Raw genomic sequence first — 54,131 nt, 5'->3', positions numbered from 1 at the left:
AACGCCAGTAGGTCCAGTAATGCCGGTAGGTCCAGTAACACCAGTGGGTCCAGTTGGTATTGTAAATGTTGGAGTGGATGGAAATGTAGGTCCAATAAGATTCGGATCAAATGCGGCAGCAGATAATTGGTGATTAGACGTTAATTCGTTATTATCTTTTTTATTTGACACATCTTCACCTCCAAGAAATTACTAATCATATTTAATGAATGCGCAAATAAAGGGAAATATGAATAGATACTAAAGAGTTAGTGGGAAAAGGACAAGGTCACTTTTTTAACAATTAATATTGTAAATCAATTTACTGTCTATAATGATATTGAGAGTTTGTTTAAACATTAAATGTTGAGATTGAAGATTCATATAATGATGGAAGGTTGGATAAGATTTTTAATTTAATATGAAAGAAAAATATCTAATTGTAAAATAGAGGTTTTATCGACAAATAAGAAGATAAAATAGGGGACTTTTCCGGGGATTTTTCAAAATTAAATCAATATTACGCTATACCTATACAGTTCTTTGAAAAAAGAATAGTATGGGGATAACGTATCTATGCGCTCATTATCAAATGATCATAGCCCCTTTATCAAAACGTTACTCGGTCGGAATGGACGGAGTAGGCAGAAACCGAATGATTAAAATTTAATTTATATATTCAGCTACGATGCGTGAGTGTCGTGGCTTTTGTGTTTCTTATTGAACCTGGTAGGGTTGCTGGGTTGATTGGTGACATGAAACTTTTTTGTTTTATTACCACTATATAATTTGATATAATGATATATAACGCTTATATAATTATATAGTGAAAGGTGTAATGAAATATGAAAAAAATTGGATTAACTAAAGAGCAAATTGAAAAGATTCTTATTGAAAAAGGAACAGAAAATGGCACGTTTACAGGTGATGATATTTTAAGTTTGATAGCTATAGCTATCGAAGAGAATAACAAAGCCATTGCAAAAGAATTGACTGGTGTTGTATCTGGAGATTTAGTTAAAGGTTTAAAGAAATTAGGTCGTTAAGGGTATAAAGGTGAACGAGATGAATGATCCAGTTGTTGTAGAATTCTTTAATAGTTTGGGAACAAAAGCATTAATTTGCGCTTTGGCGGTACCATGCATTACTTTGATTTTTAAAGGATTACATAGTTTGAAAAATTAAGCACCCGAGTGGGTGCTTTTTCTTTTACGCAAAACAAACTAGAACGTGAGGTGGCAGGTGAGATGTAGATGGCGAGACAGCGTAGTTCAGACCGTGATAAAGCATTTGAAATATACAAAGCAAGCAATGGCGAGAAGCCACTTGTTGAGATTGCAAAGGAGTTAAACTTAAAGCCGTCTCAAAAGATTATCAACAGAAATTTAAAATCTAGAGACCTATATTTTTTTATCTTTTTTGAATTAATATAAAAGATAAGTGTCAAATTCATTTTGAAGAATTAAAGCAAAGTTTTGTTAATTTGGGTAAAAATGGAATAAGTCAATTCGACACTCTATGGTTTATAGTGAATTCATTTTTTAGATAATAAGAAAAAATACGATAAATATCAAAAATAAGTAAGTTTATCACGATAGAAAATAAAATTTATTGATTACAAAAAACGCGAAAGATGAGATTTCCTTTCGCGTTTTTCATTGTATGAATTTAATTTAATTCATTTTTTGCAGTTTCTAAATTGTAGTAGAGATAAAATAACTTATTTTCAATATAATCAGTTGGAAACCCTAAATCTATTAATATCAGAGCATGAATTAGAGCACTTAACCTAATGTTGGCTAGATATAATTTATAATTACGGAAAATGTTACTATCGTCGGCTTGAGGATGAGTCATTTTGTTTCTTGTATCTTTTACTTTATTCATGAAACCTTTCATATCTTTCTTGTTTTTAAAAAACCTATTAAAAATGGGAGCGTCAATTGAATTAGCAACATCAATCAATCTCTTCTTGAAAGGGTATTCGTAAGCAAAGGAAATAGAATTTTGCATATTTTTCTTTAAATCTTGAAGTTGATTATCTGTAATGATTTCGTCTAAATGTTTAATAATTGCATCTTTGATTTGATTGTATTCAGAAGGATTACAGAAAGTACTATTTGTAAATCGTAATCGATGATATCCTTCGAGAATACGAGTATAATTGAGGAATTTCCATTCTTCATAAATCCCTTGATACTTAGTATCTAGATATAAATTATATATAGGTTTTAATTCATTATATAGAATGAACCATGTATTTAAATAATTAGATAAATTTTCCTTGATATCAGGGAATGTAATACTTTTAATCGAATCAATCTCATTTCCTTCTTTAAAATCTTTTTGTGTAAAGAACATTTTAAATTTATTATTCTCAATTTCAGGTATATCTTTAATTTTAAAAATCAGGTCTTTTAAGAACTGTTCTTTTCCCATGAATAGAGAAAATAAATTTAAAATTTTATATATATTATCTAAGAACCAAGTACAATTTTGGGGAGAATTTGATACTAAATCTAACAATGCTTTAAATTCCATGCTTACATTCTTATAACCACTTGTGCTGAAATTAAAAATTGAATTTGTTGAAAAAATACAATCGATACTAGGAATCTTCCATTTATTAATTTTTGGGTATTTAAAAGCAGCACTAGTACTTTTCATAAAACCATTTTCATCATTTTCGAAGTTATAGGTATATGGCGATGCACTCATGAAACTTTCTAAATATGTACTATTAAAAGAAACCTTTTGGAATAATAGATCATCAGCAGAAGAAAAATGACCACCAGCAATCATGAAATTAAATTTATATGTCTGGCTGGGGTACCCGGAAAATCTAGTACTATTTGATGTTCGTCTAATATGAAATAAGGAAACTAATTCTCCAGATAATGTTTTGCCGCATATGGTATCAAAATGGATACCTTGGTGAAGACCTAGAGGATCATCATCACTTTGTGTTAAACTTCCGAATAGATTAAGATATGCATCTTTGGGGGAAAACGAAAGTTTTCCGTGTACTTTATGGTTTGGATTGTTTGGATTAAACCAAACTCCATCTACTTCAAACTCGTCTATCATTGTTTGATTCATTAACCTAATAGTTTTCATAAAAACAACCATCCTTTCTAGTAATTATTATATAGTATTTGCGAACTAATCGCGGGCGAAAATATATTTTGAACGTGTTATATTTGTATTGTGAGAAGTTGCGGAAAACATTGCTTATAAAATCCCTCTAAAAATGGATTGTCATAACCAGTGGCAATGGTTGTAGTTTGGATAAACAGTTGTATCTTGATTTCACATCCAATTGCAATTCGCGTTGTGTAAACGGAAAAGGGCTTTTGCTCTTCTTCCAGTTGCTTAATACTGCTGTGACAGATAAATGCAAACAACATTAGGTGGTTGGAAGAAGAATAAAACTACATTTAACGTATTTTTAGTAATAACATACGATTTTGACGAAAGGACAACTGATATAAGGTTGTTCTTTTTATGATTTATTCCTGTATAGAAATGTTGTAATATAATGTTGGAAGTAATTTCTAATAAGGGAGTGGATGGTATGAGTATTAAGGACAAACTAGATTTAATAAATAAACAAGATGATGTATTTGAAACCGCAGGAGATTTATTAAAGAATGGTCATGAATTAGTTGATACACTTTCTGAATATAGTCCTTATGTACGTTTAGCAAATAACTGGATGAATAAAAGAAGAGAGAAAAAGTGTAAAGAATTTCTTCAAGGATTAGGGATGAAGGTTCTCTCTCGTGAAGAACTTACTTCTAATGATTTGCAAAAACTAAATGAGTTATTAAATAAAAATGTAAATAGACTTTTAGTTTTAGATATTCTAGAAGAAGCGACAAAAACTGTATCAGATACTTCCTCGAAGCAATTAGGAATTATAGCCGGGCAAGTAATGAAAGAGGAAAGACAATTTAACTATAATGATTGGATTCTTATTAATGGTCTAAAAAACATGAATAATTGGGATATTGATAGCTTTAAGAAAATATATTCACATTTTGAGGCTTATCCCCAAAAAACGAGGGTAAATACTACGCGTTTACTGCTAATTATATCTGAAGAAGAATATGAACAATTAATAAATAATTCATCACAATTAGAAGCACGTTTGATAGAAGAAGAGAAAAGGGTTATGAAAAGTGAGGAATATAAAACACTTCGGTCTTCTTTAATGCGAATAAATAGTTTGCAAATTTTAACTTTAGGCCCTGTTACATTTGATAATGATAGTGTTAATTTTGAAAGGAATCCGGCTGGAGATGAATTATATAAATTAATTAAAGAAATTGAATAAATGATTGATATTAAAGCATCCATTCGGGTGCTTTTTATTTTGGAGGAGGTGAAATGATGGATAAAAAATCAATTACTCAAGTGAATAATAACAGCTTAGAAACTAAAGTTGAGTGTATTAAAAGTGACGGAAAGTTAATCAAATCCATAATTATTCAAAAGACAGATTCAATTTTGATAAAAGTTTAGTTTTAATTCTGTGGCGCCGTAATCTTGAGGGAAATAAAAAAGAACCTACTCTTAATAGGTTCTTTTTTTATGATAAATGAAGTGTTGTAATTAGAAATGTACTGAACAGTTAATCCAATTTAACAGAATAACTACCGTCACTACCTTTAATTAACTCTTTGTTTGTATGACATACAATTTTATCTGCCGTTTGTTCGAATTTAATTGCAAAACCATTTGGATAGATAGATTCTCTTACTATCCGTTCCGATGAGTTTTCAATTTCGTTATGTTTAATTTCAGAAAAGTCTATCCCAAAATCAGTATTTATATTGAACTCACCATCATTAGCAGTAGTAATATACGTGTGTTTGTAATCTGGCATAATATCACCTCCTTTTATACTAAATTAATTCGACACAAAATAAGAAAATCCTACAAAAATTAATTATTTAGGAGCGAAGCAAATGAAACTAACTAAACAAGAACAAGCGATTGTGATTGGTACATTCATTTCAATGTTAGGACAGGATCTTGTGAATGAGCGTATCGATAAACAGAAGTTAGAAGGTGCAATTCCTATATTTAATAAGTTGGAAGATAATACAACGCCAAAGCAAAAGAGAGAAGCGATGATTAGTTTGCTTGATAAAACGGTAGATGAATTCTTAAAACAATAGGCATAAAAAAAGGAAAAGCAACTCGCTTGGGGGGGCGAATTACTTCTCCAGATGGCAATGTTAATTTTATTATAGCAACTTGGACATATTTTTGATTTTATATTTTGAATTTTTCGTTAAATAATTTAGGGATTACCGCGAGGTGGTGAATATGGCTAGGCAACGTAGCCCAGACAGAGATAAAGCATTTAAAATATACAAAGCAAGTAATGGTGAGAAGCCACTTGTTGAGATTGCGAAGGAGTTAAACTTAAAGCCATCTCAAATCAGAAAGTGGAAATCACAAGACAAATGGGACGAACAATTAAAAGGTAACGTTACTATTGCGAAAAGGAGCGTTACCAATGTTAAAAATCCCAAGACAAAAGCCAAGTTAAAAAAGATGCTAGATGATGAAGAGCTGACGGAACAAGAACGGCTCTTTTGTTTGTATTACGTGAAGTATTTCAATGGTACGCAAGCTGCATTGAAAGCCGGTTATGCCAAGAGTAGCGCACATGTTACAAGTAGCCGGCTACTTAGAAGAGAACGTGTAGCAACGTACATTCGAGAGATTAAAGGTGAAATGGTTGAGAATATCTTTGTGGAGGCGATGGATGTATTGAATGAGTACATCAAAATTGCTTTTGCAGATATTACGAATTACGTAAATTTTGGCCAGAAAGATGTAGAAGTGATGGGCCCGTTTGGACCTGTAAAAGATGAAGACGGAAAACCAGTCATGAGAACCATTAGTTATGTTGATTTTAATGAATCTGACATGGCTGATGGCTCTATCATTGCGGAAGTGAAAAAGGGCAAAGAAGGTGTGTCTATCAAGCTTGCTGATAAGATGAGAGCACTTGATAAATTGGCGCTGTACTTCGATTTAGTACCTGACAACTTCAAACGAAAAATTGAAGAAGAGCGTCACAAAATGCATATGGAAGTACAGAAAGCGAACATAAAGAAAGCTAATGCTGAAATTGCAAATTTAACTGGTGATGAAGACGATGATAATACAGAATCGATTCAAGACTTCTTAAAAGCAACTGCTCCTAATCCAGAAAAGATGAAAGAAGTATTTGGTGGTGCAGATGGCGAGGATTAAAAAGCGGAAAACCAAATCGTTTAAGTTCCAGCCGTTTTCAAATAAACAATTACAATTATTGTGGTGGTGGCGAGATGGTTCGCCATATGAGAATCATGACATCGTTATTGCAGATGGAGCAATTCGTTCTGGTAAAACAATTTCGATGATCTGTAGCTTCTTGCAATGGTCACAAGAAAAGTTTAAAGGTGAGTCATTTATCATTGCTGGTAAATCAATTGGCTCATTAAAACGTAACGTAATCAACCCTATGATACAAATACTTACCGCATGGGGTTGGCGATATGATTACAACCGTTCTGAAAACTATCTGCAAATTGGGTGGAATACGTACTACTTGTTTGGAGCTAATAAGGAGAATTCGCAGGATACGTTACAAGGTTTAACCGCTGCTGGCTCATTAGCTGATGAAGCTGCTCTATTTCCTAAATCATTTATAGATCAAATGATTGGGCGTTGTTCTGTTGATGGCGCAAAGATATTTATGAACTGTAACCCTGGTTCGCCATATCACTTTGTAAAAACAGAGCTTATCGATAAGAAAAAAGAGAAGTTAGTTTGTCATTTGAAATTCACAATGGACGATAATTTATCTCTTTCTGAGAAAGTAAAAGACCGCTTTAAACGTATGTTTAGTGGTGTGTTCTATCAACGCTATATATTAGGTTTATGGGTAATGGCGGAAGGTTTAATATATAGTATGTTTAATGAAGATGAACATGTTGTACCGTCGCATCCAAGAAAATACGAACAGTACTATATCTCCTGCGATTACGGTACACAAAACCCTATGGCTTTTGGTTTATGGGGCTTATGTGGTGGCATTTGGTATAAAGCGAAAGAATACCATCATGACGCTCGTAAGAAGAATTTACAAAAGTCAGATGAACAATATTATGATGATTTAGTTGAGTTTGCAAACGGTCTAACCAAGCGTATTATCGTAGACCCATCAGCAAGCTCATTTATTATTTTACTGAAACAAAAAGGTTGGAAAGTAAAAAAAGCAAAGAACGATGTATTAGATGGAATACGAAATGTAGCTACTGCATTAACAACGGAATTAATTAAATTCTGCGATTCTTGTAAAGAAACGCTGCGTGAGTTCTCTTCTTATGTATGGGATGAGAAGGCAATGGAGCGCGGTGAAGACAAACCGATTAAGCAGAATGACCATCAAATGGATAGTGATCGATACTTTGTGAATACCGTAATTATGTCTAATAACAAAGCAAGAGCTGTTAAGTCAATCTATTAAGGAGGTGAGACGATGTTTGAACACTACATTCCGTTACTGGATGAAAACAATGGGGAGCCTACACCCAAGCTGCTCAAAAAGATTATTGATGAATTTGAACCGTTAAAAAAACGAATGATTAATAGGTACGAACGATACAAAGCAAGTGAAAAAGGCGTACCTATCTTTACTCGTGAGTTTAAAGGTGATGGAAATAAGGATAAGGTTAACAACAAGCTGAACAATGACTTCTTCTCTGAAATTATTGATACAAAGATAGGGTATATGTTTGGATTACCTGTTTCATATAGCTTAGATCATGACGATGAGGAAGTATTAAAACGTATCCAAAATTTCTTAAAGGCAAATCATACTGAAGATGCCGATGCGGAAACCGGAAAGTTTGCTTCTATTTGTGGGTATGGGGCAAGACTGCTTTACCATGATAAAGATGGTGAAGAAAAGGTTATGAATATCAAACCTTATGAAGCTATCTTTCTTACGAATTTAAGCATTGCAGAGCCTAAATACGCTATCCGTTGCTATCCAGTCAAAGTAATTGACGGCGATGACTTTAAAGATGGATATAAAGTGGAATTTTACAATGGTACGCAAATCATTGAGTACACTGGTGAAGATTTAGATAAGCTGAAAGAAACAAATCGAATCACTAATTTATACAAAGGTGTACCACTTATCGGATTTCCTAACAATGAAGAATTGCAGGGGGATGTTGATAAAGCTATTGCGCTTATTGAAGGGTACGACAGAGCGCTTTCTGATGTGAACAGTGAAATTGAGCAGTTCCGCTTGGCTTATATGATTTTTAAAGGTGTTGATATAGATGATGATACTATCGAGAAGTTAAAACAAACTGGAGCTCTTGATGTAGGCGAGAGTGGCGAGGCTTCATTTTTAACTAAGAATCTTAATGATAACATCTTGGAACACCATCTAAATAGATTGGAAAAGAATATATGCCGTTTTACAAAGCATGTTAATCTTTCTGATGAATCATTCGGTGGAAACCTCACTGGGGTTGCTATTCGTTATAAGCTACTAGCATTAGAAACGAAATCAGGAACGTTAGAAATGAAGTTTACCAAGTCATTGCGACAACAATTTAAGTTATTATTCGACGCTTGGAATTTACGTTCAAACAAAGCTGAGCTTGATTATCTTTGCATGACATTCCAATTCACTCGTAATCTTCCAGCCAACTTATCTGATGAAGCTGACGTTCAGTCTAAACTACAAGGTTTAATAAGCGAAGAAACACGATTATCTATGTTATCTGTTGTTCCTGATCCAAAGGCAGAATTACAAAAGATGAAGGAAGAAGAGGTTGATTCTATCGATTTAGACACTGTACATAAAGGCGGTGAAAACGATGGAATGGGACAAGAAGCAGAAACACCTCCAAAAGATAGAGGACGAACTGGAAAAGGCGATTCTCTACCTGTATAAAGACGCTTTAGAAGAAGTCAGAGGAATACTGGCTTTTTATTATGCCAAATATGCAGTGAATGAACAATTAAGTATGCAGGATATGCATCGATTCAATCGATATAAGAACATGCAAAGTGAACTGCAACAAGTTATTAATGAAATAACATATGAGAAAGAGAAAACTCTCAATGAAAGACTCTCCACTCAGTATGGAGAGTCTTTTTATTACACGAGTTATCTTATTGAACAAGAAGTTGGTGCATCCCTTTCATACGGACTTCTGGACCCGAACGTCATTAAACGAGCAGTACAAATGCCAATCGATAAAATGACACTTAACCAAAGGTTAAGTGCACATCGAGTACAGATAATTAGCCGAATACGTAAAGAACTATCCATCGGTCTTAGAAAAGGCGAAGGGTATGCAGTAATGGCTAATCGTATTAAGTCTATTCTTGATGGTGATGCGAAGAAAGCGCAAATGGTTGCTTGGACAGAAAGTGCTAGGGTACAAAACTTAGGTACTTATGACAGTGCCTCTCAAGCTTTCGATGAAGGCGTATCTATGGAGAAAATTTGGATTTCTACATTAGATAAACGTACACGTCCTACTCATCAAGCAGCAGATCATCAAAAAGTACCGTTTAAAGGATTATTTAAAGTCGGTGGTTATAGCTGCGAATATCCACATGATAGTAATTTACCTGCTAAAGAAGTTGTACGCTGCCGCTGTACTTTCATTACTGAGGTAGCGGATGATAGCCCATTTATTGAGAGAAGGGCTAGAAATCCGACAACAGGTAGAAATGAAGTTATTGCAGCAGTTAGTTATGAAGAGTGGAAAGACTTTCTTGAATAATAAAAAAACACTTGAGGGCTTATAGATTACGAACTTAACAGGGCGTATTCATAGGAACTCAGAGGAGGAATAATGATGAAACAATTACAAAAGCAAGCGGATGTACAGTTTTTTAAAGAGAAAGAATCTATAAAATTACCATATCGGTTACGTTTAGCAAACATTCAATTCTTTGCTGAAGGTGATGGTACTGATAGTGGTGCAGGAGGAACGGATGACAATACGGCAGGGAATTTAACTGGTGAAAATACAGGTGGTAGCAATACACAGCAAAATTCCCAAACTGAAGGTGGCAATCAACCAAAAGAACCGCAGTTAGATCCAGCGACGAAAGACTTCATCGAGAAGATGTTGCAGTCTCGTGAAGATAAAGTACGTACCAAGTATGCGAAAGAGCTTAGCGCAACTAAAAAAGAGCTAGAAAACTATAAAACAGCTTCTATGACTGCTCAAGAAAAAGCAGAATATGAGATGAAAGAGTTACAAAAAACACTCGAAGAACGCGAACAAGTATTACATCAAAAAGAAATGCAAAGTGCGGCAACAGAAGCACTAGCTAAAGTTGGGTTAGATATTAAATTTGTAGACTTCGTTGTAGGTTCTGATGTTGATGATACAAAAGCTCGTGTAACGAAACTTGGTGACTTATTCAATGCTTCATTAGAAGCGAAAGTAGTAGAGAGATTCAAAGCAGCAGGGCGTGATATCTATGCCGGCTCTGGTAATGGAGCTACATTTACACGTCAACAAGTAGAATCAATGAGCCAGTCAGAAATCAATGCGAATTGGACTCAAATTCAAAAAGACATGAAAACATGGACAAACTAAGGAGGAATTAATATATGTCAGTAGCAACTTTTATTCCAACAATTTGGGAAGCTCGTTTAATGGCGAATTTCCACAAGCGTTCTATCGCGGATTTAATCACAACAAAGCCAGCAAAAATTGAAGGTAACAAAATTATTTTTAACCGTGTCGGTGCAGTAAATGTAAAAGACTATTCTGGTTCTGTTGAATGGGATGACACAAACCCTTCTAAAGTAGAAATCAATATGGATCAGAAAAAGTATTTTGCGTTCAAAGTAGATGATGTAGATGCTGTTCAAGCTGCTGGAGACTTAATTGATCCACATACACAAGAGGCAGGTTCAGTACTTCAAGAAACTGTCGATACATTTACATTAGGACTTTACACTGGTGCCCATAAAGATAATGTAATTGGTACAGATTCCGCAGCAATCGAATTATCACCTAAGAATGCATACGACTACATTGTTGATCTCAATACAAAGTTAAACGTGAAAAAGGTACCTAAAACTGAACGTTTCACAATCATCAATTCTCAAGTTCTCGGATTACTATCTAAAGATGACCGTTTTACAAAGCAACCTGTCATTTTAGAAAACGGCGTTGTAGAAGGACAAATAATCAATGGTTCACAAATCGTTGTATCAGAAGAGATTCACAATACATCCGGTAAATATAAAATTCTTGCTCTCCATAAGTCAGGTATCGGTCATGGTAAACAGTTAAACGAAACAGAAGCGCAACGCCTTCAAAATTCATTTGCAGATGGCGTTCGTGGTCTTATGGTTTATGGGGCTGGTGTGCTTCGCCCAGAAGCGTTAGCAGTACTTACAGCTACAATCGCACCAACTACACCATTAACAGGAGGAGGGGCTTAAGCCTTTCCTCTTTTCTTTTGAAAGGAGAGATAATATGCCTTGGTTTTTAAATACAGACACAGATGTCACATGGGAAGTAACGGATGCAGATCATGTAAAACGTTGTAAGAATGACCCTGTATATGAAGAAGTAGACGAACCGAAACAAGAAACGGTTAAGAAGAAAAGACAAACACCTGCAAAGTCGATTGAGTAAATGGATATGAAAGCAGAAATTCTAAAACGTGTAAAACTGCAAGTACCTAATATAAGTGATGAAAACTTGTTAATAAGCATCGAAGATACAATATTAATGGTTGCTGAGTACACGAATAGAACTATTTCGCAATTCCCTCCTGCTTATCCTGGTATCATCGCAAAGATGGTAGTTTATGAGTATAAGGAGCAGGAAAGAGAAGGAAAGAAAAGCGAATCGCTAGGTAATTACTCGGTTACTTATGATGATGTGGGAGATTATCCAGCAAGCATCACGAAAGGACTGAAAGTGAGGTTACGTGTCTTATGATTCAATCAATGATTCGTAAGTTTGGTAAAGATGCTTCAGTACTTCGGAATATGGCAGAGAGTGATGGTCCATATCCTACAGAAGAATGGAAAGAAATTAACGAAATTAAAGGTGTGTTAGATGCCATTCAAGGGACAAAGGATGCCCGTAACAAGAAAGTAGAAGAGAAAAGTACACATTTCTTTTATTGCCTACCATTTGATGTAACAATACAAGATAGATTAGTTATCGACAAGAAGGTATACAGTGTTGCTTATCCAGGCGATCCAATGAATGCGGGTAGATTCTTTCAAATAGAATTGGAGATGTTGCCATATGAGCATGAAATTCCAATCAAATAGAGCTGCTGTTATGGCAAGGCATTTAGTTGCAAAGAAAGCTGCTCATACTGCTGTTGGTCAATTTGTTAGTTCTAAAGCCAAACTATTAGCTGCTGTAGATACTGGAAATTTAAGAAGCAGTATTAGTTCTAAAGCTGAACTAGAAAAGGTTGTTATCGGAACAGCTGCTGATTACGGTATTTATGTTGAAAAAGGTACAGGCATCTATGCTGAAGATGGAAATGGGCGACAAACTCCTTGGATGTATCGTGACCCTAAAACGGGAAAGATGGTTAAAACACAAGGACAACATGCCCAACCATTCCTTAGACCTGCGGCAGAAAATAATAAACCGATGATTACACAAGCTGCAACACGAACCTATTCGTCATTAATGAGGTAGAAACCATGAATGACTTTATAAATATATTACACGGTGAATTAAAACATATTCATAAAGAAACGTACTATGAAAATGCAACTACTAAAGCTGTTATGCCGTATTTGGTATATGCGGTTGGTGATGACAAAGAACCATGGGGAAGAAAGAATATCATGCTTACAATCGATATTTACGGTACTTCTGCCCATTTAGCAAAGATTGATCAGTTAATTACTGATTTAGAAAACAATCTTCATAGAAAAAGATTAAGCAGCGCTGAATTTGGTGCTGCTATTTCTTATCTTTCGAGTCAGAAAGTACCTGATCCAGATCCAAATATCAGACGCAAAGAAGTGCGATTCATTTTACGAACTTATTTTAAACAATAGAAAGGGTTGATTATATGGCAGCTCCACAACCAAAACCAGAAAACGTCCTCTTCGGAGACTGGGGTGCATTCTTCTTTAATTATGGAGAAAAAGACGAACTTCCTGTAGGCGCTACGCAAGGTGGGGGTTCTTTTAAGTATGAACCAGAGTTTAAAGAAATTGAATATGATGGCTCTCCTGGTGACACTATGGGGATGAAACGTATCACTAAATCAAAAACTCAAATCAGTTTTAAGACACTTGAATTTTTGGATAAAGAAAAAATCAAAAACTTTATTGCTGGATTAAAAGTTTCAGAAGAAGCCGTTACAAAAGACGGAAAAACTATCAAATACGATGTAATTGAAGCAACGGAACGCCTTACGAAAGAAAGCTACCTTAAAAATGTAGCTTGGGTTGGCGAAACGTTAGGTGGCGATATCGCTGAGATTATCGTATATAACGCGTTATCTGATGGTTCTTTAGAAATGGGATTTGAAAATGAAAGTGAAGTAGTTCCAGAGGTTACATTTACTGGACACCGTGACCCAGAAAACATTCGAAAAGTACCATGGAAGATGCGTATTTTAACAGCAACAGAAGCAGCTAAATTAATACCAGCAGGTTAAAGAGTAGGGATAATCCCTGCTCTTTTTTATTTTAAGGAGGAATCAATGTGACTATTGCTATTCAAGAAAAAGAATACAAAGTGAGACAAATTAATGGTGGAGATTTATTTTCCGTAGTTCGTATTTTGAAGAAATCTAAATTCAAGGTCGATATTAACTTACTTAAAGATTTAATGATGGGCGTGCGAAATAAAGAAGGTGCAACACAAGCTGATGTATTAGCTGCACAAGAGACTTTCGGGTATGACATTATCATGAAGTTTATCTTCGGATTAGAAGAAGCTGAACAGGAATTTTTCGAATTTGTAGCCGGGCTTTTAGTTCATGAAGATGAAGGTGGCAAAAAAACATCACCAGGTTGGGAAACGATTCGAACTTTAAATCTAGAAGAGTTGGTTCGATTATTTATTGCAATTAAAGATTCAGAAGTTGGGCTGGTTAAGCTTTTTTCCAATGCGGTGAACTTGATGAAATAGACTTCATCGATACGTTAGCTTCTCGCTATCCAAATATGGAGTACATAAGGAGTTTGGATGCAGAGATAGTTATTAATTTGTATCTCACCGCAAAGAAAAAAGAAATGGACCGCATGTTATGGGAGGAATGGTGTGCCCTACAACCGTACTGCGATGAAACATTTCCTCAATTTAAACATAAGCGCGAAAATCCAACGCAAGAACAGGTAAAACAATACAACGATTCAATCGAACAAACACCGAAGCAGAAACTTACAAAAGAAGAAGTGTTTGCTCGAGTTGCAAAAATCCGCGGAAAGGCGGGTGAATAAATGGAACTATTTCGTATGTTTGGTTCAATATTCTTGCGTGATGATGAATTACGAGGTGGATTGAACCGAGCAGAACAGCACGGTCAACGAACTACAGGGATTTTAAATAGAGGTTTTAGTAGCGTCGGTAGAATGGCTGGTTCAATGGGGGCAGCTGTCGGGACTTCCGCTATAGCTATTGGTGGTATGGCAGGTATGGCATTAGGGGCAGGAGCTGCACTTGTTGGTATTGTTTCCGCAGGTGCTAACTTTGAACAAATCATGTCAAAGGTAGCAGCTGTTTCCGGTGCTTCCGGAAGTGAAATGAAGCAATTGGAAGCTCAAGCTAAAGAATTAGGTGCAACAACTCAATTCTCCGCTACACAAGCTGGCGAAGGGATGATGTACCTTGCGCAAGCTGGTTTTAAAACTGGCGATATTATGAAAGCAATGCCTGGCATGTTAGATTTAGCCGCGGCAGGTGCACTTGATTTAGGTACAGCAGCAGATATAGCGTCTAATATCATGAGTGGTTTTGGATTGTCAGCTGATAAAGCGACCCATACAGCAGATGTATTAGCGTTGGCTGCTTCTAACTCAAATACAAATGTAACACAAATGGGCGAAGCGATGAAATATGCTGCTGGAACTGCCCATACTGTCGGTTTCAGTATGGAAGAAACATCAGCGGCAATTATGGTGATGGCAAATAGTGGTTTGCAAGGATCAGTTGCAGGACAAGCTTTCGCTACATCTTTAGGGCGTTTAGCTAAACCGACAAAAGAAATGCGAAAAGTTATGGATCAGTTGAATTTATCTTTCTTTGATCAGCAAGGTAAGATTAAACCTTTACCAACGATTATAAAAGAATTAGAAGATAAAACAGGTAGTATGACAAACCAACAAAAATCAGCTACATTAACAACGTTATTTGGTGCAGAAGCATATAAAAACTGGGCAGCTTTAATGCAAGAAGGTAGCGAGAAATTAGAGAAAAATACAAAAGCATTAGAAAAAGCTGATGGTGCAGCTGCGAAAATGGCTAAAACTATGAATGACAATCTAAAAGGAAAGTGGATTGAATTCACATCTGCGCTAGAAGGTTTAGCTATAACGATTTTTACACTTATCGCTCCTGCATTAGCTGCTATTGTCCTTGGATTAACTCAGGTGGTTCGGTGGGTTGACGGTACAATTAAAAGATTTGTAGATTTAAACAATTATATAGGTAATATCCAGTTAATAACCAAAGCAATTCAAGATTTTTGGCACGCGGCTTCTGGTGATAGAAATGCACTAGTTGAAGGGTATGACATTCTTACTAAACTTGGTTTCTCTGCTAATTCAATTCAGTTTATACAAGAAACTACAGCGGCAGTGCAGTATGGTGTAGAAACTATGAAAGCCCTCGTATCTGGCGATTGGGGAGCTGCTAGTAATTTCTTAGATAAGTTAGGTTTTTCGCCTGAGAAAAAGGCTGACATTATTATGTTTGTTCAGGATGTGCATGCCCAATTAAGTAACTTTATAGAAAATGTACAAAACTTAATCTCAGCTGCTGCTCCTGTAATTATGGGAATAATCGGGGCTACTTGGGATTTTATTAAAGGTGTATTCAATACAATAGCTCCTTACTTGATGCCTTTGCTGACGGATGTCCTTAACTTTGTGAACGGAATAATTTCTCAAATTGCTGCATTTTGGAAAGAAAACGGAGATCAAATTGTACAAGCTGTAAAAAATGTCTTTTCAATCATTCAATCTATTATAGCTTTTGTAATGCCAGCTGTAATAATGATTGTAAAAAGTGCATGGGACGCTATAAAAGATATTATTCAGGGTGCCGTTAATCTCATTATGGGAATTATCAAGTTTTTTGCATCTGTTTTAACTGGTGATTTTTCTGGAATGTGGGCAGGGATAAAACAAATTTTTAGTGGCGCAATCCAATTAATCTGGGGGCTTATCCAGTTTTCGTTTGTTAAACAAATTTTCGGTGCAGTAAAAGGGCTTGCATCTTCTTTTGGTTCTACGATTAGTAGCATGTGGTCTACTGTCGTTGGATATTTCAAGACATTTATCAAGGAACCAATAGCTTCTGTAGTTCGTATGGCAATCGATATAGGTGAAGCTGCTATGAAAATTAAAGACAAACTGATTATTCCTATTAAAGATGCTTGGAGTGGGATTATGGGTTGGATTGATAAAATACGAAACGGAATTGCTAATATGTTTAGTGGTATTCATATACCTGTCCCTAAAATCAGTGTAAATGGTTCATTGAATCCTACAAAATGGGCAAGTGAAGGTCTACCATCTTTCGATGTCAAATGGGCAGCAAATGGTGCGTTAATTAAACCTGGGAATCCTACATTAATTGGGGTTGGTGACGCAAGGGGATATGACGAGACAGTTTTACCTTTACGCAAACAAACATTCGATGCAATCGCTAATGGAATAATAGGATCATTACCATTAGCACAACAAGTAGGAGTGCAACAATATGCGTCGCAGGGACCAACTATTTTGCAAGTTAATTTAAACGGACGAGAAATAGCTAGAGAGATTTACCAAGATGTTAACGAGTTTCAAGAAAGCGAGAAAGAGAGATTGAAAGTATTTTAGGCGGGTGATGATATGACCGGGATTAGTTTCTTTAGTTTTAATGGTAAAAGAAATCCAAATGTAATTCCATTGCAGGGTAAAAAACGCCCTGCATGGGCTCCTTTGGAACGTACATTCCTTGAAGTTCCTCACTATCCAGGTGGACGCTTGATAAGAACGCAAACGAAAATGAGGAAAATAATTGTACCAGTTTCATTGTTATATGATTCTATGGAAGAGGCCGAAAAATTAAAGGAAGAGATAGCTGATTGGCTTATAACGGACCAACCTCAGGAACTTGTTTTTGATGACGAAAAAGATCGTACGTACTTAGCTGTTATTGATGAAGCATTTGACCCTGAACAATTAGTAAATTTAGGCGAAGGAGTACTTACTTTTGTTTGTCCAATGCCGTATAAATTAGGGGAAACAAATACTCACAAATTTACTCAAGAGTGGTCTACAGAAACAACTTCTTATTTTACTAATAAGGGAAGTGTAGAAACTCCAGCGTTAATTGAAATGAATGTAAAAAAACCAAGTACCTTTTTAGATGTATGGTTTGGCGAGTATCCGCATAATCGTGATTATTTTAGAATAGGCTATCCCCTGACTGTAGAAGAAACCACGGTACAAGAACGAGAAAGAGTCATGTGGGATGAAATGGCTACTCCTATAGGGTGGATACCCGTTACTGGACAATTCGATGATATGAAAGGAACAGGTAGTTTTAAATCGCGGGGTGGTTATGCGCTGTATTGTGAAGATTACGGAAAAGAGGTAGGATTCTACGGTGCTATAGCCAAGAAAAACATTCCGGGCGGCCCATTACAAGACTTTGAAATGGAGGCATGGATGACTTTAAAGTCCAAAAATATAGGTGAAATGGGTCGTGTTGAAGTTCTTCTTCTAGATGAGGCTAGTAATGTGGTAGCCCGCATCAATATGAATGATCTATATGCGACTGCCGAAATTACAAGGGCACATATGAAAATTGGAAATAGCGGAACACCCAATAGTTTTCGAAAATTACTTGATACAAGTGGGTATTATTCGACTACATTTAACCAATTCCGAGGGCGTTTGCGTATCGCTAGGCGGGGGAAGGTGTGGTCTGTATATGTGGCCAAGTTTATAGATGGTACAGAAAAAGATGGCGCTTCGCTTGTAGAACGTTGGATTGATGAAACGGGAAATCCAATGACAGAACGTAAAATTGCACAAGTTATGATTTCGATTTGCAAGTGGGATAATCACCAACCTGTTAACGAAATACAAATTGATGATTTGAAATTTTGGAAGGTAAACAAAGTTCCATCTAATACACAACCATATATCTTTGATACTGGAGATAAAATTGTTATCGATACTGAGAAAAGTCTTGTCACAATCAATGGGAAGAATGCAATCAATATAAAAGAATTCTTTAGTAATTTTCCTGTCGTAATACGTGGTGAAAATCGTATCGATATAATGCCGCCAGATGTAAACGCAACAATCAGTTATAGGGAGAGATACAGATGAGAACACCAAGCGGGATTTTACATGTTGTGGATTTTAAAACAGATCAAATCATATCCGCTATTCAACCGAAAGATTATTGGGACGATATTCGTCATTGGGAAATTAAAAATAATATAGACACATTAGAATTTAAAACATTCGACGGAACATCACACGCAATTACTTTGCAACAACAAAATTTAATTGTAAAAGAAGTTCGTGATGGACGAATAATTCCATATGTAATCAACAATGAAGTGGAAAAAGATTCTAATGATAAATCGATAATAGTGCACGCTTCTGGTGCATGGGTACAAATAGCAAAAGACGGTTATATAATGCCGCAGCGCATAGAGAGTAAAACAGTTAATGAGTTTATCGATATGGCCCTCGTAGGTGGGAAATGGAAGCGTGGAATAACTGAATACGCAGGGTTTCACACGATGACAATTGACGAAATTATAGATCCTCTTACATTCTTAAAGAAAATCGCTTCATTGTTTGACTTAGAAATTCAATATCGTGTAGGAGTTGTCGGTTCGCGAATTACTGGTTGGTACGTCGATATGATAAAGAAGCGAGGCAGAGAGACTGGTAAGGAGGTAACCTTAGGTAAGGATTTAGTGGGTGTAAGACGAATTGAACATTCACGAGATATATGTACAGCTCTAGTAGGTTTCGTTAAAGGCGAAGGCGATAACATTATTACAGTTGAGAGTATAAACAAGGGGATTCCTTATATTACAGATAGTGATGCATTCCAACGTTGGAATGAACATGGAAAACATAAATTTGGTTTTTATACACCAGAAACAGAAGATCAAAATATGACACCCAAACGATTGATGACATTGATGAAAACGGAGTTTAAAAAGCGTATTTATACCTCCGTTTCTTATGAGGTGCAAGCACGGTCAATTGGTCGCGTATTTGGATTAGCCCATGAGTTAATAAATGAAGGCGATACTATAAAAATTAAAGATACAGGGTTTACACCAAAATTATATCTTGAAGCACGAGTAATAGCTGGAGACGAATCTTTCACAGATCCAACACAGGATAATTATGAATTCGGGGACTATCGTGAAATTGTCAATCCTAATGAAGAATTAAGAAAAATTTATAATCGTATTCTTAGTTCGCTTGGCAATAAACAAGAAATGATTGATCAGCTAGATAAATTAGTGAAAGAAGCCAATGAAACGGCTAGTAATGCAAAGAAAGAATCAGAAGCAGCGAAAACACTTGCTGAAAAAGTACAGGAGAATATAAAAAACAATACTGTCGAAATCATTGAATCGAAGTACCCGCCGACAACAGGACTAAAGCCATATAAAACACTCTGGCGTGATATTAGTAATGGAAAGCCTGGTATATTAAAAATATGGACAGGTGCAGCGTGGGAATCGGTTGTACCTGATGTTGAATCAGTCAAACAAGAAACATTAGATCAGGTTAATAAAGATATTGAAACCACAAAAACAGAGTTAAATCAAAAGGTTCAAGAAGCACAGAATCAAGCAACAGGACAATTTAACAAAGTACAGGAAGGTTTACAAGGTGTCAGCCGTACAATTTCTAATATCGAAAATAAACAAGGTGAAATCGATAAGAAAGTAACTAAGTTTGAACAAGATTCAAGTGGATTTACAACTTCAATTGAATCGTTAACGAAAAAAGATACTGAAATTAGTAATAAATTAAATACAGTTGAGTCTACTGTGGAAGGTACGAAAAAGACGATATCTGATGTACAGCAAACAACTAATGATTTAAAGAAAAAAACTACTGAAATAGAAGAGAAGGCTGGGAAAATCACCGAAAAATTTACAAGTTTAGAGACAAGAGAAGTTAATGTTCGAAACTATGTAATTAACTCTGATTTTTCGAATGATACAAATTCTTGGATTGGAATTACTAATACAACCCTTTTTAAATTTATAGATGTGAATACCTTGGAAGTCCCAGCTATTAAGAAAGGTTTACAAATAACAAGTAATAAAGCTTTTATTTATCAAAAGTTACCCGTAGACGTGTTTAAAAAGAAGAAGGGGATAGCATCTTGTTATATAAATGTATCAAGTTTTACAACTGGTACAGATTATCCACGTTTATATATGAGATTCACCTATGACCAAAACGGAACAGAGAAGCAATATTATGCCATTTTAAGACAACAAGAAGTAACTAATGGATGGATTAGGATTTCTATACCATTCGATACAACTGGATATACAGGTGAATTAAAAGAAGTACGTGTAAATATAGCTACCGCTGACACAACTACTATCAATGCAACGTTCACTGGAATAATGGTTACATTCGGTGACTTAATTGAATCTTGGAATCTCGCTCCAGAAGATGGAGTAACACAAGGTACTTTTCAATCTAAAACAACCGAGATTGAAAAAAGTGTGGATGGTGTAAAAACCACTGTAACAAATGTTCAAAATAGCCAAGCTGGATTTGAAAAGCGCGTGTCTAATGTGGAACAAACAGCAAGCGGATTGTCCTCCACAGTTAGTAATTTAAACAATGGAGTAACAGATCAAGGAAAGAAACTCACTGAAACAAATACAAAACTTGAACAACAGGCAACAGCGATTGGAGCAAAAGTTGAGCTTAAACAAGTGGAGGATTATGTTGCTGGGTTTAAGATTCCTGAGTTGAAGCAAACTGTTAATCAGAATAAACAAGATTTATTAAATGAATTAGCCAACAAGCTTGCAACGGAACAATTTAATAAGAAAATGACTCTGATTGATAATCGTTTTATTATCAATGAAGAAGGTCTCAATGCGGCAGCAAAAAAGACAGAAGTATATACGAAAACGCAAGCTGATGGACAATTTGCTACAGATTCTTATGTAAGAGATATGGAGTCACGCCTCCAGCTAACAGAAAAGGGCGTTAGTATATCTGTAAAAGAAAACGATGTAATAGCAGCCATTAACATGAGTAAAGAAAACATTAAATTAAATGCTGCACGAATAGATTTAGTTGGTAAAGTTAATGCTGAATGGATTAAAGCTGGATTGCTGAGCGGTTGCCAAATTCGAACATCAAATACAGATAACTACGTAAGCTTAGATGACCAATTTATACGTTTATATGAAAAGGGTGTTGCTAGAGCGTTTCTGGGGCATTACAGAAGAGCAGATGGCGCAGTGCAACCGACTTTCATTTTAGGTTCAGATGAAAAAACTAACGCTCCTGCAGGCACGTTATTTATGTCTCAAGCAGGTGCGGGATGGTCTGGGGCTTATGCGAGAATTGGTATTAGCGATGGCATAGAAAATAATGAAGTCCAAAGATCTGTGTATTGGGAAATGCAAAGAAATGGACTAAGTGTTCTGAACGCTAATGATTACCATGTTTTTTATGCAGGAAATGGGAGTTGGTATTTTAGACGAGGAAAAACTGGATTATATCAAACTTCGTTAGTCGTTGAAGATAATAGTACAGATTCTGATTTAAGATTACCTAATATTGTTTTACGTAATAGCCGTGCAGCAGGATATACAGGTATCATTCAAGTCAAGTCACCTGTTACTCAGAATGGTTGGGGATCTGTTCAAGGTAATTTCATGAGCCCTTCATTACGGGAATATAAATCTAACATTCGTGATGTTTCTTTTTCCGCATTAGAAAAAATCAGGAATGTACGAGTGAGACAATTCAACTATAAGAATGCGGTAAACGAGCTTTACAAAATGAGAGAAGAGAAAAATCCTAACGATCCACCATTGACAACAGAAGATATTAAAACATACTACGGGGCAATTGTAGATGAATCTGATGAAGCTTTTATCGATGAAAGTGGTAAAGGAATTCACTTATACTCATACGCATCACTTACAATCAAAGCTTTACAGGAACTTGAAGAAAATCAATATGCGAAAATAGAAGAAATAGAGAGTAAGCATACTGAAGAAATTACATTAATGAACAACAAGATAGCAACATTAGAAGAGTTAGTTCAAAAATTAATAGATGAGAAATCAAAGCAGCTGTAAGCTGTTTTTTATTTTGGACACAATACACTTTTTCAAATATTATATATTTCTATAGCTGATATGTATTTATGTACACCTAATAACTCATGTGAAATAATAGAAATTATAAAGTTATTAAGGAGGAATTTTATGATTTCTAATGAACTGGAGAGTGCCACACATTGGTGGTTTGTTGAGCGAAGAAAAGATAGCTTTAATGAAAGTATGTATACAGTATTACCCTTTATATTTAAAAATTTAGATGCTTTATATATTATAACTAGAAACATTCCGAGAGAATGGACAAAGAATGAATTATTGCGTGGTAGAGTTAATGGAACTCGAAGCAAAAAAATTATTCTTCCGAATTCGTTGGTAGATTACATTAATTTAAGGTCTTCTCTTTCTTTTGTAAGCGATTTACACCTCCTCTTAAAGACATTAATAGAAGAGGGGAACCTAATGGATCTTGAGGAACCTATTGAACACCTGTATAATGAAATAAGTAAATTTAGAGATGTGAGAAACTTTTTCACACATTTGGATGAAAGACTTTTGAAATTGGAGAAACATGGGGTATCAGGAAAGAATACTGCTAATTGTGGCATTGAGTATGGAGAAGACGCAGTAGAGTGCTTTCACCTTGTTTTATCAGGGAATAAGATACATTTTACCCAAAATAAAAAGTTGTTAGAAGCAGAGGTCGGAAGAGATGCTTTTAATGCAATATTTAGAAGTTGCAGAGGAGTTTATGAAGTACTCATAAATCATAGAATACATGCAACTAATTATAAATCATTTAAAGAAATTTATTCCATTGATTAAAATCTGAATAAATAAAAAATAAGCTAAGTAAGAGAAGCAGGAATGCTTCTCTTTTTTATTGTATATGAATTTTTTATATCAAAGGAGAGGGAATAGTGTCAATTGAAATCGGTTTACTTATTGCAGCTATTTCACTAGTTATCGGGTACCTTTCTTATGCTTTAAATCGTTCAAAAGAATTTAAGTCAGAAGGAAGACAAGGAGCAGAAACAAACGCGAAATTAGAGTATATCAGCAAGGGGGTAGATGATATTCGTATAGATATAAAAGCAAATGAAAAACAGATGATTGTATTGGGTGAGCGTATTACAAGGGTAGAAGAAAGTTCGAAACAAGCTCATAAACGTTTAGATAACGTAGAAAAGGAGATGGGTTGATTATGAAAGAGAAATTTAAAAATAGAGGGTTATGGGTGGCATTGTTCGCACTATTAGGGATGGTCCTTATGGATACCAACCCTAATTTTAATTTAGGGCGATATCAAGAGTATGTAGATGTCTTGCTTTTTATTTTGGCTGCAGCTGGTGTAATTTCGAATCCAAACGCAGGTAAATGGTTTGCGGATCAAGATAAAAAAGGAGAGGATCAATAATGGGATACATTGCAGATATTTCAAAATGGAATGGTAATATCAACTGGCTTGTAGCAAAACAATATTTGGACTTTGTAATTGCTCGTGTGCAGGATGGCTCAAATTACGTAGATCCATTATACAAAGGATATGTACAAGCAATGAAGCAGCATAACATTCCTTTTGGTAACTATGCATTTTGCCGATTTGTTTCAATCGCTGATGCAAAGAAAGAAGCACAAGACTTCTGGAGCCGTGGTGACAAGAGCGCAACCGTTTGGGTGGCTGATGTAGAAGTAAAAACAATGAACGATATGAGTGCAGGTACAAAGGCGTTTATCGATGAGTTATACCGATTGGGGGCTAAGAAAGTTGGTTTATATGTTGGTCATCATATGTATGCGCCTTTTGGTATGGCAAATGTAAAATGTGATTTTGTATGGATTCCACGGTATGGCGGCAATAAGCCAGCATATCCTTGTGATATTTGGCAGTACACAGAAACAGGAAATGTACCTGGTATCGGGAAATGTGACCTTAATTCACTTATAGGTAATAAGTCACTGTCATGGTTTACTGGAGCAGCGGAGCAAGTGCAGGTAAATAAACAAAATATTATTCAATCAGGAGCTTTCGGAAGAGAACATACAGCTGATGTTATGGGAGCATTAACGTCACTAAATATGACAGCTCAATTCATTTTACAATCAGATGGATTAGCATATTTTATTTCTGATCCAACTTCAGATGTGCAATTAAGCGGTATGAAAGGGTACCTTGACCGAAAAAGTTGGTGGTATGAAGTTAAGTAAAATATACTATGTAACAGCTAAAGAGGCCTATGTAAACGTCTATTAATTTAGTAACAGCATGACAAAGAAACCGATTCCCATAAAAGAGTCGGTTTCTTATAATTATTATGTCAACGTTTAATGCTGATATCTATTAAACAATAAACTCTAAATATTCCGGAAAATCAATGTTATTCATATTTTCTATACCACCATTTTCTTCTATGTGAGCATATATTTTGTGAACGCATTTATATAACAAGGAAATATGTTTCTCAGGCATATCATCTAGTAAAATAAATGCTTCCACGCGGTTAGTTGCATTCTTTGCAACTTTAAAATTCCATCTACTATAAAGCTCTGGATTTAACATACAAGATTCAGTATCTGGACCAAAACTGTAAATCACATTTTCTTTATCCTCATTTTCTTTTATGATTGCTATTAGTGGATATCTCCCCATTGTTCTCAACACTCCTTAATTAAAAACTTTATCAAGAGGAACTTTTAAATGCTCATCAAAAGGTATCATTGGCTCAGTAGATGCAGGTTTAGAATTTACGATTGATGCGAAGGTAAGTGCAAATGGTTCACCACAATATAAGGTGATAAATAGTAGAGGCAAAATATACTATGTAACAACTAATGAAGCCTATGTACATGTGAAGTAGGAAGAGAGTCTGCTTATATTGAGCAGACTCTCTCTTTGTTTAAAAAGATTAAATATAATAATCAGGATTTTCAACCATTTTATTTATAAATTCCTCTAAAGAATCAGCTATTTTTGTAGAACTCGAGTAAATAGGACATTGGCCTAATTCATTTTCTTCTTTGAATTTAATTGTTAAAAAATTTAATTCTGTTACTTCAAAGAAAACCAGCGATTCTTCATCATCAACACCATCTATATTGGGGTTGTATTCATAAATATCTTCCCTTAAACGAAAATCAGAAACCGAAAATGGGTCCATAAATCTATTAAAAAAGAACCTATCTGATGCTTCTAAAAAACCATAACCAATTTCCTTGTAAAAATCTTTTAATTCTTTAGGGAATTTCATTTTTAACAACTCTTCTGCCTCTTCTATTTCCTCACTTTTTAAAGGATAGAAAATAGGTGTTTGGTCAGATTTTACACTTTCATTAGCTACAACATACTTTTTCAAAAAATCAAACATAGCTTTCGTTACCTCCGTTAATTACTTTTTAAAAATTTCTCTTGAGATACTGTCCTTAGCGTGTATACCACCTTGATGTTCATCAGGGTATTTAGCTGGGTGCATATTCCACCATTCATGTTCTCCGCCATGTGCATTTTCAATAAAATGATGTGCATCAAATGGCTTATCAATTCTCCGTGATACTTTACCTCTTCTAGAAATAACTTCCTCCGTATATGTAGGCCATGTTTGGCCTGTTTCTTTTTCCCATTCAGCTATCAGCTTATTTTTTATAGTATTGAACTCAGCCCTTCTTTGATCTACTTCTTCTTTGCTTAATCGTTCATAAGCATTCTTTTCTAAAGCTTCCTGAAGCAATTCTCTTTGATTTTCAGGAATTTTTCTGTTTGTTATTTCTTCTACTTGGCTAAGGTATTCTTGGAATCTAGGTGTATTTAAATTACCAGAGTCAGCAAACATAAATGTATTACGTGCTTCTTCTAAAGAATTAAAAGAAGTTTTTGGAATATCTCTAAACTCACTAACGCTAGCATATGCAAAGCGATCTCCCATTTGCAATTTATTTGTAAAATGCGAAATACCTTCTGAGAATTTTGCTACACTCGCACCCTTTGCGAGTGTAGTGACTTTGCTTATTCCTTTATCACCAATAAGTCCTAAACCAACTTGAGTTAAAGCATAACTTCCCCATTTTGCACGACTTTCTGCGTCACCATTTATTACATCATTAATAAATGAATCTGACAATACATTATACATGGTACTAAGGGTATCAATAGGGTGCAGGGCGGCATTCCCCATGTTTTCCCACGTCTCCCATTTACCAAGTGCCTTAAAGCCTTCTACTGTATCTTCAACAGCTTGTCCCGTACCTTCTACAATACCGTCCCAAACCTTTTCTATTGTAGATTTTTCAGGGGGTTTACCACACATTGCACCTTCTTCCATTGTAACATCTTGATTATCTGTATTACGGAATTTTTCAGCAATTCGTTTCAAATCCTCTTCCACCTGTATAAGTGAATTGATAGATGTAAAAGCTTTTGGTCTCGCATCATTGAACATTTGAATGAATTGTTGATTAGAGGCACCAATCCATTGAAAACACAATTGATCTATCTCGTTACATAAATTATTATGTATAGATTCTAATGCGATTCTGGTATTATTTGCACGATTAGCGATTTCTTCTAGCATTTCAGGTGTTACTTTGATTTGAACCATTTTTTTCCTCCCTTTCCCAATTAAAATTATGAGATAAAAAGAAAAAAATGTAAACATGGAAATTTTAGATTAGTATAATAATATTTATGTGAAGTAAAATCTGTTTAATTGTAAATAAACCCTATGTGTACGTGAAGTAAAAAGAGCCGCCCTGTTGGGCGGCTTTTTTAATATCTATCAATTATTTTCTTTTAATACCTATGAATAATGAATCATAGCCTTTTGTTTGAGGCCTTGTGTGTAACTCGATTTGGTATTTACCTTTATCTAAGTAAGTGTGATAATCTCGCCCGCTTGCTTTTTTGGAAGGCATTGCTATAACATCATTAATTTCTTTATCTAGATTAAGATCTGGATTTATTAAAGTAATCCAATTTTTCGCTAATTCAACAGTTGCGTTATCAATTATAAACGTAATATAGAAATCATGTTCATTTTCACCTTCTACAAAGAACTGTCCTTGTCCTAAATCATAAATCCTTCCCAAATTAGGGTTAGAAGTACGTAACTGTACACTTTCAGGAAGGCCCATATTGCTGACAGATGCGCTTTCATATTTATAATCTTCATTATATTTCTTGTTTATTTTTGTAATTAGATTTTGCGCTTCATTAGATACAGATTTTTTTAGCACTGGTGAAGCATTTTTCCAATTGTTACTGTTGTAATAAAAATCATTTGTAATCATAGAGCTAGGTATACCGAAAGGTGTTAATTCAGGTTTAACTTCTACCTTATTCATTGCATTGTATAGAAATTGTGCATACTGCTCACGAGTTACAATATTTTTAGGTTCAAATAGATTATCCCCTGTGCCAGCAGCAATTTTATTTTCTTGTAATGCACTAATAGCATTTGTCGCCCAGTAATTTTTATCTACATCTTTGAAAGTGGTAGTAGATGTCGCTTTGAAGTTAAAGGCCTTTGTTAATACAACAGCTAATTGTTCGCGTGTTAAAACATTATCTGGACCAAATTTTCCATCGCCAAAACCGTTCATAATACCTGCTTTACTAAGAGTTAAAATTTCTTTTTCAAACATATGTCCTTTAACATCAGTGAAAGGATTTGGTGGATTATGTTCATCTGCTGGTTTCAAGTAGGCATATATCAGTCTAGCTACTTGTCCTCGTGTGATATTATCCCCAAAACCAAATATTCCGTTTCCATAGCCAGCCACAATATTTTTCTCTTTTAAATTCATAATTGCATTATAAGACCAATGATCTGAAGGAACATCGCGAAATCCAGTCTCAGCTTGTGCATTTGTTAAAGAGGTAACCGTTGATGTAGCAAGAACAGCGCCTGCTAAAATAATTTGTTTGAATTTCATTAGTGAGCTCCTTTTAATTAATTTTTTTACAAATTAATTACTTATTTTAATTATTAAATTTAAATATAATAATTAATAGTATATTTGTGTTTGTAAATTAAATCAATATTTAGTTGTAAATGGATATTGAGGTAGATTACAAATAAATTTCGATTACTATCCATAACTACTAGGAAAGGCATACGATGTAAGTTTGATTAAGTGCAGAAACTTGAATGAAGTCCGTATTTGCATTACGGAATAAAGGGCCGGATGTTAACGTTTGGTATCGAGGTTCACAATGACATTCACATTTGCATTTTTTATGTTTCTTGCGGTAGCACTTATGTGAACGGTCATAATAATAGTTTGACATATTAAGCACGTATCTCCTTTTTAGTACATGCTATGCGTAGGATGGGAGGGTGGATTGGACGTGATTTAAGTAGTCTCTATCATTTGTTGTTATAAAGATTGCATAGATATTTAATGGGAAAAGAGAGCCAAATGAATCTCTTGTCATTTTAGTGAAAAATACTCGTTTTAAAGCATCGATTGAATAAATGTAAAAGGTGAAGCCCTTGGTATGTCATTTTGTCACCCAAATGCATTTATTAGGTATGATAAGTAATTCGCGGAGGTGACGTATGTCAAAAGAAAATGAGTTTAAATGGCATGAGATTCTGCATGGTGCTGCAATAGATCCAAATTCGATTGGTCCAACGCTATCGCCAGTTCCAGTATTTACTTTACCGGCGGGTCCAACAGGAGCAACAGGAGTAGGAGTAACAGGTCCGACTGGGCCCACAGGAGCAACAGGAGTAGGAGTAACAGGTCCGACTGGGCCTACAGGAGCAACAGGAGTAGGAGTAACAGGTCCGACTGGGCCTACAGGCGCCACAGGAGTAGGAATTCGGTGTGGGACTNNNNCTGCGGTCTCGGGGGGGTGGTGGCTGTAGGTGGGCGGCGGGGTCGGGGTGTTATGTGAGGCGGGGCCAACAGGAGCAACAGGAGGAGGAGTAACAGGTCCGACACAGGAGCAACAGGAGTAGGAGTAACAGGTCCGACTGGGCCTACAGGAGCAACAGGAGTAGGAGTAACAGGTTCAATTGGGCCCACAGGAGCAACAGGAATTGGAATAACAGGACCGACTGGACCGACAGGAGCAAGTACTGATAATACTTGTTTTCAAGATCTGAGAACGACACTGCAGCAATTAGAAGGCGAGTTTATTTCAGTTACGCTCTCGGGATGTTGTGATAGTCTTCAAGGTCGTATTTTCCGAGTCGATGAAGGAAAACTGATTCTCACTGGTGTATTAGGAACGCGTATCATTCCAATTTGTACGATTAGTTCCATAGATTTTGGTCCTTTTGCATATGTAACAAATTCCATTGATAATACGGTCTCTGTGATAAATACATCCACTAACACGGTCATCAGTTTAATTCCTGTTGGGCGTGGACCTGAATTGATCGCGATTACACCCAATGGTTTGCGTGCATATGTAGCAAATTCCATTGATAATACGGTTTCCGTGATAAATACGGTCACCAACACAGTCATAGGTTCCCCAATTTCTGTTGGGCTTCAACCTGAAGATATTGCGATTACACCTGATAGTGCGCATGCATATGTAACAAATTTCCTAGGTGATACGGTTTCTGTGATTAATACAGTCACCAACACGGTAATAGGTTCTCCGATTTCTGTTGGGGATGGGCCTGTAGGAATCGCAATTACGCCCAATGGTTTGCGTGCATATGTAACAAATTTCAATGATGATACGGTTTCCGTGATAAATACGGTCACCAACACGGTAATAGGTTCCCCGATTTCTGTTGGGGATCAACCTGTAGGAATCGCAATTACGCCCAATGGTTTGCGTGCATATGTAGCAAATTTCCTAGATAATACGGTTTCTGTGATAGATACGGTTACCAACACAGTCATCGGTTCTCCAATTTCTGTTGGGAGTCGGCCTGAATTGATCGCGATTACGCCCGATGGTTCACGTGCGTATGTAACAAATCTTAATGATGATACAGTCTCCGTGATAAATACGGTCACCAACACGGTAATAGGTTCCCCGATTTCTGTTAGAGATCAACCTCTAGGGATTGCGATTACGCCCGATGGCTCGCGTGCGTATGTGGCAAATAGTTTTGATGACTCGGTTTCCGTGATAGATACTGCTACCAATACGGTCATCGGTTTCCCGATTTCTGTTGGGGATAGACCTGTAGGGGTCGCAATTACTCCTATCACGATTTAAATGAATGCGATGTCTATATGAAAAATTCATTTAGGAAGGAGAATCCGATTGAAAAAAGGTATTATCACTTTGATTCAAAAAGAAGTAGAGGAAAATCCACAAACAACAAGCGTTGTCAAAAAAATACGGAATTCTATTTACTATCGTTAAAATATTTAGACGCAAGCTAATAAAGAAATTATAAAAGAGTTACCGCCACATTCCCATCAACCTAAGAAATAGGTTGTTTCCGAAAACGAAAAAGTGAGCTGAATTCTTATAAATAACTGTAGAGATATAGAATTTTCATTTTGGAGATATTTCAAAATCTTAGGTTGATGGACATGGGGTTCTACCCCAACTTGCTTAATGATTATAGCTTCATCATGTTAATCAGAGAATCACCATCGATTAGCTCAATGTTTTTATTGGCTGCGTATATCCGTGCGTTCTTATTAAAGTGACTTAATGTAACGAAATACCCTCCAACAGCATCTGCATCCACAATAGCGCTATGGAGCTTCTGGATAAACGGTCTTCCAATGGAGCTTTTCGTATAGCGTTTCACCTCAACGAATTTCATCTCGTTATCTTTATAAAGGATAATGTCTTTTCCACCATCGTTTGAACCAGAAGTAACCTGAACTTTATAACCAAGAGAACGGAAGACATCAGCTACAAAATATTCAAATTCCCTCGGATCCATTACTTCTAAATTATTACGAGTTGCAGTTCTTTTGATTCGCTCAGTTCTAATTTCTTCAGGTGTTACGTGTGGACTTTTTGTTATTGAACCAATTAGAAAAATAATTACAAGCAATGCTATTGCCCAAATCATGCAATTCACCTCAGTATGAGTATGTCCAAGTAATTATTATTTAAAATCCGAGGTTTTAAAGGAGAATAGAAAAAATTAGGGGGCTAAAAAATAAGTGTTGTGTTAACATGTATGTATTCAAATTAAATAATGAAGGATGGAAATATGTTAATGAATGATTTTTTATATCCAAAGGATTTGGCAGTTGAAGTGCATCGCTTTATTTTGAAAGAGGGAATTTCTACTAAATTTACAATTGAAAATTTGACTAATCTTTTTGAAATTATGTATTTTGCAAGTTTAAAGACAGAAGAATCAGAATCTATCAGTGTAAGAATTACAATAATAGATAAAGACTCTCCAGATCCGAAACCACCTAAAAGAATTAGAAAGGACCGTTGGTCTTATATAAAATTTAAAGAAGAAGTTGAATTGAATATCCAAAACCTAGTTAAAGTTTCTAAAGCTGCTGATCCTAAGACTAGTTCTTTAGCGGTAGATCTATCAAATGGAAAATTTGTAATTTGGGGAATGATAGACCAAGAGTATCATTATTACAATTGTTTATTAAATGAGAGTGAAACAGGGCCAGAAAGACCTGGACTTTTTGATGTGATAATCGAAAGTCTAGGAGAAATTTCAATTTTTAAAGACTACAGCAATATAGCTAGTTTGAAGAAAAATATCTTAATAAAAAAACAAAATGATGTTTTTAGTTTAGGACCTATTTCTAATAAATTAGGTGAATATCTATCGACTTATATTGATAATGAAGCCCATATTGTACAAACTAGCGGTTTGGAAAGTTTGGATTCAGAAGACTTATGGTTGAAATGGGAATTAGTTTCAATAATTTGCCGTATTTTAATTAATATCAAGGAATACAGACATGGGGGAGCGGTATTATTTGATCCGAAATTAGATGATTCTTTTATGGATTTAAGTATTAAATACGAAATCACATACGAAAGAATAAGTAAGTCATTGATTGAATATGTAAGATCATTTTTAGAAAGTGGAGCATTAGAAAATTATATACATAATGTATCTGATTATAAGAATGATGAAAATATTCCTTATCCAGTTTATATTGATAGCGAATGCTTAAAAATAGATATTAAAGAATACAAAAATGGGTTGACGGGTGCTGTGAAATTTATTTCTTCTTTAACGTGTGTAGATGGTTTAGTCTTATTTGACAAAAACCTGAGTGTAAGGGGATTTGGTGTAGAAATTACAGCTAGAAAAGAACCAGATGTTATTTATCTTGCAAGTAAGGAAGAAATAAGCCAGCATGATTTAAAGGAAGTGGATTATAAACATTTTGGTACACGTCACAGATCCATGATGAGATATTGCTATACACATGCTGAAAGCATAGGATTTGTGATTTCTCAAGACGGAGATATAAGAGCAATTACTAATGTTAATGGTAAAGTTATTATGTGGGAAAATATTAAAATTGCACAATTTTTAAGGTGAAATTATAGCTATATTTATGCTATGTAAATGCCATTTTTTAAGTGAAAATGAAGATAAAAGACTCTGCAAATTATTTATTAGCAGGGTCTTTTTCTTGTACATCGTATAAATCATCGACTCTACAATTGAATATTTTTGCTAATTCAAATGCCTTATCTACAGGAGGATAAGACTTACCAGTTACATAATTACTCATTTGATTTTGACTTATCTTTAATTGCTGTGCTATCCATTTTCCTTTTAATCCACTATTTTTTAATAATTCCCCGATGTTACTCTTCAAAATAACCATTATTATCACCTTTTGAGTTATTCCATATTGTCCAGAAAATTTCCTCCCAAATATAATTTGTAAAAAAATCATAATTAAATTTGTAAAGACAGGCAAAATCCTTCTTTCCAGGTCATATACCTTTATCAAGACCACGAGGAATCCCAAGTGGAATCAAGGACATCAAGAGGGGAGAGGGCGCGTATGCGTTGGCAATATTCACATTTAAATGAAACGCCTTACCTGTATCCATCAAAAGAATTAAGAAGTATGTATAGGGGTTCTAATGGTAAAAAAGAAACGAATGCAATTGTAGATCACATGGCAAGACATGAGGTTTTCAACAATCGTGAGTATAAAGGCTATTACCGTTTATCGAACGATATAATGGATGATTTATATGAAGATGAGGATGAAGTACTGGAGTGGGGAGAGATCATTAATGAGTATCAACCGGTTATGACACCAAAGGGATTACAACTCATTCGAAAAGAGGGATTCAAATGACAATTGTAGGAGAAGCGGTAGTTGTATGGACGGCGACAGGCTTGTCAGTGATTACGATGAAGGTTGCAGAGAAAATGGGGCAGAGTGTTCCACGTTGGCTTCCACGTATGACCATGTACACAACACTCACGGGCTCGTTCTTGTATCTTCTACGTTATGTTCTTTTCGCGTTTCTATAGGGGAATACCAACGTGGAATTGTAGGACATTTACTGGTCGTTGATATAGAACATGTACGGGAGTCTTCCAAAAATAAGGGATATATACCCTTATAAAGGGTATATGGGGAGTGGAGAAAATGATTGAATTATTACTCGTTCCAGCTGCAGGTTTAACAGTGGCATTATTCGGTGAAAAGTTCAAAAGTAAAAATGATGATAAGCGAAAGATTCAGGTGTTTTTTGAGGTAGCTGGTATTGCGATCAAAAGAAATAATGAAGAGAAATTGCAATATCCAAAGTTCCAAAAACAAATCGATGATGATCGTAGTACGACTTATGTATATACCTTACCGCTTGGCATGCCGAGTAAAATCGTACAGAAGGTTGAGGACGTTGTTTCTGAAGGATTAAATAAACCAGTACGTATTCAATACGATAATTATAAATTGAATATCCGTGTATTCCGTAGAGAAATACCGAAGAACTGGTCTTGGTCAATGGATTTAGTAACGAAAGGGAAATGGTGTATTCCAGTTGGCCAGAGTTTAGAAACAATTGTTTATCACGATTTCGATGAAACACCGCATATGGCTGTAGGTGGATTAATTCGTATGGGAAAAACAGTCTTCCTTAAAAATATGTTCGCTTCCTTATCGTTAGCAAATCCTGATCATGCTCATTTTTATTTGATTGATTTAAAAGAAGAAGGACTTGAATTTAGCGAATATAAAAAACTGAAACAAGTCGAACAAATCGCAGAAACTTCAGAGCAAGCACACGGCATGCTGCTGAAAGTGATGGGAAAAATGCATGAACGTGGGAAGTACATGAAAGAACGTGGTATCAAGAATATTGTTCACACGAAAGAAAAGGACCGGTATTTCATTGTAGTGGATGAAGGAGCAGTACTCGCACCTGCAAAAGGGCTACCGAAAGCTCATAATAAAATGCTGGAAGAGTGCCAATACATGCTTAGTCATATTGCACGTGTTGGAGGGGCACTTGGGTTTCGTATTGTCTTCTGTACTCAATATCCTACAGGAGATACATTGCCAAGGGTAGTAAAACAGATGGCGAACGCGAAACTTGGTTTCCGTTTACCGACTCGTACCGCATCAGAGGTTGTAATTGATCAGTCCGGATTAGAGCAACTACCATCTATTCCAGGAAGAGCTATATATATGAAGGAAAACTTTACTGTACTGCAAGTGCCATATATCGATGACAAGGTCATGTGGGAACATCTAAAAGAATATGAGGTGGAAAAACATGAACATCCAGAGTCACATGAAAATCAACCGTCAGATGGCGATACTTGCGACGATTAGGAAGCTACAGTTTGCCACAAGACGACATGTAATGAGTGTGCATGATATGGGGGGTATTCGAAATGCAAACAGGATTATGGGCGATTTAAAGCCGTATTTGAGTAAGACGATGCAAGGGAAAGAGTATGTGTACTATCTCAATAAAGAAGGGCATGCCATGTTTGGCGATGACGGAAAGGTTATTTCGAGAGGGAAACTTGCGCATGCATTATTACGAAATGAAGCATGGTTATATTTATTCTGTCCAGATGATTGGCAGATTGAAACGGATATACGTTATATAAAGAATAAGGAAAAAAAGAAAATAGTTCCCGATGTGAAGTTTCGTGATGAAGAAAATATACTCCATGCGGTTGAAGTGGATCGCTCACAGAAAATGAAAGTGAATGAAGAAAAAATAAAAAAATATGAAGAACTTACGCAAATTTATAAACAGAAGCATAACGGGAAAGTACCAGTTATTCATTTCTTTACAGTGACCAATTACAGAAAAAAGAGACTGGAAGAGTTGGCAGCTAGGTATGATGTTTTTGTGAAGGTGTATGTAATAGAAGAAATATAAAAAAGTGCTAACAAGTTTGCAAACGAACTTGCTAACACCTATACAGAATAGACATAAATTATCGCTGATATGTCGTCTTTGAAAATAGCTTTAATCAGTTAAATCACACTTATACGAAATGCTCATAAAAACAGTCTTAATATCAAGAATATAACCATCCAGACATTCCTTTGCTAGTAAGACGAAAACGGGGCATGGTATTAATTTCTACTCCAGAATTTGCATTGAATAATAAAAAATTACGGTTTGTAAAACTAAAAGTACAACAAGCTACAAACGGTATAAAGTGGATTAAGATATTTAGAAATTTAAAAGATGATTTTCGTATAGGTGGAGAAGTTGAATTAGAGCATATTCTTCAATATCCGAAAGATTATATGTTAGGGACAAATATTAGGGTGTTGCTTCCATACAATGAGAGAATATATAAAGTTCAAGGTACTAAAATACAACCTGGTATAAAAGTAAAAGAAAGAGAGGATCTATTTATAGGGTTCCAGCAAAACTTCTCTTATTTCACAATACTACCAGAATGTAAAAGAATAGCAACAAATGATGAAAATGAATTATTCCCTTTAATTGCACCGAAAGGATTAGAGACTATAACATTAGAAATATGGTCTGAAAAAATATCGATGGAAGTAGAACAAGCATTATTTGAAAGTGAAATTGTGATAGCGCAAATTGGTGAGTCATCATATGTATTAAATGCAGATTCTCCAGTATTGTTAAAAATAGTAAGGTATAATATTGAAAAAGTATTGCAAAACCCATATAAAATGCAATATTGCCAGAAATACAAAACAAACTTAGTAGAGGATGTTATGAAAGCGGTTTATGCTACTGCAGGTGAACGTAATGATGCGACATTGGCATTAATCGCAATGAAAAATTGTGATGGGCGTGAAAAGATTGATCCAAAGCAAATCGTTAGAGAAGGCTTTGCACGAACAAACCGTATTTCGGCATTTATTAATTTATTTATAGGCCAAAGTGTTTCTCGTAAAACAATTATAAATTGTATTCTTAGTTTATTAGAACAAAGAGGATTTTTGAAACGTAGTTGGAATAAGATAAATTTACCTTATACATATGTTAATTTATCAATTGAACGAATCTCGAAATTTGATTTCTTACCTATTATTTCACAAATAAAACGAAAAGAAATTTCATATAAATTATATGGGAATACAGAGTGGCAAACGATTGATCGTTTATTATTAAATATAAATAAACATAATACCTTTTTACCGCAGCCTTCAAAAAGAAATGACATGGGAATTCAATTTAAACAATTTGTTTCTGAAACATTAACGGAAATTTTACAATATGCAAAAGAGCAAAATGGACAAGTATACTTCATTATAGATGCAAATGTAAGAAAACATTGGATAAAAGAATTGCAAAATAAAAAAATTGATATAGATACTTTCCCTGAAATTGTTCCGGATGTGTTAAAGGTTCCAAACTTAAATATTATCAGAATAAATACATCTTTTGATGTACCAAAATACGGTGCGATAGAATGTGATGATGTACTGGATAGTACGGGTTTATATATAGATCAAAAAGGAATGTATTATAGCACTTGTGAGTATTCGTTTAATGGTAGTGAAGCATTGCAGCGATACATACTTGAAATTTTACCGCTAGGTGTAAAAGCTGTAGAAAGGAATTATATTGCCAAAATGGTGCATTACATGTGCTGTAATTCAAGTATGCTTTTGGAAAAGAATATACACATGCCGTATTCCATGCATATGGCGAAAGTTATAAAAAGCTATATGACTGATATAGATGCAAGAGAGTTTAAAGAGTTTGATGATGAATTGGATGTAGATATAATGAAAATAGAAAAGAAAGATTCAATTATTCTTCTTTAAATAATAGTAGACAAATCCTGCTCATTATATCGGTCAGGATTTGTCATTTTTTCATGTAAATAAGGATATCTTTTGTCATGTATCTTTTCTTTTACGTATTTACTTTATTTACATACAGGATTAAGATGTTTTTTAGAAATAAAAAACTACATCAAATGGAAAAGCAGTATGAATTGATTCAAAAGAAATTTGAAAGGAATGAGGAATTGTGAAGAAATTAGATGTGCTATTAATGTTATTGAGCGGCCTCTTTCCAGTTGCAGGAATTATAAAGCAAATCCCACTAGAACAGTCTTTATATATTGGGGGCCTTTTATTTTTTACTAGTTTCGGTAGTTATTTTGCGAAAAAAATATATTCACGCATATGTAGCTGGATAGCGTATGCTCCATTTATAACACTACTGTTAGTCATTTGGCATCAAGATATTTCAATAAGTTCAATAATAGCGAACGCGAAAGTTGCCGCATGTGTCGCTTTAATTCCGTGTCTATTCCGTTTTCGTACATATGGACTTACATTCGGTTTAGTCTCATTATGGGCCGCTTTACTATGGGATATTAAAGAAGTGCAGTCGTTAGTCATACTTGAACGTATGTCGAGTTTAATGACAAGCAATTTCAAATATATTATGCTTTTAGTTGGTGGACTTATATTAGGTGGATTACTTGCGATGTTAATTCACCGAAGAGAGAAAGATGTTAATAAAGAAAATATAAATCTATTTCAACAAAAAAAGAAGCGCAAAAAATTATCATTTAAGATTCCATTTCCAAGATTACCGAAATTTAAGATGAAATTATTTAAGTTTGGCGGAAAAGTATCAAAACGAAAAACACCAGAAAAAATACGTGAGCATAATTACGAAGAACCAGCTCCAGCTGCAACATATGAAACGCCAGAGCAAATACATCAATATAAAGAAGGTACTGCGCAAGGACAAACGAGGATGGAACGTCGTAGAAACAGGTATAATGCATAAGAAATTTCAGTTAACCCTTTAATGATTTATTATTGAATTAATAAATCATTAAAGGGTTTTTTATGTAATTAAATATAGATTGCTAATGAGGAATTCATAGCATAATCTAAAGTTGAGGACTTAAATAAAATAATGGGAGGACAAAATGCTTTTTATTACATATATTGCCGTCTGCATATTATTCTTAGTTAGCTTTTTACATGTTTATTGGGCTTTTGGAGGTAAGTGGGCGACAAATAGTGTCATTCCAACAAAATCTGGAGAAAAGGCGTTTACACCAGGTTTAGGAATGACATTGTTCATTGCGTTATTATTAAGTATGGCAGCAATGATTTTATTGCAACAAACAAATATAGTTCATTTTGCATTTCCAAATATTATTATTCAAATAGGATCCTGGGTTTGTATGTTTGTTTTTTTCATAAGGGTAATTGGTGAGTTTCGTTATTTTGGTATTTTTAAACGCGAAAAAGATACGCATTTTGCTAGAATGGATACTGTTTTATTTATACCACTTTGTGCATTTCTATCTTTATCTTTCTTATTAGCAATTGTAACGTGAATGTATAAATATATGAATGTTAAATAAGCGGCCTCTGTGCAATCAGAAGCCGCTTATTTTGTGTGGTTACATTTTATTGCAAAAATATAACCAACAATATTTTAATACTGTATTACAAAGTAAAGAGATGTATACAACTCTAATTAAGAGGATGGATTGTTTCTAGTTGGTAAGTAGCAAAAGAAATTATTACAATAATGTAAGGTTTACGTAATGATAATCGATAGTAAATTAAAGTGTTTGAGTGTATTTTTAATATGGTTTAATAGTACTGTTTATCTATAAAGATAAATAATATTTAATTAGGAAGTGTAATTAAATGATTGAGATTAAATCAATTATCCATTCATACAAACTAAAGAGAAGAATAGCTAGGGATTTATACGGCACCAGGGATGAATTGACACTATTATTAAATGAATTTAATAATATGAAATGTACAGTTGTATCTGAAAAAAAGGAAAATAGTATGCTAACTCGTTTACAATTAATTTATCAAAATATGAACTTAGATAAACAGTTTCCTCTACCCCTTGCTTTAAATAACAAGTTATTGGAGCGATTAGAAAATGAATCTCTTCAAACTATTGAGGGTTGTATATCGTCTCTACATTTAATGTTAGATATAAATTATGAGAAAATAAAACATTATGGATCGAGCACAAGTAGGTCATTTGTGCCATTATCGCAATCTTCTATTTGTCTTGCTGATTGTATTTGTTTAACGGGATTTATATTAGGAGTACTAGGAACAGTGACATTTGGAGAATTAATATTATCAGTATGTTCGCTTACATAAAGAAAAAGAACACTTACTTAAGGTGTTCTTTTTTCTTTATGTAGAAAAGCTTTTGAGATAGGAAACATGGATTCAAATGTATAAGTTCATTTGGATCGTGTTGTGTAACTCAAAAAGGAAAGTATCAGAAAATGCTTATTTTGAATAAATATAAACATCGGCTATTTGGAATCAATATTAGAATGCTTAGAATTGGTCGGAAAATGTCGTGTGAAATGTAAATAAAAAAGGACAAGCAGTCGTATCTGCTGTCCTTAAAAGGAGAAAAGTCTTTTGATTAAGAACTACGAATAAACAGAAAAACTGCTTGTAATTAGTTTTACCCTAAATATATATGTCTATACAAAAAAGGGATAAGTAAAAAATACTTATCCCAGGAAGGGAAATCGAAAACACCAAAATGGCTTGCATTGGTATGCAGGTTCAAAAGTAGTATATGTAAAACGAAAAATCTCATACAAAAGCAGACAAGTAAAAGTGTTGTTTGCTAGAGAATTTAATAAATGAGCCAACTTTTCACGCTTCTTTTCCCATGTCAAGAAGAGCAAAAAGTGAAGAATCTACCTGCTTTCAGTGGAATGTATCTATTGCGTTATATATGAAATTATTCAGTTAATCAGTAGAAAAAGGCGAAAGAAGATAATGAATAGTACGCAATTACGCGGAATATAAAAGGGACATAACTGAAGGGAAAGAAGTGGGATATACTTTTGGGTTTTATGAATGATGCATTTTCTTCATTTTCTTTGTCCCCAAAATACAACTAATAATTGCGAGTAATGCATTTGAAGAAATGAAATTTACGGTCCAATAAATTCCTGTTCCAGCAATTAAATCGATAATAATAAATTTTTTAATTGCCGAACCTTTTACTACATAAAAAACAAATTGATTGTTATTGTTATTCAATGTTATCACATCCCCTATCTTTTTTAATATATGACAAGGCATGCTTGTTCTAGTCTTAATGTTAATAAACCAATAAGACTTAGCAGAAGCTAATAAAACAATTATAAATAAAGGATAATTATTGGAAGTTACATTTTTAACTTTAGTGAAAAGAGTTCAAAATTATAATTTTTTCTGCGTTACTGATAAAATATTATATTTTACTTAAGGGTTTATGCGGAAAATTTGATAAAAAATTCTTTAATTAAAAGTATAATTCCAAGCAGAAACAAGACTTCAATAGAGAACCAAAACATACTTTTTTGAGGCTTTTTAAATTCCATAATAATAGATGAAAACAAAAAAATAGCAATAAGTATGATAATTAAGAGACGAATTATATCAGTCATTAATAACACTCCTAATATTTAATCAATACTATTATATAATTCTTTCTAAAGGTATAGAATGCTAGAAACGTTTGATTGTAATTTTAATAAAAAGAAAAAGAGGTGTATATTGGCTGTTTTTCTTAAAGTCATTTTAAACGTGTTACGGGATGTGATAAACCATAATTTAATAAAAAAGGATGTAAGCGCATTCTTATCGAATTATAGATAATTAAGAGAGGCGGTGACACTATGAAGTATGTAAAGGTCTGTATGAATGGTGGAAGTGAACACAAATTCTCGATGACCTTAGCTCGGTTTGAAGAACTTATTACTACAGAGAATGGGCTACTAGAAAATAAATTAGTTAGTATTGAAAATGTAATGATTAATCCTACTAATATATCTTCTGTAGTTGAAAAAATTGGTGTACCGGCTAAGTTTATGGAAGCTTAAAAGTGTGTACATAAAAAACATCCATAGGGATGTTTTTTTATTTATTAATAGGATAATTGTACAATAGATATTTGAGTAGGATTTTTAGTGATACTTCATATGTGCACCATAAAATAAGTACAAGCATATATTAAATAGTAGGACAAGATCTTCGTGTCCGAATCAATACTCAGAAAAAACCTCTAATCACACTAGGGCATCCAATAGAAGGGTGCTCTTATTTTTTATGAAAAATGTAGCTCTACAACGGTTTCGTTTCAATTATAGTTTTCTTTAACCTTTGATTTTAAATTTATCTTTTACGTTCATAAATATTAAGAATAAAATGACAGCAATAATTAAATTAGACAAATAGAAATTTTGGTGAAACAGTAGTTCAAAGGTAACATCAAGTGTATATAATAAAGCCGCAGCAGGTAATATACAAATAAATATAAATCTCCAATTTTTTAGATAATGTTTATAATTAGTAAGTACTTTCTCCATTAATATTGCTCCTGTAGTTTTTATTTTCTATATAATTATACATTTAAATAAAAAGATTTACAAAGTATTTAAAATTTATTTAGCAACTATTATGATTTTGTGTGATTGATAAAGGGGAAGTAAAAAATATTTTAGGTCTATAGCATGAGGGAGAGATAGAGAAAGATTTTATTAAAAACTTAGATAGCTGCGTTAATCTGTGTAAGAAATGATTTGACTAAAAAAACTTTTAAAGAGTGATACTTAAATGGTACACTATTATCTACGTTATTTTTGAAATGAATAGAGGGATTTGTGTGATAGATAAAATCAAAAATGTTGTAGAGGATATGTACGAAGATGAAGCAAAACATTTACTTCAAAGTATTCTGATCCAGTTAAATTTATTAGAAAAAAATTATAGTGAAGATTCAATTAAAAATTTGATGGATATTCCTAGGCAACTAACGAGTAATACAACTTATAAAAAAAATGTAAAAGAAAGTACGCACGTACATATTGCGTTTGATGATTCAACTGCTGGGTGTTTAAAATATATGCTAAGTCAAGAAGAACGATTGGAAGAGAGAGTTGTCGCTTTTTCTGAATTCTTTTCAATCGGACCGATAAATAAGTTACATACGAATGAGGGGCAACTAGCAAGACAAACATGGTTAGTAAATAACTTAACCGCTTATGATAGTTATTTTGAAGAAGAGTATTTAACAAGATTTATTGAAACTATGGAAGAACTACATTCTATTCCTATTGAAACTCCTATTACGATTTGGAAAGCAAATAACGCACACGAACAAGTAGGTCTATGTTTTGTATTGGCACAATTAAAAGATAAGAAAAACATTCGAGTTATGAATACGTCAGAAGCAAGTAAAGAAATATTAAAACTAGAGTATGATATTCGTGGAACTGGAGAGTTAGCGCCTGAAAGTTTAGCTCTAATTCAAAAAAGTTTTGTAGAATTGCCTTATTTAACTGTAGAGAAACGTATGCAGTTTGAACATGAGTGGGATAGTCTATCGAAAAGTACGGAATTTTTAAGAGTTTGGACAGACAATGAAGTGCATTCTGTACAAGAAGATTATTTTGATCAATTTATAATTGAATGTGCGAAAAGAGTAGGTGCTGATAAAGGGTTTACTAAAGCTCCTATAGTGATTGGTGAAGCACTTGGTCTTGTGGAACAATTGGTTGGAGATACTTTTTTAGAATATCGCTTGAAACAATTAATTAAAAAAGAAGTATTTGAATTTGTAGGTTCACTAGAAGAAATGCGCTTTTATAGTGTGAAGTTAAGGAAATAATAAATACATTTTATGTTTAAAAGCCTCGTATTATTAAAAATACGAGGTTTTTAAATTGAAGTTGGGCTATAACATAAGCTTCCTTTAGAGGGCAGATCACATATGAATGTTAAAGGTACTGAATGAAAAGAAGGTGATTTGTTAATATGTATAACCAACCAAATTATCCATATGATCAAGCGACGTATTATAATTCACAAAACTACGGATATGAATCTACAAATGAAGTGAGAAATATGGAACAAGAAGATTATAGACCAGATGATGCTGAAGATGCTCCAACGTCACCACCACCGTCACAAGCTCCATCATTACCATCTACATTTGCTTCTCCAGCACAAGCAGGTAATATGAAATCATGGATGTGTAACTGTTTAGGAAGATGGGGATATTTACGTTTACATCGTCCTGGACCTTTCGGAAGAGACTTATGGTTCTTTCCGACTGAAGTGAGAAGAAACGGAGTATCAGGTTACACTTGGCAAGGTGGTCGTCGTCGTAAAGTAAGTTACCGCTATCAACAAATTAGTAATTTTATGTGTTTCACATAAAAAAAGTGGGAGAGTAAAATAATTTTACTCTCTCACTTTTTTTATTTTTCAATATACGAAGTAAGATTTTGATTAAAAATTTACAATTTTCATGTTTTTATTAGCGTATAATGCATATGTTGGTTGGTTTTCAAAAACAAATGAGAGTGAGGGAATACAATGTCAATGAAAAATAAAGTTGGGCTAAGAATAGAGGATGGCATCAATTTAGCTTCAGCTCAGTTTAAAGAAGATGCATATGAAATTTATAAAGAATCTCGTAAAATGCAACCTATCTTATTCGTGAATAAAACTGAATTAGGTGCAGAGTGGCTTATTACAAGATATGAAGATGCGTTACCACTATTAAAAGATAATCGCTTAAAAAAAGATCCAGCCAATGTATTTTCTCAAGATACATTGAATGTGTTTCTTACTGTTGACAATAGTGATTATTTAACGACGCACATGTTAAATTCAGATCCACCAAACCACAATCGTTTACGATCACTCGTACAAAAAGTTTTCACACCGAAGATGATCGCGCAATTGGAAGGAAGAATTCAGCGTATCGCAGATGATTTATTGAACGAAGTCGAGCGAAAAGGTTCATTAAACCTTGTTGATGATTATTCATTTCCTTTACCGATCATTGTGATAAGTGAAATGCTTGGCATTCCAAAAGAGGATCAAGCGAAATTTAGAATTTGGTCTCATGCTGTCATTGCTTATCCAGAAACACCAGAAGAAATAAAAGAAACTGAAAAGGAACTATCTGAGTTTATTACATATCTTCAATATTTAGTTGATATGAAACGAAAAGAGCCGAAAGAAGACTTGGTTAGTGCATTAATACTTGCAGAGAGTGAAGGGCATAAACTTAGCGAACGGGAACTATATTCAATGATAATGTTACTAATTGTGGCGGGACACGAAACAACAGTAAATTTAATAACAAATACGGTATTAGCGCTTCTCGAAAATCCGAATCAATTACAGTTATTGAAAGAAAATCCAAAATTAATTGATGCTGCTATTGAGGAAGGATTACGATATTATTCTCCGGTTGAGGTTACAACTTCAAGATGGGCAGATGAACCTTTTCAAATTCACGATCGAACAATTGAAAAAGGAGATATGGTTGTCATTGCCTTAGCTTCTGCAAACCGTGATGAAACAGTATTTGAGCATCCGGAAGTATTCGATATTACTCGCGAGAACAATCGTCATATTGCCTTTGGGCATGGTAGTCATTTCTGCTTAGGAGCACCGCTTGCTAGGTTGGAAGCAAAAATTGCTATTACTACTTTATTTAATCGAATGCCTAAACTAAAAATAAAAGGGAATCGAGAAGAAATCAAATGGCAAGGTAATTATTTAATGCGTTCTTTAGAGGAATTACCATTAACATTCTAGAATATTTATTGTAAGACATGCATACTTAGAAAATGATTTACATAGAGTATGTATGTGTTATTTAAATTCGAAACGGAAGGGTGAAAACATCCCAATGATCAACTAATTCTATTTGTAAGAGATCTTCGTTAAAAAACGAAATATTCTTCTGAATAGGGTTAGTCTGTACATTTATAGAAAAGGGATGTATTTCGCTCTGCGAAAAATATAGTCTTTTCATATGATTTGTGCTGCCTCCTGTTCAGAACATGAAATAGGAGGCTTTTTTATGTCGACAAATGTAGAAACGAAACAAAATAATGGGGTATCACAAGTATTAAAAAACCGGTTTGTACAAGGAATTCTAGCATCAGCAATATTTTTACAAATTGGAATATGGGTTCGGAACTTTGCCGTATTACTATATGTAATGGAAATGACAAAAGGTGATGCTTTTGCTATTTCGATGATTTCAGTTGCGGAGTTTGCTCCAATTTTCATCTTTTCCTTTATTGGTGGAACGTTTGCTGATAGGTGGAAGCCGAAGAAGACAATGATATGGTGTGAAACGTTAAGTTCTATTTCAGTATTTGCTGTATTAATTACTCTTATGTTTGGTACGTGGAAAATTGTGTTTTTTGTCACGCTTATTTCTGCAATCCTTTCGCAGTTTTCTCAACCATCTGGAATGAAATTATTTAAACAGCATTTATCAGCAGAACAAATCCAATTAGCGATGTCTATATATCAAACAATATTTGCGATTTTTATGGTGTTAGGACCGATTCTTGGAACATTTATTTTTCATAGTTTTGGAATTTATATTTCGATCATTATTACAGGTATCGCTTTTTTACTTGCAGCAGCTGTGTTATTATTTCTTCCGAAAGATCTTGAGAATGATAACGAGAAGAAAGAAATCACTCTATTACAGGAAATGCTTGATGGTATTAAATATGTGAAGAAGAAAAAGGCATTAACTTTGCTAGGGTTTTGTTTTATGGCTGCAGGACTAGGTATAGGATTGATTCAGCCATTAGGTATATTTATCGTGACTGAGCAGTTAGGGCTGTCAAAAGAGAGTTTACAATGGTTACTAACAGTAAATGGTGCAGGAATGATTGTTGGCGGTGCTTTAGCGATGGTATTTGCAAAAAACGTTGCGCCGCAAAAAATGTTAATTATCGGTATGCTCGGTCAGGCAATCGGCATCGGTATTATAGGTTATTCCACAAATTTATGGGTAACACTCACAGCACAACTTTTTAGTGGGTTAGCTCTTCCATGTATCCAAATAGGTATTAATACGCTTATTATTCAAAATAGCGATACAGATTTTATTGGTCGTGTAAATGGCATTTTAAGTCCACTATTTACTGGTTCGATGGTAGTAACAATGAGTATAGCTGGTTCATTAAAAGAAATGTTTTCACTAAGTATGATGTATGAGGGCACAGCTTTACTATTTATAATTGGATTATTATTTATTTTACCTATATACAATTTAAAGCCAGTAATAGCGGTAGAAAGTGAAATGAATAGTAAAGGAAGTGCTGTGCAACATGAATCCTAATCCAAATGTTAAATACCCTATTGAAGGAAATAAAAATGTTCACTTTATAAAAAATACAATAACGAAAGCTAATATATATGTTGGAGACTATTCATATTATGATGCGAAAGATGGAGAAACATTTGAAGATCGAGTATTACATCATTATGAATTTCTTGGAGATCACCTTATTATTGGAAAGTTTTGTTGTATTGCAAATGGAGTTACCTTTATTATGAACGGAGCGAATCATCGGATGGATGGATTTTCGGCATATCCATTTAATATATTTGGAAATGGGTGGGAGAAGTATACACCTAGTTTGACTGATTTACCATATAAAGGAGATACAGTTATAGGAAATGACGTTTGGATTGGTATGGATACAACGATTATGCCTGGGATAAACATAGGTGATGGTGCAATCATTGCAGCTAAATCTGTTGTGACTAGAGACGTCGCACCATATACAATTGTTGGTGGAAACCCTGCAAATAAAATAAAGGACCGATTTACAAATACAATAATAGAGGAATTATTGCAAATTCAATGGTGGCATTTTGACATTGAAAAAATAACTAAACATATAGATGCTATTGTACAAGGGGATATAGAGCCATTAAGAAGGCTAAAAAGGGAATAAAAAATGCATAACAAAGAGTATCATACCTCCGAATTTTGTTAATGATAATAGAACAAGGAGGTGTGATACTATGGCACAAGACGTTTTATGTGAAGTAAACAACTGTAAATTTTGGGCTAACGGCAATAAATGTAGCGCAGACGCAATTTATGTAGTAAGTCATAAAGGAAAACAAGCATCGACTACAGAAGAAACAGATTGCAAAACTTTCGATCCGGAAGTATAAATTTTTGAAGGGTAGCCAAATCGTGGTTGCCCTTTTATTAATTATAGTATTGATAATAAATCTCATTTTCATTCATTGTTTTTAAATTTTCTTTTATTTTTTCATATTTTCTTCATAAGTGATGTAATCCAGACCAATTCATGTTCGATACGTGATTTACTAAATTCAATGACTTCTGTAATAAAAGATGAGCTAGCATCTAGAGATTGAATAGCAGTAAGTTGTTTATTTAGTATGTCTTGGCGTATTGTTAAAACTTCTTTTCTAGCTTCATAATCAAGTTTTTCAAATAGCGCGATACGAACAAGAAATTCTATATTGTTTGTCGCCAGTTTTTCGGGAAACTCGCGCAACATTTCAGAAAAGATTTCTTCTCCTGTTTCAGTTATGTCGTACATATTTCGGTTTGGCTTACCGACTTGTGTATGTACTTTTTTCGTTATAGCCCCCATATTCTCAAAACGTCGAAGAGAAGGATAAAGCATATTATGATTTAATTCAAAATTCTCTCCTAACCGATTTTGGATATTTTTCTTAATTTCATAGCCATATTTTGGCCCTGACGTCAATTCTGCCAGCAATAAAATATCAACATACATAAAAATCCCCCTATATATTTCTCAAGTTCTCCTACGAAAAATCCCCTTTAGTATATGTTAAAATAACATATGTTAGATTATACAACTTTGAATTACCGACCTATCACTTTTATTGTAAAAGAAAAGGGAGGAAAGGACTATGGCTTCGCCTGAAAATGTGATTTTAGTTCATGAAATTTCAAAGCTGAAAACGAAAGAAGAGTTGTGGAATCCGTATGAGTGGTATCAATTTATGAGGGATAATCACCCCGTATATTATGATGAAGAGCAAGATGTTTGGAATGTATTTTTGTATGAGGATGTAAATCGAGTTTTATCGGATTATCGCTTGTTTTCAAGTAGAAGAGAACGAAGACAATTTTCAATCCCACCTTTAGAAACTCGAATAAATATCAATTCTACTGATCCACCAGAACATCGTAATGTACGTTCTATCGTTTCTAAAGCATTTACTCCAAGGAGTTTAGAACAATGGAAACCTCGAATACAGGCTATCGCAAATGAACTTGTACAACATATTGGAAAATATAGTGAAGTTAATATCGTTGAAGAGTTTGCTGCCCCTTTACCTGTTACCGTCATATCCGATTTATTAGGAGTGCCAACAACTGACCGTAAAAAAATTAAAGCATGGTCTGATATTCTATTTATGCCGTATAGTAAAGAAAAGTTTAATGATCTGGATGCAGAAAAGGGGATAGCACTAAATGAATTTAAAGCATATCTTCTACCAATCGTTCAGGAAAAGAGATACCTTTTAACCGATGATATTATCTCAGATTTAATAAGGGCTGAATATGAAGGTGAAAGATTAACTGATGAAGAAATTGTTACTTTTTCATTAGGTTTATTAGCGGCTGGTAATGAAACAACTACAAATTTAATTATTAATAGTTTTTATTGTTTCTTAGTGGATTCACCTGGAACATATAAAGAATTAAGAAAAGAACCTAAATTAATTTCAAAAGCGATTGAGGAAGTATTACGCTATCGCTTTCCTGTTACATTAGCTAGGAGAATTACAGAGGACACCAATATATTTGGACCTTTAATGAAAAAGGATCAAATGGTTGTTGCGTGGGTTAGTGCAGCAAACTTAGATGAGGAAAAGTTTGCACAAGCCTCTAAATTTAATATACACCGAATAGGAAATGAAAAGCATTTAACATTTGGTAAAGGTGCTCACTTTTGCTTAGGGGCACCACTTGCACGTTTAGAAGCTGAGATTGCATTAAGTACTTTTATTAATGTTTTTGAAAAAATAGAGTTATCTTCATCTTTCGAATTAGAAAAATGTATATTGGAAAATGAACAAACTTTGAAATTTTTACCTATCTGCTTAAAAACTCAATAAACTGTTCAGCAAGGTACAAATTTACTGTACCTTGTTTTTTTATTTCTCAATTGTATTTAGTATGGAAGTGTGTGAATAAGAGTAAAGGAGGATGCTTATGTTAACGTGTAATGGAAGTAAGACGTTCCAAACATTTATTAAAGCTGTAACGGATTTAATAAATAGTAATTTGTTAGAAGATCAAATTGTTTGTGGTATTGAAAAATTATTAGAAGAATTTTTAGAAAAGAAAACATGGCTTCCGTTAGAAAAACAGAAGGCGAATTCGGCTCAATATACACGACACTTGCTTTATGAAGATCCTTTAAATCGTTTTGAAGTATTAGCTCTTGTATGGAAAGATGGACAATCGACCCCTTTACATGATCATGATGGCACATGGGGAGTAGAAGGCGTGTTTTCAGGTAGGATAATGGTGCAGAACTTTATACAAACTAAGCAGCTTGAAAATTCACTTGTTTATTTAACTCATACAGGAAATCTTTATTTGGGAGAAGGAGAAACAGATAAAGTAATTCCGCCAGCTGATTGTCATATTCTTGAAATATCCGAATATGAAAGCGTTATCACTATTCGTATTTACGGAAAACGTTTAGAAAAGTTTAAAGTATATGTCCCAACTGAAGAAAAAAATGTGTACATGTGTGAGACAAAATATATTAGTTATAATTCATAGTTTAAAATCCAAAGCAAAAGCTTTGGATTTTATTTATAATTATTTCTTGACCTGAAACGCTTTTCATAAATTATAAATAAGGAGTACTTCACGAAATCAGTATGAAAACGATACCTTTCGTTTAATATGACTCGTGTATATATAGAAAGTGGTGAAGAAATAATGAAATTAATCGCAATTGATTTAGATGGAACCCTTCTTTCGGGGAATAAAATGATTAGTAAAGAGAACGCAGAGGCAATTCGAAAATGTCAGGAAGCAGGCCATGTTGTAGCAATTTGTACTGGACGTTCTATTGTCGACATTGAAAGATTATTGTTAGAAGTTAATTTAGAGTGTCCAATTATTGCTGAAAATGGTGCGCTTATATATAAAGATAAAAAAATGATGAAGAGATATCCAATTCAAAATATGCAGGCACTTGAGATTGTGCACTATCTTGAAGAAAATGGATTATATTATCAGCTTTATACTGATCAAGGTGTGTACGTACCGAAATATGGAGTAGAGAGTGTACGTAATGAAATCGAATACGTGAAGAATTCAAATGAGAATATCGACTTGAAAGAGTTAGAAACGATTGCAGCATTATATCTTGAACATACAGCTTTTCATAGTACGGAAAGTTGTAAGACAATTATAGAAACAGATATACATGTGCATAAGCTTTTACCATTTTCTTATGATATAGAAAAATTAAAAAGGTTAAAAGAAACGTTTCTGCATAATACTGATTTAGCCATTACATCTTCATATTGGCATAATTTAGAGATTAATCACCGAGACGCCCAAAAAGGAAATGGCTTATATACTTTAGCAGAACATCTGAATATTTCAGTTGAAAATACTGTAGCGATAGGTGATGGACTAAACGATGTATCGATGATGGAAAAAGCAAATATATCAATTGCAATGGGGAACGCAGTCGAAGAAATAAAAGCGATGTGTCAATACGAAACATTATCAAATGAAGAACACGGTGTTGCACATGCTTTATATAAATATGTAATGTAAGAAAAAAAGAAAAAAAGAATCTACATAGATTCTTTTTTTCTTTTTATTAGGGGTAAGGTATTCTATGAGATTCATAGAAGCCTTATTACATCTTATTATATAGAATATATTGGAATAAATGTTTATATTTTTCAAAATAATTGTGAAAATTTTATGAACTTTATTTTTTTGTGTTTTTATACTACTATCGACGTGTAAAACGTTAATATCAAAATTAGATGTATGCATGAAGGCGCGATTTATGTTGCTCGTCAAATCAGAATTGATGTGTGATGAACAAAATACATACTGATTAATGTTTCATTTTATACGTAAATTCACCTCTTCTTTAATTGAAAAATAAAATATGTTCGAATAATTATTCTACAGCTATATACCTAAAGGCACATTCTTCGTATAATGGAGAAGTATAAATTTTGAATTTGTATTAATTTTACATATTGAGGTGAAAAAAGAATGAATGCGCGGCTAATGGAACTTATTGATGTGAGTACAATAGAAACCATGGCAGAACAATTTTATCAATTAACCAACATATCACATCAACTTCTTGATGCTGAAAAAGAATGTATATTTTCTTTTGGAATAAATGAGACGAAAATATGTAAACTTCCCAAAATTGAAATCCCCATTTTTTTATACAATCAACATTTAGGATCTTTTGTAGTATGGTCAAACAAAAGTGAAATTTTCAATTGTCAAAAATATTTCGAAATGCTTTCAAGTCTAATTATAGATGGGGCAACAAAAGTATTTCAAAGTAAAAATACAACATTGCTTTCTCGAAAAGAGGAGGAATTACACACGATTTTACAAAACATGCCTGTTATGGTTGATGCGCTTGATTATAATGGAGATTTTGTTTTGTGGAATCGAGAGTGTGAAATTGTAACAGGTTATACCGCTGAAGAAATAATAGGGAATCCAAATGCACTTCAATTATTGTATCCGGATCATAATTATCGTCATCGAATACAAACGAAATTTTTAACTTGTGGAAAAAATTTCAGAGATTGGGAAATGCACTTAACGTGTAAAAATGGTGAAACCAAAACAATTATGTGGTCCAATATATCAGAACAGTTTCCTGTAACAGGATTTAGCTACTGGGCTGTTGGTGTAGATATTACACATCTAAAAGCGATAGAAGAGCAATTAAAGCAACAAACGTCGGAATTGGAATTAATTTTCAAAGCTTTACCAGATTTATGTTTCTTAACAGAAGTTGATGGCACAATTATAGATTATAAAGCAGGCTCCCCTACAAAATTTTACGTACCGGCAGAAGCTTTTATGGGAAAAAAGTTTTTCGAAGTATTACCATCTCCAGTTGCACAGCAGTTTCAGGAAGCTATTCATCAAGTGAAGGAAAAAGGAACGAATGTAATTATTGAATACCCTCTTGCAATTAATGGAAGTATTGATTTCTTTGAGGCTAGATGCTTACCATTATTACATGATAAAATTATGATTATTGTACGCGATATTACAGAGCGGAAAAAGACCGAAGAATTGCTAAATAAATCAGATACACTTGCAGCAATCGGCCAATTAGCAGCTGGTGTTGCTCATGAAGTGAGGAACCCATTAACAGTCATTAAAGGGTTTATACAGTTATTCCAAATTAATAAAGAAGATCAAGAAAAATATTTTGATTTAATGCTTTCTGAAATTGAAAGAATAGAAGCGATTCTTCAAGAGTTTTTATCAATTGCTAAAACAGATGAAATAAATACAGAACAAAAAAATATATATCAAATTTATAAAAATGTCGTATCGTTAATGAATACAAAAGCAATTATGACGAATATACAGGTTGAACTATATACAGACACCAAAGATATAAGTATTGAATGCTCAGAAAATCAGTTGAAACAAGTGTTTATTAATATTTTGCAAAATTCAATCGAAGCTATGCCGAATGGCGGGAAAATTGCGATTCATTTAAAAGAGATAAAAGATGAGGGTGTCATTATTCATGTAATTGATGAAGGAATAGGGATACCTGAAGAAAGAATTAAGAGATTAGGTGAGCCTTTTTATAGTACGAAAGAAAAAGGTACCGGCATCGGGTTAATGTTAAGTTATAAAATTATTGAAAGTCATCAAGGGAAAATAAGCATTATGAGTGAGGTTGGTGTCGGGACGACAGTAACGATTTACTTGCCGAAATTTCAGAGTAAAGAATCTCTATCAAATTGTGACGATAAATGTATATCGATACGTTCTAGTATTAACTCTTAAATAAATGATTAAATACCCAATGAAAAAAGTTAAACTTTTTTCATTGGGTATTTTTATATTTAATTTAGTAAACTTTACCTTTTCTTAACCTTTGTTTTAATTTCTATTAAGTTTTTATCTATATATTAAAAGTAATGCATAGAAAATATGCATTATTTTTAATATATAGAATCGATTATTACTAGAATTACTGTAAGGAGGAGATTATGACAAGGTGAAAAAGCAAGAAGTGAAAATAGGTAGAGCAATTCCGACGCGTTTAAATATTTTATTTCTTTGTGTATTTTTATTATTTTCTACAATGATTGTAAGG

The 54,131-nt window shown here is 34.1% G+C and carries 56 protein-coding genes and 6 pseudogenes; 50 read left to right on the top strand and 12 right to left on the bottom strand.

What is annotated here, in order from left to right:
- Positions 1–115: pseudogene (locus DN390_RS31530) on the top strand (glutamine synthetase); the annotation flags it as partial.
- On the opposite strand, the pseudogene DN390_RS31525 reads toward DN390_RS31530, so the two are convergent.
- Positions 79–171, bottom strand: a pseudogene (locus DN390_RS31525) (exosporium leader peptide-containing protein); the annotation flags it as partial. The pseudogenes DN390_RS31530 and DN390_RS31525 sit on opposite strands and share 37 nt — an antisense overlap.
- A gap of 653 nt (positions 172–824) precedes the next feature.
- Between DN390_RS31525 and DN390_RS28935 the strand changes: the two are divergent.
- Together DN390_RS28935 and DN390_RS31470 are read left to right on the top strand one after the other, a co-directional pair.
- Positions 825–1,025 carry a hypothetical protein gene (locus DN390_RS28935; protein WP_147809188.1) on the top strand — a complete coding sequence of 67 codons (201 nt, stop codon included), beginning with the start codon at positions 825–827 and terminating at the stop codon, positions 1,023–1,025.
- 207 nt (positions 1,026–1,232) lie between these two features.
- A pseudogene (locus tag DN390_RS31470) lies at positions 1,233–1,379 on the top strand (phage terminase small subunit-related protein); the annotation flags it as partial.
- A gap of 268 nt (positions 1,380–1,647) precedes the next feature.
- On the opposite strand, the gene DN390_RS28925 reads toward DN390_RS31470, so the two are convergent.
- Positions 1,648–3,096 carry an ApeA N-terminal domain 1-containing protein gene (locus DN390_RS28925; RefSeq protein ID WP_147809187.1) on the bottom strand — a complete coding sequence of 483 codons (1,449 nt, stop codon included), beginning with the start codon at positions 3,094–3,096 and terminating at the stop codon, positions 1,648–1,650.
- A 457-nt stretch (positions 3,097–3,553) separates the two neighbouring features.
- Between DN390_RS28925 and DN390_RS28920 the strand changes: the two genes are divergently transcribed.
- Positions 3,554–4,315 (top strand): hypothetical protein, encoded by a 762-nt coding sequence (locus DN390_RS28920; RefSeq protein WP_147809186.1) that lies wholly within the window; start codon positions 3,554–3,556, stop codon positions 4,313–4,315.
- Between the two features lie 56 nt (positions 4,316–4,371).
- Positions 4,372–4,503 (top strand): hypothetical protein, encoded by a 132-nt coding sequence (locus DN390_RS31465; RefSeq protein ID WP_255444284.1) that lies wholly within the window; start codon positions 4,372–4,374, stop codon positions 4,501–4,503.
- 109 nt (positions 4,504–4,612) lie between these two features.
- On the opposite strand, the gene DN390_RS28915 is transcribed toward DN390_RS31465, so the two are convergent.
- On the bottom strand, positions 4,613–4,867 hold the full coding sequence (locus tag DN390_RS28915; RefSeq protein ID WP_147809185.1) for a hypothetical protein: 255 nt from the start codon (positions 4,865–4,867) through the stop codon (positions 4,613–4,615).
- Positions 4,868–4,949: 82 nt separating this feature from the next.
- Between DN390_RS28915 and DN390_RS28910 the strand changes: the two genes are divergently transcribed.
- The 22 genes from DN390_RS28910 to DN390_RS28810 all read left to right on the top strand — a co-directional run bounded on the left by DN390_RS28910 (position 4,950) and on the right by DN390_RS28810 (position 24,762).
- Positions 4,950–5,162 carry a hypothetical protein gene (locus DN390_RS28910; protein ID WP_147809184.1) on the top strand — a complete coding sequence of 71 codons (213 nt, stop codon included), beginning with the start codon at positions 4,950–4,952 and terminating at the stop codon, positions 5,160–5,162.
- Positions 5,163–5,313: 151 nt separating this feature from the next.
- A complete protein-coding gene (locus tag DN390_RS28905) occupies positions 5,314–6,252 on the top strand; it encodes a terminase small subunit (protein ID WP_147809183.1) in 939 nt (312 codons plus the stop codon).
- Positions 6,239–7,510, top strand: a complete 1,272-nt coding sequence (locus DN390_RS28900; RefSeq protein WP_147809182.1) for a PBSX family phage terminase large subunit — start codon at positions 6,239–6,241, stop codon at positions 7,508–7,510. The genes DN390_RS28905 and DN390_RS28900 overlap by 14 nt, the downstream gene beginning before the upstream one ends.
- Before the next feature lie 12 nt (positions 7,511–7,522).
- Positions 7,523–8,956, top strand: a complete 1,434-nt coding sequence (locus DN390_RS28895) for a phage portal protein (protein WP_147809181.1) — start codon at positions 7,523–7,525, stop codon at positions 8,954–8,956.
- Between the two features lie 73 nt (positions 8,957–9,029).
- A complete protein-coding gene (locus DN390_RS28890) occupies positions 9,030–9,797 on the top strand; it encodes a phage head morphogenesis protein (RefSeq protein WP_147809192.1) in 768 nt (255 codons plus the stop codon).
- Positions 9,798–9,872: 75 nt separating this feature from the next.
- A complete protein-coding gene (locus tag DN390_RS28885) occupies positions 9,873–10,625 on the top strand; it encodes a DUF4355 domain-containing protein (RefSeq protein WP_147809180.1) in 753 nt (250 codons plus the stop codon).
- 14 nt (positions 10,626–10,639) lie between these two features.
- Positions 10,640–11,482, top strand: coding sequence for a phage major capsid protein (locus DN390_RS28880; protein ID WP_147809179.1), 843 nt, complete (start codon positions 10,640–10,642; stop codon positions 11,480–11,482).
- Between the two features lie 34 nt (positions 11,483–11,516).
- Positions 11,517–11,678 carry a hypothetical protein gene (locus DN390_RS30925; RefSeq protein WP_179955796.1) on the top strand — a complete coding sequence of 54 codons (162 nt, stop codon included), beginning with the start codon at positions 11,517–11,519 and terminating at the stop codon, positions 11,676–11,678.
- The gene (locus tag DN390_RS28875; protein ID WP_098363856.1) at positions 11,679–11,987 is read left to right on the top strand and encodes a head-tail connector protein; all 309 of its coding nucleotides are present in this window, start codon (positions 11,679–11,681) and stop codon (positions 11,985–11,987) included.
- Complete coding sequence (locus DN390_RS28870) at positions 11,984–12,328, top strand: head-tail adaptor protein (protein ID WP_087953618.1); 345 nt, start codon at positions 11,984–11,986, stop codon at positions 12,326–12,328. Before DN390_RS28875 ends, DN390_RS28870 begins: the two co-directional genes overlap by 4 nt.
- The gene (locus DN390_RS28865; protein ID WP_147809178.1) at positions 12,303–12,710 is read left to right on the top strand and encodes an HK97-gp10 family putative phage morphogenesis protein; all 408 of its coding nucleotides are present in this window, start codon (positions 12,303–12,305) and stop codon (positions 12,708–12,710) included. The genes DN390_RS28870 and DN390_RS28865 overlap by 26 nt, the downstream gene beginning before the upstream one ends.
- Before the next feature lie 5 nt (positions 12,711–12,715).
- A complete protein-coding gene (locus tag DN390_RS28860; protein ID WP_147809177.1) occupies positions 12,716–13,078 on the top strand; it encodes a gp17 family tail completion protein in 363 nt (120 codons plus the stop codon).
- Between the two features lie 14 nt (positions 13,079–13,092).
- Positions 13,093–13,686, top strand: a complete 594-nt coding sequence (locus DN390_RS28855) for a hypothetical protein (RefSeq protein ID WP_147809176.1) — start codon at positions 13,093–13,095, stop codon at positions 13,684–13,686.
- Between the two features lie 47 nt (positions 13,687–13,733).
- Positions 13,734–14,162: a hypothetical protein gene (locus DN390_RS28850; RefSeq protein WP_087995056.1), complete on the top strand. Its 429-nt coding sequence runs from the start codon at positions 13,734–13,736 to the stop codon at positions 14,160–14,162.
- A 53-nt stretch (positions 14,163–14,215) separates the two neighbouring features.
- On the top strand, positions 14,216–14,473 hold the full coding sequence (locus DN390_RS28845) for a hypothetical protein (RefSeq protein ID WP_000338487.1): 258 nt from the start codon (positions 14,216–14,218) through the stop codon (positions 14,471–14,473).
- A complete protein-coding gene (locus DN390_RS28840) occupies positions 14,474–17,077 on the top strand; it encodes a phage tail tape measure protein (RefSeq protein ID WP_147809175.1) in 2,604 nt (867 codons plus the stop codon).
- A gap of 21 nt (positions 17,078–17,098) precedes the next feature.
- Positions 17,099–18,580, top strand: coding sequence for a distal tail protein Dit (locus tag DN390_RS28835; RefSeq protein WP_147809191.1), 1,482 nt, complete (start codon positions 17,099–17,101; stop codon positions 18,578–18,580).
- On the top strand, positions 18,577–22,575 hold the full coding sequence (locus DN390_RS28830) for a phage tail spike protein (RefSeq protein WP_147809174.1): 3,999 nt from the start codon (positions 18,577–18,579) through the stop codon (positions 22,573–22,575). The genes DN390_RS28835 and DN390_RS28830 overlap by 4 nt, the downstream gene beginning before the upstream one ends.
- Before the next feature lie 129 nt (positions 22,576–22,704).
- Positions 22,705–23,379, top strand: coding sequence for a hypothetical protein (locus DN390_RS28825; protein WP_147809173.1), 675 nt, complete (start codon positions 22,705–22,707; stop codon positions 23,377–23,379).
- Positions 23,380–23,474: 95 nt separating this feature from the next.
- Positions 23,475–23,756, top strand: coding sequence for a hypothetical protein (locus DN390_RS28820; protein WP_147809172.1), 282 nt, complete (start codon positions 23,475–23,477; stop codon positions 23,754–23,756).
- Between the two features lie 2 nt (positions 23,757–23,758).
- Positions 23,759–23,971, top strand: a complete 213-nt coding sequence (locus DN390_RS28815; RefSeq protein WP_147809171.1) for a hypothetical protein — start codon at positions 23,759–23,761, stop codon at positions 23,969–23,971.
- Positions 23,971–24,762: a GH25 family lysozyme gene (locus tag DN390_RS28810; RefSeq protein ID WP_147809170.1), complete on the top strand. Its 792-nt coding sequence runs from the start codon at positions 23,971–23,973 to the stop codon at positions 24,760–24,762. Before DN390_RS28815 ends, DN390_RS28810 begins: the two co-directional genes overlap by 1 nt.
- A gap of 133 nt (positions 24,763–24,895) precedes the next feature.
- Here the strand turns inward: DN390_RS28810 and DN390_RS28805 are convergent, their stop codons facing one another.
- Complete coding sequence (locus DN390_RS28805; RefSeq protein WP_147809169.1) at positions 24,896–25,204, bottom strand: hypothetical protein; 309 nt, start codon at positions 25,202–25,204, stop codon at positions 24,896–24,898.
- A gap of 58 nt (positions 25,205–25,262) precedes the next feature.
- On the opposite strand from DN390_RS28805, the pseudogene DN390_RS31460 reads away from it, so the two are divergent.
- Positions 25,263–25,412: pseudogene (locus DN390_RS31460) on the top strand (N-acetylmuramoyl-L-alanine amidase); the annotation flags it as partial.
- Between the two features lie 48 nt (positions 25,413–25,460).
- Here DN390_RS31460 and DN390_RS28795 read toward each other — a convergent pair.
- From DN390_RS28795 to DN390_RS28785, 3 genes are all read right to left on the bottom strand, one after another.
- On the bottom strand, positions 25,461–25,919 hold the full coding sequence (locus DN390_RS28795) for an SMI1/KNR4 family protein (RefSeq protein ID WP_000459261.1): 459 nt from the start codon (positions 25,917–25,919) through the stop codon (positions 25,461–25,463).
- A gap of 21 nt (positions 25,920–25,940) precedes the next feature.
- Positions 25,941–27,146 (bottom strand): WXG100 family type VII secretion target, encoded by a 1,206-nt coding sequence (locus tag DN390_RS28790; protein ID WP_142329326.1) that lies wholly within the window; start codon positions 27,144–27,146, stop codon positions 25,941–25,943.
- Between the two features lie 181 nt (positions 27,147–27,327).
- Entirely contained in the window at positions 27,328–28,479 is a 1,152-nt protein-coding gene (locus tag DN390_RS28785) for an S-layer homology domain-containing protein (protein WP_147809168.1), read from the bottom strand.
- Between the two features lie 626 nt (positions 28,480–29,105).
- Between DN390_RS28785 and DN390_RS31815 the strand changes: the two are divergent.
- Together DN390_RS31815 and DN390_RS31445 are read left to right on the top strand one after the other, a co-directional pair.
- A pseudogene (locus DN390_RS31815) lies at positions 29,106–29,623 on the top strand (exosporium leader peptide-containing protein); the annotation flags it as partial.
- A gap of 246 nt (positions 29,624–29,869) precedes the next feature.
- On the top strand, positions 29,870–30,733 hold the full coding sequence (locus DN390_RS31445) for a YVTN family beta-propeller repeat protein (protein WP_370513495.1): 864 nt from the start codon (positions 29,870–29,872) through the stop codon (positions 30,731–30,733).
- A gap of 352 nt (positions 30,734–31,085) precedes the next feature.
- On the opposite strand, the gene DN390_RS28770 is transcribed toward DN390_RS31445, so the two are convergent.
- Entirely contained in the window at positions 31,086–31,550 is a 465-nt protein-coding gene (locus DN390_RS28770) for a restriction endonuclease (protein WP_147809167.1), read from the bottom strand.
- A 144-nt stretch (positions 31,551–31,694) separates the two neighbouring features.
- Between DN390_RS28770 and DN390_RS28765 the strand changes: the two genes are divergently transcribed.
- Positions 31,695–33,011: a putative sensor domain DACNV-containing protein gene (locus DN390_RS28765; protein WP_147809166.1), complete on the top strand. Its 1,317-nt coding sequence runs from the start codon at positions 31,695–31,697 to the stop codon at positions 33,009–33,011.
- Between the two features lie 70 nt (positions 33,012–33,081).
- On the opposite strand, the gene DN390_RS28760 is transcribed toward DN390_RS28765, so the two are convergent.
- On the bottom strand, positions 33,082–33,303 hold the full coding sequence (locus DN390_RS28760) for a helix-turn-helix transcriptional regulator (RefSeq protein WP_147809165.1): 222 nt from the start codon (positions 33,301–33,303) through the stop codon (positions 33,082–33,084).
- A 183-nt stretch (positions 33,304–33,486) separates the two neighbouring features.
- On the opposite strand from DN390_RS28760, the gene DN390_RS28755 reads away from it, so the two are divergent.
- The 8 genes and pseudogenes from DN390_RS28755 (at position 33,487) to DN390_RS28720 (ending at position 40,065) form a co-directional block, all read left to right on the top strand.
- Positions 33,487–33,789, top strand: a complete 303-nt coding sequence (locus tag DN390_RS28755; protein WP_147809164.1) for a hypothetical protein — start codon at positions 33,487–33,489, stop codon at positions 33,787–33,789.
- Positions 33,786–33,968: a hypothetical protein gene (locus DN390_RS28750; protein ID WP_061674231.1), complete on the top strand. Its 183-nt coding sequence runs from the start codon at positions 33,786–33,788 to the stop codon at positions 33,966–33,968. The genes DN390_RS28755 and DN390_RS28750 overlap by 4 nt, the downstream gene beginning before the upstream one ends.
- A gap of 118 nt (positions 33,969–34,086) precedes the next feature.
- Positions 34,087–35,277, top strand: coding sequence for an FtsK/SpoIIIE domain-containing protein (locus DN390_RS28745; protein ID WP_147809163.1), 1,191 nt, complete (start codon positions 34,087–34,089; stop codon positions 35,275–35,277).
- 31 nt (positions 35,278–35,308) lie between these two features.
- A complete protein-coding gene (locus DN390_RS28740) occupies positions 35,309–35,839 on the top strand; it encodes a replication-relaxation family protein (protein WP_255444287.1) in 531 nt (176 codons plus the stop codon).
- 140 nt (positions 35,840–35,979) lie between these two features.
- A pseudogene (locus DN390_RS28735) lies at positions 35,980–37,722 on the top strand (RNaseH domain-containing protein); the annotation flags it as partial.
- Positions 37,723–37,930: 208 nt separating this feature from the next.
- Positions 37,931–38,704: a DUF3959 family protein gene (locus DN390_RS28730; RefSeq protein ID WP_147809162.1), complete on the top strand. Its 774-nt coding sequence runs from the start codon at positions 37,931–37,933 to the stop codon at positions 38,702–38,704.
- 145 nt (positions 38,705–38,849) lie between these two features.
- The gene (locus tag DN390_RS28725; protein WP_060630996.1) at positions 38,850–39,266 is read left to right on the top strand and encodes a DUF3995 domain-containing protein; all 417 of its coding nucleotides are present in this window, start codon (positions 38,850–38,852) and stop codon (positions 39,264–39,266) included.
- A 319-nt stretch (positions 39,267–39,585) separates the two neighbouring features.
- On the top strand, positions 39,586–40,065 hold the full coding sequence (locus DN390_RS28720) for a hypothetical protein (RefSeq protein ID WP_060630997.1): 480 nt from the start codon (positions 39,586–39,588) through the stop codon (positions 40,063–40,065).
- A gap of 717 nt (positions 40,066–40,782) precedes the next feature.
- Here the strand turns inward: DN390_RS28720 and DN390_RS28715 are convergent.
- On the bottom strand, positions 40,783–40,974 hold the full coding sequence (locus DN390_RS28715) for a hypothetical protein (protein ID WP_147809161.1): 192 nt from the start codon (positions 40,972–40,974) through the stop codon (positions 40,783–40,785).
- 620 nt (positions 40,975–41,594) lie between these two features.
- On the opposite strand from DN390_RS28715, the gene DN390_RS28710 reads away from it, so the two are divergent.
- Positions 41,595–41,798 (top strand): hypothetical protein, encoded by a 204-nt coding sequence (locus tag DN390_RS28710; protein WP_060630999.1) that lies wholly within the window; start codon positions 41,595–41,597, stop codon positions 41,796–41,798.
- Between the two features lie 273 nt (positions 41,799–42,071).
- Here DN390_RS28710 and DN390_RS28705 read toward each other — a convergent pair whose 3' ends face one another.
- A complete protein-coding gene (locus DN390_RS28705; RefSeq protein WP_060631000.1) occupies positions 42,072–42,284 on the bottom strand; it encodes a hypothetical protein in 213 nt (70 codons plus the stop codon).
- Positions 42,285–42,580: 296 nt separating this feature from the next.
- Between DN390_RS28705 and DN390_RS28700 the strand changes: the two genes are divergently transcribed.
- The 6 genes from DN390_RS28700 (at position 42,581) to DN390_RS28675 (ending at position 47,931) form a co-directional block, all read left to right on the top strand.
- Complete coding sequence (locus DN390_RS28700; protein ID WP_097952110.1) at positions 42,581–43,585, top strand: DUF1835 domain-containing protein; 1,005 nt, start codon at positions 42,581–42,583, stop codon at positions 43,583–43,585.
- A 146-nt stretch (positions 43,586–43,731) separates the two neighbouring features.
- Positions 43,732–44,136 carry a hypothetical protein gene (locus tag DN390_RS28695; RefSeq protein WP_147809160.1) on the top strand — a complete coding sequence of 135 codons (405 nt, stop codon included), beginning with the start codon at positions 43,732–43,734 and terminating at the stop codon, positions 44,134–44,136.
- Positions 44,137–44,295: 159 nt separating this feature from the next.
- On the top strand, positions 44,296–45,531 hold the full coding sequence (cypA, locus tag DN390_RS28690) for a cytochrome P450 (RefSeq protein ID WP_147809159.1): 1,236 nt from the start codon (positions 44,296–44,298) through the stop codon (positions 45,529–45,531).
- Positions 45,532–45,799: 268 nt separating this feature from the next.
- The gene (locus DN390_RS28685; RefSeq protein WP_147809158.1) at positions 45,800–47,083 is read left to right on the top strand and encodes an MFS transporter; all 1,284 of its coding nucleotides are present in this window, start codon (positions 45,800–45,802) and stop codon (positions 47,081–47,083) included.
- On the top strand, positions 47,073–47,705 hold the full coding sequence (locus tag DN390_RS28680) for a Vat family streptogramin A O-acetyltransferase (RefSeq protein WP_147809157.1): 633 nt from the start codon (positions 47,073–47,075) through the stop codon (positions 47,703–47,705). Before DN390_RS28685 ends, DN390_RS28680 begins: the two co-directional genes overlap by 11 nt.
- Before the next feature lie 70 nt (positions 47,706–47,775).
- Positions 47,776–47,931 (top strand): DUF1540 domain-containing protein, encoded by a 156-nt coding sequence (locus tag DN390_RS28675; RefSeq protein ID WP_000046091.1) that lies wholly within the window; start codon positions 47,776–47,778, stop codon positions 47,929–47,931.
- 101 nt (positions 47,932–48,032) lie between these two features.
- Here DN390_RS28675 and DN390_RS28670 read toward each other — a convergent pair whose 3' ends face one another.
- On the bottom strand, positions 48,033–48,530 hold the full coding sequence (locus tag DN390_RS28670; RefSeq protein ID WP_098952498.1) for a PadR family transcriptional regulator: 498 nt from the start codon (positions 48,528–48,530) through the stop codon (positions 48,033–48,035).
- 139 nt (positions 48,531–48,669) lie between these two features.
- Here DN390_RS28670 and DN390_RS28665 point away from each other — a divergent pair, with 139 nt between their 5' ends.
- The 4 genes from DN390_RS28665 (at position 48,670) to DN390_RS28650 (ending at position 53,818) form a co-directional block, all read left to right on the top strand.
- Complete coding sequence (locus DN390_RS28665; protein ID WP_147809156.1) at positions 48,670–49,884, top strand: cytochrome P450; 1,215 nt, start codon at positions 48,670–48,672, stop codon at positions 49,882–49,884.
- Between the two features lie 97 nt (positions 49,885–49,981).
- Complete coding sequence (locus DN390_RS28660; protein ID WP_147809155.1) at positions 49,982–50,560, top strand: cysteine dioxygenase family protein; 579 nt, start codon at positions 49,982–49,984, stop codon at positions 50,558–50,560.
- A gap of 162 nt (positions 50,561–50,722) precedes the next feature.
- Positions 50,723–51,574 (top strand): Cof-type HAD-IIB family hydrolase, encoded by an 852-nt coding sequence (locus DN390_RS28655; protein ID WP_147809154.1) that lies wholly within the window; start codon positions 50,723–50,725, stop codon positions 51,572–51,574.
- A gap of 456 nt (positions 51,575–52,030) precedes the next feature.
- Positions 52,031–53,818, top strand: coding sequence for a PAS domain-containing sensor histidine kinase (locus DN390_RS28650; protein ID WP_147809153.1), 1,788 nt, complete (start codon positions 52,031–52,033; stop codon positions 53,816–53,818).
- Positions 53,819–54,131: the final 313 nt, after the last annotated feature.

The sequence above is a fragment of the Bacillus sp. SH7-1 genome (genome assembly GCF_008042405.1).
GTDB lineage: Bacteria > Bacillota > Bacilli > Bacillales > Bacillaceae_G > Bacillus_A > Bacillus_A thuringiensis_N.
The sequence above is the reverse complement of the archived record's forward strand: the minus strand, read 5'-3'. Positions and strand labels throughout refer to the sequence as shown.

Excerpts from the sequence above, each read along its gene's own strand:
- DN390_RS28650 (WP_147809153.1), top strand. The coding sequence starts at position 52,031 with ATGAATGCGCGGCTAATGGAACTTATTGATGTGAGTACAATAGAAACC.
- DN390_RS28830 (WP_147809174.1), top strand. The coding sequence starts at position 18,577 with ATGAGAACACCAAGCGGGATTTTACATGTTGTGGATTTTAAAACAGAT.
- DN390_RS28670 (WP_098952498.1), bottom strand. The coding sequence starts at position 48,530 with ATGTATGTTGATATTTTATTGCTGGCAGAATTGACGTCAGGGCCAAAA.
- DN390_RS28875 (WP_098363856.1), top strand. The coding sequence starts at position 11,679 with ATGGATATGAAAGCAGAAATTCTAAAACGTGTAAAACTGCAAGTACCT.
- DN390_RS28905 (WP_147809183.1), top strand. The coding sequence starts at position 5,314 with ATGGCTAGGCAACGTAGCCCAGACAGAGATAAAGCATTTAAAATATAC.
- DN390_RS28805 (WP_147809169.1), bottom strand. The coding sequence starts at position 25,204 with ATGGGGAGATATCCACTAATAGCAATCATAAAAGAAAATGAGGATAAA.
- DN390_RS28825 (WP_147809173.1), top strand. The coding sequence starts at position 22,705 with ATGATTTCTAATGAACTGGAGAGTGCCACACATTGGTGGTTTGTTGAG.
- DN390_RS28745 (WP_147809163.1), top strand. The coding sequence starts at position 34,087 with ATGATTGAATTATTACTCGTTCCAGCTGCAGGTTTAACAGTGGCATTA.
- DN390_RS28915 (WP_147809185.1), bottom strand. The coding sequence starts at position 4,867 with ATGCCAGATTACAAACACACGTATATTACTACTGCTAATGATGGTGAG.
- DN390_RS28710 (WP_060630999.1), top strand. The coding sequence starts at position 41,595 with ATGAAGTATGTAAAGGTCTGTATGAATGGTGGAAGTGAACACAAATTC.
- DN390_RS28655 (WP_147809154.1), top strand. The coding sequence starts at position 50,723 with ATGAAATTAATCGCAATTGATTTAGATGGAACCCTTCTTTCGGGGAAT.
- DN390_RS28855 (WP_147809176.1), top strand. The coding sequence starts at position 13,093 with ATGGCAGCTCCACAACCAAAACCAGAAAACGTCCTCTTCGGAGACTGG.
- DN390_RS28720 (WP_060630997.1), top strand. The coding sequence starts at position 39,586 with ATGATTGAGATTAAATCAATTATCCATTCATACAAACTAAAGAGAAGA.
- DN390_RS28660 (WP_147809155.1), top strand. The coding sequence starts at position 49,982 with ATGTTAACGTGTAATGGAAGTAAGACGTTCCAAACATTTATTAAAGCT.
- DN390_RS28790 (WP_142329326.1), bottom strand. The coding sequence starts at position 27,146 with ATGGTTCAAATCAAAGTAACACCTGAAATGCTAGAAGAAATCGCTAAT.
- DN390_RS28935 (WP_147809188.1), top strand. The coding sequence starts at position 825 with ATGAAAAAAATTGGATTAACTAAAGAGCAAATTGAAAAGATTCTTATT.
- DN390_RS28665 (WP_147809156.1), top strand. The coding sequence starts at position 48,670 with ATGGCTTCGCCTGAAAATGTGATTTTAGTTCATGAAATTTCAAAGCTG.
- DN390_RS28925 (WP_147809187.1), bottom strand. The coding sequence starts at position 3,096 with ATGAAAACTATTAGGTTAATGAATCAAACAATGATAGACGAGTTTGAA.
- DN390_RS28770 (WP_147809167.1), bottom strand. The coding sequence starts at position 31,550 with ATGATTTGGGCAATAGCATTGCTTGTAATTATTTTTCTAATTGGTTCA.
- DN390_RS30925 (WP_179955796.1), top strand. The coding sequence starts at position 11,517 with ATGCCTTGGTTTTTAAATACAGACACAGATGTCACATGGGAAGTAACG.
- DN390_RS28885 (WP_147809180.1), top strand. The coding sequence starts at position 9,873 with ATGAAACAATTACAAAAGCAAGCGGATGTACAGTTTTTTAAAGAGAAA.
- DN390_RS28785 (WP_147809168.1), bottom strand. The coding sequence starts at position 28,479 with ATGAAATTCAAACAAATTATTTTAGCAGGCGCTGTTCTTGCTACATCA.
- DN390_RS31465 (WP_255444284.1), top strand. The coding sequence starts at position 4,372 with ATGGATAAAAAATCAATTACTCAAGTGAATAATAACAGCTTAGAAACT.
- DN390_RS28890 (WP_147809192.1), top strand. The coding sequence starts at position 9,030 with ATGCAGGATATGCATCGATTCAATCGATATAAGAACATGCAAAGTGAA.
- DN390_RS28695 (WP_147809160.1), top strand. The coding sequence starts at position 43,732 with ATGTATAACCAACCAAATTATCCATATGATCAAGCGACGTATTATAAT.
- DN390_RS28810 (WP_147809170.1), top strand. The coding sequence starts at position 23,971 with ATGGGATACATTGCAGATATTTCAAAATGGAATGGTAATATCAACTGG.
- DN390_RS28740 (WP_255444287.1), top strand. The coding sequence starts at position 35,309 with ATGAGTGTGCATGATATGGGGGGTATTCGAAATGCAAACAGGATTATG.
- DN390_RS28765 (WP_147809166.1), top strand. The coding sequence starts at position 31,695 with ATGTTAATGAATGATTTTTTATATCCAAAGGATTTGGCAGTTGAAGTG.
- DN390_RS28920 (WP_147809186.1), top strand. The coding sequence starts at position 3,554 with ATGAGTATTAAGGACAAACTAGATTTAATAAATAAACAAGATGATGTA.
- DN390_RS28680 (WP_147809157.1), top strand. The coding sequence starts at position 47,073 with ATGAATCCTAATCCAAATGTTAAATACCCTATTGAAGGAAATAAAAAT.
- DN390_RS28900 (WP_147809182.1), top strand. The coding sequence starts at position 6,239 with ATGGCGAGGATTAAAAAGCGGAAAACCAAATCGTTTAAGTTCCAGCCG.
- DN390_RS28685 (WP_147809158.1), top strand. The coding sequence starts at position 45,800 with ATGTCGACAAATGTAGAAACGAAACAAAATAATGGGGTATCACAAGTA.
- DN390_RS28895 (WP_147809181.1), top strand. The coding sequence starts at position 7,523 with ATGTTTGAACACTACATTCCGTTACTGGATGAAAACAATGGGGAGCCT.
- DN390_RS28910 (WP_147809184.1), top strand. The coding sequence starts at position 4,950 with ATGAAACTAACTAAACAAGAACAAGCGATTGTGATTGGTACATTCATT.
- DN390_RS28675 (WP_000046091.1), top strand. The coding sequence starts at position 47,776 with ATGGCACAAGACGTTTTATGTGAAGTAAACAACTGTAAATTTTGGGCT.
- DN390_RS28865 (WP_147809178.1), top strand. The coding sequence starts at position 12,303 with ATGAGCATGAAATTCCAATCAAATAGAGCTGCTGTTATGGCAAGGCAT.
- DN390_RS28760 (WP_147809165.1), bottom strand. The coding sequence starts at position 33,303 with ATGGTTATTTTGAAGAGTAACATCGGGGAATTATTAAAAAATAGTGGA.
- DN390_RS28860 (WP_147809177.1), top strand. The coding sequence starts at position 12,716 with ATGAATGACTTTATAAATATATTACACGGTGAATTAAAACATATTCAT.
- DN390_RS28750 (WP_061674231.1), top strand. The coding sequence starts at position 33,786 with ATGACAATTGTAGGAGAAGCGGTAGTTGTATGGACGGCGACAGGCTTG.
- DN390_RS28815 (WP_147809171.1), top strand. The coding sequence starts at position 23,759 with ATGAAAGAGAAATTTAAAAATAGAGGGTTATGGGTGGCATTGTTCGCA.
- cypA (WP_147809159.1), top strand. The coding sequence starts at position 44,296 with ATGTCAATGAAAAATAAAGTTGGGCTAAGAATAGAGGATGGCATCAAT.
- DN390_RS28840 (WP_147809175.1), top strand. The coding sequence starts at position 14,474 with ATGGAACTATTTCGTATGTTTGGTTCAATATTCTTGCGTGATGATGAA.
- DN390_RS28870 (WP_087953618.1), top strand. The coding sequence starts at position 11,984 with ATGATTCAATCAATGATTCGTAAGTTTGGTAAAGATGCTTCAGTACTT.
- DN390_RS28725 (WP_060630996.1), top strand. The coding sequence starts at position 38,850 with ATGCTTTTTATTACATATATTGCCGTCTGCATATTATTCTTAGTTAGC.
- DN390_RS28705 (WP_060631000.1), bottom strand. The coding sequence starts at position 42,284 with ATGGAGAAAGTACTTACTAATTATAAACATTATCTAAAAAATTGGAGA.
- DN390_RS28795 (WP_000459261.1), bottom strand. The coding sequence starts at position 25,919 with ATGTTTGATTTTTTGAAAAAGTATGTTGTAGCTAATGAAAGTGTAAAA.
- DN390_RS28755 (WP_147809164.1), top strand. The coding sequence starts at position 33,487 with ATGCGTTGGCAATATTCACATTTAAATGAAACGCCTTACCTGTATCCA.
- DN390_RS28880 (WP_147809179.1), top strand. The coding sequence starts at position 10,640 with ATGTCAGTAGCAACTTTTATTCCAACAATTTGGGAAGCTCGTTTAATG.